Raw genomic sequence first — 50,653 nt, forward strand, 5'->3', positions numbered from 1 at the left:
CCGAAGAAAAATCCGATCGATAGGGTTTCTATGCAACGGCTCTGGGCATGGCTATTATTCGGGCCTCATTGTGAGGCGAGACTTGCATGCTGACGTTGTTAAAGCTTCTAAAGGATGGCCGATTCCATTCAGGTCAGGCCTTGGGCGCAGCCCTCGGCATCAGTCGTAGTGCTGTGTGGAAGCAACTCCAGCATTTAGAGGCTGAGCTGGGGTTGTCTATCCATAGGGTGCGCGGCAGGGGCTATCAATTGGCAGCTCCGTTGACGCTGCTTGATCCTGCGCAGATAGATGACAAGTCGTCTGCTCGCAGTTGGCCCGTCCAGGTCTTCGATTCTATTGACTCCACCAACGCAGAAGCCTTACGCGCTATCGAGCGAGGCCTGGCTGCGCCCTTTTTGGTTCTTGCAGAGCGACAGACTGCTGGTCGTGGGAGGCGAGGTCGAAAATGGGTGAGTCCATTTGCAGAAAACCTTTATTACAGTCTGGTGTTGCGCATCGAAGGTGGAATGCGACAGCTGGAAGGTTTGAGCTTGGTGGTTGGGCTTGCGGTAATGCGCGCCTTGCGCGAGCAGGGAGTCGCTGGTGTGGGGTTGAAGTGGCCTAACGATCTTCTTGTTGGTCAGAAAAAGATCGCTGGGATACTGCTTGAGTTGGTGGGTGATCCCGCAGATGTGTGTCATGTGGTGTTGGGGGTTGGAATCAATGTAAATATGCAGGCAGCTGATGAGGTTGATCAGCAGTGGACGTCCATGCGCCTCGAATCTGGCCGGGTATTTGATCGCAATCACCTGGTGGTAGAGCTCGGGTTGGTGCTCCAGGATTACTTGAGTCGTCATCAGTGCGACGGTTTTTCTGCCATTCATGCTGAATGGGAGCAGAACCATCTATGGCAGGGGCGAGCAGTCTCATTAATTGCCGGTGTTAACCAGATAGATGGCGTTGTAGTGGGTATCGATAGCCGGGGTGCCCTGCGCTTGAAGGTGGATGGTGTGGAAAAAATCTTTAGTGGTGGTGAGCTCAGTTTGAGGTTGCGTGATGATTCTTGAGCTCGACTGCGGGAATAGCTTTATCAAGTGGCGAGTGCTCGGTACGGACGTCCGGCTCGTGGTTGCAGAGGGGGTTGTCGACTCGGATCTTGCATTGCTGGAGAGCCTGAAGCAATTCGGTGTGTCAGCTCTCAAGCATTGTCGATTGGTAAGTGTCAGGACTGGCGACGAAACCGCCAGCCTGGTCTCACTCTTGACTGGGGCTTTTGGGGTGTCGGTGACCTGCGCTGCGTCCGCTCGTGAAATGTCTGGGGTTCGTAATGGGTATGAAGATTATGAAAGGCTTGGTCTCGACCGTTGGCTTGCGATGCTTGGAGGGTTTCATCTCGCCTCCGGCGCCTGCCTTGTGCTGGATTTCGGTACGGCTGTCACTGCGGACTTTATAGCTGCAGACGGAGAGCATTTGGGGGGGTTCATTTGTCCTGGAATGCCTTTAATGCGCAACCAGCTGCGCACCCATACTCGCAGAATTCGCTATGGGGATCTTGCAGCTGAGCGTGCGCTGGAAAGTCTTGCCCCTGGCCGTACAACCGTCGAGGCCGTTGAGAGAGGGTGTTCCTTGATGCTCAGGGGGTTTGTCCTGACCCAGGTGCAGTTGGCGCGTAGCTATTGGGGAGAAAGTTTTACAGTGTTCCTCACTGGTGGCGACGCCGACCTGGTCTCGGCGATGGTGCCTGAGGCCAGGGTAGTTCCCGAGCTGGTGTTTGTAGGTTTGGCTATGGCTTGTCCTTTGCCCTGAGGTTCTTATGCGCTGGTTGTTTCTGCTATTGCTTGTTCTCAATGTGTTTTATTACGTCTGGCATCAACAAGAGGCGCCCCTTCGTGCGAAGGATGTGACGCCTTTGAGTTTGTATCGGGGTTCTCAGCAGGACATACGGCTGTTGAGTGAGACGACTGACGCTGCTCGCGATAAGGGGAAGCCCCTCCAGGCGGATAATGACTGCCTCTATGTGGGGGGTGTCGCTCGGCAGGACACGGCACAGGCTATCGAGCGTCGATTGAGCAGTATGGATATCAGGGTTCAGTCGCTACCAAAGGACTCCCCTGGATCTGGGGGATTCTGGCTTCGTGTAGCGCCCGAAAGCCGGCGTTTGCTGGATGACTCGAAATTGCAAAACCTTTCCAAAGAATTCAATGAGTTAAAACATAAAATAATGCTGTGCGAAGGGGTTGCGCCTGTCGAGTAGTTTGCATAGAATGGCGCCCGCTTCGCAGTGAAGACCTTTAACGGTAAGCAGTGCGAAAGCGGTGTCAACGCAGCTAACCTCAGGTTTTTAATGAGAAAATGCTTGACAGAAGGCTGGCATGATGTAGAATGCCGGCTCGCTTAGGAGGGGTTCCCGAGCGGCCAAAGGGATCAGACTGTAAATCTGACGTCTACGACTTCGAAGGTTCGAATCCTTCCCCCTCCACCATTTTTAGCGAGAGCTGCAAGCTCCGCGGGTATAGTTTAGTGGTAGAACCTCAGCCTTCCAAGCTGATGATGCGGGTTCGATTCCCGCTACCCGCTCCAAGTTTGCAGATCCTGCAAAGTGTTGCGCTCTTGTAGCTCAGTTGGTAGAGCACACCCTTGGTAAGGGTGAGGTCAGCGGTTCGAATCCGCTCAAGAGCTCCATATGACAAGGCAGATATGAGAATATCTGCCTTTGTTTTAATGGCTGATGTTACTTGCTCAATTCTTCTGCTGGGAGTTGCTTCGATGGCTAAGGAAAAGTTCGAACGTAATAAGCCGCACGTCAACGTAGGCACCATTGGTCACGTCGATCACGGCAAGACTACTTTGACCGCAGCCCTGACCCGTGTCTGCTCCGAGGTTTTCGGTTCGGCAAAGGTTGACTTCGACAAGATCGATAGCGCCCCAGAAGAAAAAGCTCGTGGTATTACCATCAACACCGCTCATGTTGAATACGATTCGGCCGTGCGTCACTACGCACACGTTGACTGCCCAGGTCACGCCGACTACGTAAAAAACATGATCACTGGTGCCGCTCAGATGGACGGTGCGATTCTGGTTTGCTCGGCCGCTGATGGTCCGATGCCGCAAACCCGTGAGCACATTCTTCTGTCTCGCCAGGTCGGCGTTCCGTATATCGTTGTCTTCCTGAACAAGGCGGACATGGTTGATGATGCGGAGCTGCTGGAACTGGTCGAGATGGAAGTGCGCGATCTGCTGAGCACTTATGATTTTCCAGGTGATGACACTCCAATCATCATCGGTTCTGCGCTGATGGCGTTGAACGGTCAAGATGACAACGAGATGGGCACGACTGCCGTCAAGAAGTTGGTTGAGACTCTGGATAGCTACATTCCGCAGCCTGAGCGTGCTATCGATAAGCCGTTCCTGATGCCGATCGAGGATGTTTTCTCGATCTCCGGTCGCGGTACTGTCGTGACTGGTCGTGTTGAGCGTGGCATTGTTCGCATTCAGGAAGAAGTTGAGATTGTTGGTCTTCGCGACACTGTCAAAACTACTTGCACTGGTGTTGAAATGTTCCGCAAGCTGCTCGATGAAGGTCGTGCTGGCGAGAACTGCGGTGTTTTGCTTCGTGGTACCAAGCGTGATGATGTTGAGCGTGGCCAGGTTTTGGTCAAGCCGGGTACCGTCAAGCCTCACACCAAGTTCACTGCAGAGGTTTATGTTCTGAGCAAGGAGGAGGGTGGTCGTCACACGCCATTCTTCAAGGGTTACCGTCCACAGTTTTACTTCCGTACTACGGACGTGACCGGTAACTGCGAATTGCCAGAAGGCGTTGAAATGGTGATGCCGGGTGATAACGTTCAAATGACCGTTACCCTGATCAAAACCATCGCGATGGAAGATGGGCTTCGTTTCGCTATCCGTGAGGGCGGTCGTACCGTCGGCGCTGGTGTCGTAGCTAAAGTCATCGAGTAAGTTGTTGTAATGTCTTTTTCGGGCCGGCATAATGGTCGGCCTGATTTTGTTTTAGGTCAGTAGCTCAATTGGCAGAGCGACGGTCTCCAAAACCGTAGGTTGGGGGTTCGATTCCCTCCTGACCTGCCAGATTCACTTGGTGTGTCTGGCTTTCTTTTCACAGGATCTTCATAGATGACTCCTAAAGCTGAAGCTCAAGGCTCTCGCTTCGATCTGCTCAAGTGGCTAGTAGTAGTCGCTTTGGTGGTTGTTGGCGTTGTTGGCAATCAGTATTACTCTGCTTCGCCGATCCTGTACCGCGTACTTGCTTTGCTTGCCATTGCTGCTGTAGCTGCCTTTGTAGGCCTGCAGACTGCCAAGGGCAAGTCTTTCTTTGTACTGGTTAAGGAAGCTCGCACCGAGATTCGTAAAGTCGTATGGCCAACTCGCCAAGAAACCACGCAGACCACGTTGATTGTTGTGGCTGTTGTTCTGGTTATGGCGTTGCTGTTGTGGGGGCTTGATTCCCTCCTCGGCTGGCTTGTTTCCTTGATTGTCGGCTAAGGGTGTCCCGTGGCTAAGCGTTGGTACGTTGTGCATGCTTACTCCGGTTACGAGAAGCATGTCATGCGCTCGTTGTTAGAGCGTGTAAAGCTGGCTGGCATGGAAGATGGCTTCGGCGAAATTCTGGTTCCCACTGAAGAAGTGGTTGAAATGCGTAATGGCCAGAAACGCAAAAGCGAGCGCAAGTTCTTCCCAGGTTACGTGCTGGTTCAGATGGACATGAATGAGGGTACTTGGCACTTGGTCAAGGATACTCCTCGGGTGATGGGTTTTATCGGCGGTACTGCTGACAAGCCTGCGCCAATCACAGATAAAGAGGCAGAAGCGATTCTGCGTCGCGTTGCTGATGGTAGCGACAAGCCGAAGCCGAAGACGCTCTTCGAGCCAGGTGAGTCGGTGCGTGTCAACGACGGACCGTTTGCTGATTTTACCGGTACGGTTGAAGAAGTTAACTACGAAAAGAGCCGGATCCAAGTGGCAGTGCTCATTTTCGGTCGCTCTACTCCGGTAGAGCTCGAGTTCAGCCAGGTCGAAAAGGTCTAGCCGAACAAGCATCCCAACCCCGCAGCCCTAGGCTGTGGGGTTTTGTCGTCACTGGGATAAACGCGCAAGTAACCGGGGAGCCTTTCGAGGCGTTCGAACCCGTAATTGGAGTGCCTCATGGCCAAGAAGATTACCGCTTACATCAAGCTGCAAGTGAAGGCCGCTCAGGCTAACCCAAGCCCACCTGTTGGTCCTGCTCTGGGTCAGCACGGCGTGAATATCATGGAATTCTGCAAGGCTTTCAACGCCCGTACTCAGGGTATTGAAGCAGGTCTGCCGACTCCAGTGATCATCACTGTCTACAGCGACCGTAGCTTCACTTTCGAAACCAAATCCACGCCTGCTTCGGTTCTGCTGAAGAAAGCTGCTGGTCTGACTAGCGGTTCCGCTCGTCCGAATACCGTTAAGGTTGGCACCGTTACCCGTGCTCAGCTGGAAGAAATCGCGAAAACCAAAAACGCGGATCTGACTGCAGCTGATATGGACGCGGCCGTGCGTACTATCGCCGGTTCTGCTCGTAGCATGGGCCTTAACGTGGAGGGTGTGTAATGGCTAAGTTGACCAAGCGTCAAAAGGCTATCGCCGGCAAAATCGAAGCAGGCAAGTCCTACAACTTTGTAGACGCTGCTGCTTTGCTGGCTGAGCTGTCGACTGTCAAGTTCAGCGAGTCGTTTGACGTTGCTGTAAACCTGGGTGTTGACCCGCGTAAATCCGACCAGGTTGTTCGTAGCGCTACTGTGCTGCCACACGGCACTGGCAAGACTGTTCGCGTTGCTGTGTTCACCCAGGGTCCAGCTGCTGAGGCCGCTCTGGCTGCCGGCGCTGACCGTGTAGGTATGGACGATCTGGCTGCCGAAATGAAAGCCGGCAACCTGAACTTCGACGTAGTTATCGCATCCCCGGATGCAATGCGCGTTGTCGGTCAGTTGGGTCAGATCCTCGGCCCACGTGGCCTGATGCCTAACCCTAAAGTCGGCACCGTAACTCCAGACGTAGCTACCGCGGTTAAAAACGCCAAGGCTGGTCAGGTTCGTTATCGCACCGACAAAAACGGCATCATTCACACCTCCGTTGGCAAAGTCGGCTTTGATGCCGTCAAGCTGAAGGAAAACGTTGAAGCGCTGATCTCTGATCTGAAGCGTATCAAGCCGGCTTCCTCGAAAGGCATTTATGTCAAGCGCATTACCCTGAGCACCACCATGGGCCCGGGCCTGGTCATCGACCAAGGTTCGCTGGAAGCGTAAGACAAAAATTGGCGCAAGCGATTGGGCCAATTGAAAGATTGGGGTCCCTGCCTGGCGGGGGCTATCCAAGACCGTAGGCGACGCAAGTCTTAAACCTCAAGCCTACGCAGATGGTGCTCCCGGTTCCTTACCGAATCAGACACCAAAACGACATCCGGCTTCGGTTGGATGAAACGGTAACAAGCAGGAGTTTTTCCCGTGGCAATTAAACTTGAAGACAAGAAGGCCATCGTCGCTGAAGTCAACAAGGCTGCCCAAGTTGCTCTGTCTGCTGTTGTGGCTGATGCCCGCGGCGTGACAGTAGGCGCTATGACCGGACTCCGTAAAGAGGCTCGTGAAGCTGGCGTTTACGTACGCGTTGTACGTAACACCCTGCTCAAGCGCGCTGTTGCTGGCACTCAATATGACGTGCTCAACGACGTGTTCACTGGCCCGACCTTGATTGCATTCTCCAAAGAACATCCGGGCGCTGCTGCCCGCATCTTCAAAGAGTTTGCCAAAGGTCAGGATAAGTTCGAGATCAAGGCAGCTGCGTTCGAGGGCAAGTTCCTCGCAGCTAACCAGATCGACGTACTGGCAAGCCTGCCGACCCGTGACGAAGCCATTTCCCAGCTGATGAGCGTGATTCAAGGCGCTACCAGCAAATTGGCTCGTACTCTGGCGGCTCTTCGCGACCAGAAAGAAGCTGCTGCAGCCTAAGGCTGAGCCACTCCTTTCAGCGTTTATTGTTTATTTCGATGGCCGCGTAGGCTGTCACCCCAATACAGGAATTTATAGTCATGTCTCTGACTAACGACCAAATCATCGAAGCAATCGGCGAAAAATCCGTTCTGGAAATCGTTGAGCTGATCAAGGCCATGGAAGAGAAGTTCGGCGTTTCCGCTGCCGCTGCTTCCGCTGGTCCAGCTGCTGTCGCTGCTGTTGTTGAAGAACAAACTGAATTCAACGTCATGCTGCTGGAAGCTGGCGAGAAGAAAGTTAACGTGATCAAGGCAGTACGTGAGCTGACCGGTCTGGGCTTGAAAGAAGCCAAGGCTGTAGTTGACGGCGCTCCTGGCGTGGTTCTGGAAGCTGTTTCGAAAGACGCAGCTGACAAAGCCAAAGCCACTCTGGAAGAAGCAGGCGCTAAAGTCGAGCTGAAGTAAGCATCGACTTGCACCTCCAGCCCGAGCGTTAAGCGAAAGGCTGATGGCTGGTGGCTCTTGCCACCGGCCTTTTTCCGTTACTGGCAGCCGACTGGGTCGGTGCTGATAACGAGCTGTAACCACCCGATGCGGTGGCGCAAACCATGGGGTTTGCACGATTTTCTGGCTGCTCCCGTCGGGAGGGGCCAAACAAGCAGGTGACCAAGCTGGGGAACGCTGATGGCTTACTCATATACTGAGAAAAAACGTATCCGCAAGGACTTTAGCAAGTTGCCGGACGTCATGGATGTGCCGTACCTCCTGGCCATCCAGCTGGATTCGTATCGTGAATTCTTGCAAGCGGGAGCGACTAAAGATCAGTTCCGCGACGTGGGCCTGCATGCGGCCTTCAAATCCGTTTTCCCGATCATCAGCTACTCCGGCAATGCTGCGCTGGAGTACGTCGGTTATCGCTTGGGCGAGCCGGCATTTGATGTCAAAGAATGCGTATTGCGCGGTGTAACTTACGCCGTACCTTTGCGGGTAAAAGTGCGCCTGATCATTTTCGACAAAGAATCGTCGAACAAAGCGATCAAGGACATCAAAGAGCAAGAAGTCTACATGGGTGAAATTCCCCTGATGACTGAGAACGGTACCTTCGTAATCAACGGTACCGAGCGTGTAATCGTTTCCCAGCTGCACCGTTCCCTGGGCGTGTTCTTCGACCACGACCGTGGCAAGACGCACAGCTCCGGTAAACTACTTTACTCCGCGCGCATCATTCCTTACCGCGGTTCGTGGCTGGACTTCGAGTTCGACCCGAAAGACTGCGTGTTCGTGCGTATCGACCGTCGTCGCAAGCTGCCTGCATCGGTACTGCTGCGCGCGCTCGGCTATACCACTGAAGAAGTGCTCGACGCGTTCTATACCACCAACGTATTCCATGTGCAGGGCGAAAGCATCAGCCTGGAATTGGTGCCTCAGCGCCTGCGTGGTGAAATTGCCGCTATCGATATCGTCGATGACAAGGGCAAGGTTATTGTCGAGCAGGGTCGTCGTATTACCGCTCGCCACATTAACCAGCTGGAAAAAGCCGGGATCAAAGAGCTGGTCATGCCTCTGGACTACGTCCTGGGCCGCACTACCGCCAAGGTCATCGTGCATCCGGCTACTGGCGAAATCCTGGCAGAGTGCAATACCGAGCTGAACACCGAGATCCTGGCAAAAATCGCCAAGTCCCAGGTTGTTCGTATCGAAACTCTGTATACCAACGATATCGACTGCGGCCCGTTCGTCTCCGACACGCTGAAGATCGACTCCACCAGCAACCAATTGGAAGCGCTGGTCGAGATCTATCGCATGATGCGCCCAGGCGAGCCGCCAACCAAAGACGCTGCCGAGACTCTGTTCAACAACCTGTTCTTCAGCCCTGAGCGCTATGACCTGTCTGCGGTCGGCCGGATGAAGTTCAACCGTCGTATCGGTCGTACCGAAATCGAAGGTTCGGGCGTGTTGTGCAAAGAAGACATCGTCGCGGTTCTGAAGACTCTGGTCGACATCCGTAACGGTAAAGGCATTGTCGATGACATCGACCACCTGGGTAACCGTCGTGTTCGCTGCGTAGGCGAAATGGCCGAGAACCAGTTCCGCGTTGGCCTGGTACGTGTTGAGCGTGCGGTCAAAGAGCGTCTGTCGATGGCTGAAAGCGAAGGCCTGATGCCACAAGACCTGATCAACGCCAAGCCAGTGGCTGCGGCGGTGAAAGAGTTCTTCGGTTCCAGCCAGCTTTCCCAGTTCATGGACCAGAACAACCCGTTGTCCGAGATCACCCACAAGCGCCGTGTTTCCGCACTTGGCCCTGGCGGTTTGACTCGTGAGCGTGCTGGCTTTGAAGTGCGTGACGTACACCCGACTCACTACGGCCGTGTATGCCCGATTGAAACGCCGGAAGGTCCGAACATCGGTCTGATCAACTCCCTGGCCGCCTATGCGCGCACCAACCAGTACGGCTTCCTCGAAAGCCCGTACCGAGTGGTGAAAGACGCTCTGGTCACCGACGAGATCGTGTTCCTGTCCGCCATCGAAGAAGCTGATCACGTGATCGCTCAGGCTTCGGCCACGATGAATGACAAGAAGATGCTGATCGACGAGCTGGTTGCTGTTCGTCACTTGAACGAGTTCACCGTCAAGGCGCCGGAAGACGTCACCTTGATGGACGTTTCGCCGAAGCAGGTAGTTTCGGTTGCAGCGTCGCTGATCCCGTTCCTCGAGCACGATGACGCCAACCGTGCGTTGATGGGTTCGAACATGCAGCGTCAAGCTGTACCAACCCTGCGCGCTGACAAGCCGCTGGTCGGTACCGGCATGGAGCGTAACGTAGCGCGTGACTCCGGCGTTTGCGTCGTGGCTCGTCGTGGCGGCGTGATCGACTCCGTTGATGCCAGCCGTATCGTGGTTCGTGTTGCTGATGATGAAGTTGAGACCGGTGAAGCTGGTGTCGACATCTACAACCTGACCAAATACACCCGCTCCAACCAGAACACTTGCATCAACCAGCGTCCGCTGGTGCGTAAAGGTGATCGGGTTCAGCGTAGCGACATCATGGCTGACGGTCCGTCCACCGATATGGGTGAGCTGGCACTGGGTCAGAACATGCGCATCGCGTTCATGGCCTGGAACGGTTACAACTTCGAAGACTCCATCTGCTTGTCGGAACGAGTTGTTCAAGAAGATCGCTTTACCACGATCCACATTCAGGAACTGACCTGTGTGGCACGTGACACCAAGCTTGGGCCAGAGGAAATCACTGCAGACATCCCGAACGTGGGTGAAGCTGCACTGAACAAGCTGGACGAGGCTGGTATCGTTTACGTAGGTGCTGAAGTTGGCGCTGGCGACATCCTGGTGGGTAAGGTCACTCCGAAAGGCGAGACCCAACTGACTCCGGAAGAGAAGCTGTTGCGTGCAATCTTCGGTGAAAAAGCCAGCGACGTTAAAGACACCTCCCTGCGTGTGCCTACCGGCACCAAGGGTACCGTCATCGACGTACAGGTCTTCACCCGCGACGGCGTTGAGCGTGATGCTCGTGCACTGTCGATCGAGAAGACTCAACTCGACGAGATCCGCAAGGATCTGAACGAAGAGTTCCGTATCGTTGAAGGCGCAACTTTCGAACGTCTGCGTTCCGCTCTGGTCGGCCGCAAAGCCGAAGGCGGCGCTGGTCTGAAGAAAGGTCAGGACATCACCGACGAAGTTCTCGACGGTCTTGAGCATGGTCAGTGGTTCAAACTGCGCATGGCTGAAGATGCTCTGAACGAGCAGCTCGAGAAGGCCCAGGCCTACATCGTTGATCGTCGCCGTCTGCTGGACGACAAGTTCGAAGACAAGAAGCGCAAACTGCAGCAGGGCGATGACCTGGCTCCAGGCGTGCTGAAAATCGTCAAGGTTTACCTGGCAATCCGTCGCCGCATCCAGCCGGGCGACAAGATGGCCGGTCGTCACGGTAACAAAGGTGTGGTCTCCGTGATCATGCCGGTTGAAGACATGCCGCACGATGCCAATGGCACCCCGGTCGACGTCGTCCTCAACCCGTTGGGCGTACCTTCGCGTATGAACGTTGGTCAGATTCTTGAAACCCACCTCGGCCTCGCGGCTAAAGGTCTGGGCGAGAAGATCAACCGGATGATCGAAGAGCAGCGCAAAGTCGCTGAGCTTCGTAAATTCCTTGACGAGATCTACAACCAGATCGGCGGTCGTAACGAAGATCTGGATAGCTTCTCCGACCAGGAAATCCTGGATCTGGCGAAGAACCTGCGTGGCGGCGTTCCAATGGCCACTCCAGTGTTCGACGGCGCCAAGGAAAGCGAAATCAAGGCCATGCTGAAACTGGCAGACCTGCCAGAAAGCGGCCAGATGCAGCTGACCGACGGCCGTACCGGCAACAAGTTCGAGCGCCCGGTTACTGTTGGCTACATGTACATGCTGAAGCTGAACCACTTGGTAGACGACAAGATGCACGCTCGTTCTACCGGTTCGTACAGCCTGGTTACCCAGCAGCCGCTGGGTGGTAAGGCGCAGTTCGGTGGTCAGCGTTTCGGGGAGATGGAGGTCTGGGCACTGGAAGCATACGGTGCTGCTTACACTCTGCAAGAAATGCTCACAGTGAAGTCGGACGATGTGAACGGCCGGACCAAGATGTACAAAAACATCGTGGACGGCGATCACCGTATGGAGCCGGGCATGCCCGAGTCTTTCAACGTGTTGATCAAGGAAATTCGTTCCCTCGGCATCGATATCGATCTGGAAACCGAATAACACGTGACGCGAATCGAGAGCGGGGCAGGATTGCCCGCTCTCTGCTCCGCCAGGAGGAAAGGCCTTGAAAGACCTACTGAATTTGCTGAAAAACCAGGGTCAAGTCGAAGAGTTCGACGCCATCCGTATTGGATTGGCATCGCCTGAGATGATCCGTTCGTGGTCGTTCGGTGAAGTTAAAAAGCCGGAAACCATCAACTACCGTACGTTCAAACCTGAGCGTGACGGCCTGTTCTGCGCCAAGATCTTTGGCCCGGTAAAGGATTACGAGTGCCTGTGCGGTAAGTACAAGCGCTTGAAGCACCGTGGTGTGATCTGCGAAAAGTGCGGCGTTGAAGTCGCGCTGGCAAAAGTTCGTCGTGAGCGCATGGCGCACATCGAACTGGCCTCGCCAGTTGCCCACATCTGGTTCCTGAAATCGCTGCCGTCGCGTATCGGCTTGCTGATGGACATGACCCTGCGTGATATCGAACGCGTTCTCTACTTCGAGAGCTATGTTGTTATCGACCCAGGCATGACCACCCTTGAAAAAGGTCAGCTGCTGAACGACGAGCAGTACTTCGAAGCGCTGGAAGAGTTCGGCGACGATTTCGATGCCCGCATGGGTGCCGAAGCTGTCCGCGAACTGCTGCACGCTATCGATCTGGAACACGAGATTGGCCGTCTGCGTGAAGAAATTCCGCAAACCAACTCCGAAACCAAAATCAAGAAGCTGTCCAAGCGTCTGAAGTTGATGGAGGCCTTCCAGGGTTCCGGCAACCTTCCAGAATGGATGGTGCTGACCGTTCTGCCGGTTCTGCCGCCAGATCTGCGTCCACTGGTCCCGCTGGATGGCGGTCGCTTCGCGACTTCCGACCTCAACGATCTGTATCGTCGAGTGATCAACCGTAACAACCGCTTGAAGCGTCTGCTTGATCTGTCCGCTCCGGACATCATCGTGCGCAACGAAAAGCGTATGTTGCAGGAAGCCGTCGATGCACTGCTCGACAACGGTCGTCGTGGCCGTGCTATCACCGGTTCGAACAAGCGTCCTCTGAAATCCCTGGCTGACATGATCAAGGGTAAGCAAGGTCGTTTCCGTCAGAACTTGCTCGGTAAGCGTGTTGACTACTCCGGTCGTTCGGTAATTACCGTAGGTCCGACCCTGCGTCTGCACCAGTGCGGTCTGCCGAAGAAAATGGCTCTCGAGCTGTTCAAACCGTTCATTTTCGGCAAGCTGGAAATGCGTGGTCTTGCTACCACCATCAAAGCTGCCAAGAAGATGGTCGAGCGCGAGCTGCCGGAAGTTTGGGACGTTCTCGCTGAAGTGATCCGTGAACACCCGGTTCTCCTCAACCGTGCACCGACCCTTCACCGTCTGGGTATCCAGGCGTTTGAACCCGTGCTGATCGAAGGTAAAGCTATCCAGCTGCACCCATTGGTCTGCGCTGCGTACAACGCCGACTTCGACGGCGACCAAATGGCCGTGCACGTACCGCTGACACTGGAAGCCCAGTTGGAAGCGCGTGCGTTGATGATGTCGACCAACAACATTCTGTCGCCAGCCAACGGTGAGCCAATCATCGTTCCGTCGCAGGACGTTGTATTGGGCCTGTACTACATGACTCGTGAAGCGATCAACGCCAAGGGCGAAGGTCGTGTGTTCGCGGATCTGCAAGAAGTTGACCGTGTGTTCCGTGCCGGCGAAGCCGCACTGCACGCTAAAGTCAAAGTGCGGATCAACGAAACCGTTAACGATCGTGATGGCGGCAGCGTCAAGAACACCCGTATCGTCGACACCACTGTCGGCCGTGCGCTGTTGTTCCAGGTTGTTCCACCTGGCCTGTCGTACGATGTCGTCAACCAGCCGATGAAGAAAAAGGCGATCTCCAAGCTGATCAACCAGTGCTATCGCGTGGTTGGTTTGAAAGAGACCGTGATCTTCGCTGACCAGTTGATGTACACCGGTTTTGCCTATTCGACCATTTCCGGCGTTTCCATCGGCGTTAACGACTTCGTTATCCCGGATGAAAAAGCCCGCATCATCAGTGCTGCCACTGATGAAGTGAAAGAGATCGAAAGTCAGTACGCCTCCGGCCTGGTAACCCAGGGCGAGAAGTACAACAAAGTGATCGACCTTTGGTCCAAGGCGAACGACGAAGTTTCCAAGGCGATGATGGCCAACCTCTCGAAAGAGAAAGTCATCGACCGTCATGGCGTCGAAGTCGACCAGGAGTCCTTCAACTCGATGTACATGATGGCAGACTCGGGCGCACGGGGTTCTGCTGCGCAGATCCGTCAGCTCGCCGGTATGCGTGGCCTGATGGCCAAGCCGGACGGTTCCATCATCGAAACGCCGATTACTGCGAACTTCCGTGAAGGTTTGAGCGTACTTCAGTACTTCATCTCCACTCACGGTGCTCGTAAAGGTTTGGCGGATACCGCGTTGAAAACTGCGAACTCCGGTTACCTGACTCGTCGTCTGGTAGACGTGGCGCAGGATCTGGTAGTGACCGAGATCGATTGCGGCACCGAACATGGCCTGGTAATGACTCCGCACATTGAAGGCGGTGACGTTGTTGAGCCGTTGGGTGAGCGCGTATTGGGTCGTGTTATTGCCCGTGACGTGTACAAGCCTGGTACCGAAGAAATCATCGTTCCTGCCGGTACTCTGGTAGACGAGAAGTGGGTCGAGTTCATCGAGCTGAACAGCATCGATGAAGTGATCGTGCGTTCGCCGATCAGCTGTGAAACCCGCTACGGCATTTGCGCCAAGTGCTACGGCCGTGATTTGGCTCGTGGTCACCAGGTGAACATCGGTGAAGCGGTCGGCGTTATCGCTGCCCAGTCCATCGGTGAGCCGGGTACCCAGCTGACCATGCGTACGTTCCACATCGGTGGTGCGGCAAGCCGGACCTCCGCTGCGGACAGCGTCCAGGTGAAGAATGGCGGTACCGTTCGTCTGCACAATTTGAAGCACGTGGAGCGAGTGGATGGTTGCCTGGTTGCGGTGTCCCGTTCCGGTGAGCTGGCTATCGCTGATGACTTCGGTCGTGAGCGCGAGCGTTACAAGCTGCCGTACGGTGCTGTGATTTCGGTTAAAGAAGGTGACAAGGTCGACGCTGGCGCAATCGTGGCCAAGTGGGATCCGCACACTCACCCAATCGTTACCGAAATGAAAGGTACCGTGACCTACGTGGGCATGGAAGAAGGCATCACGATCAAGCGTCAGACTGACGAATTGACCGGTATGACCAACATTGAAGTACTCGACGCCAAAGACCGTCCAGCTGCCGGTAAAGACATTCGTCCAGCCGTTAAGATGGTCGGTGTCGATGGCAAGGATCTGCTGCTGCCAGGTACTGACGTACCGGCTCAGTACTTCCTGCCGGCTAACGCCCTGGTCGGTGTAGCGGATGGTGTGCAGGTTGCGATCGGTGATGTTATCGCCCGTATCCCGCAAGAAACTTCGAAAACTCGCGACATCACCGGTGGTCTGCCGCGTGTTGCCGACTTGTTCGAAGCCCGTCGTCCGAAAGAAGCCTCGATTCTGGCTGAAGTCAGCGGCACCATCGCGTTCGGTAAAGAGACCAAAGGCAAGCGCCGTCTGGTCATTACCCCGAACGACGGTAGCGATCCGTACGAAGAGCTGATTCCGAAGTGGCGTCACCTGAACGTCTTCGAAGGCGAACAGGTAAACCGCGGCGAAGTAATCTCCGACGGCCCAAGTGATCCACACGACATCCTGCGTCTGCTGGGTGTGAGTGCGCTGGCCAAGTACATCGTGAACGAGATCCAGGACGTTTATCGTCTGCAAGGCGTGAAGATCAACGACAAGCACATCGAGACCATCCTGCGTCAGATGCTGCGTAAAGTTGAAATCGCTGAATCCGGCGATTCCACTTTCATCAAGGGCGACCAGATGGAATTGACTCACGTTCTGGTAGAGAACGAGCGTCTGGCGGGCGACGAGAAATTCGTTTCCAAGTTCACTCGCGTGCTGTTGGGTATCACCAAGGCGTCGTTGTCCACCGAATCGTTCATCTCGGCGGCTTCCTTCCAGGAAACCACTCGCGTACTGACCGAAGCGGCAGTCACCGGCAAGCGCGATTACCTGCGCGGCCTGAAAGAAAACGTGGTCGTGGGTCGTCTGATCCCGGCGGGTACCGGTCTGGCTTATCACAGCGAGCGCAAGCGTCGCCGTGAAGCTGACAAACCGTTGCGCGTAAGCGCCAGTGAAGTGGAAGCTGCACTGACCGAAGCATTGAACTCGAGCGGTAACTGAGTTCTGCAGTAAATAAGCGTGGGGCCCCGGCCGCTCCGTTCATCGAATCGAGACAATTTGTCGAGGTTGGATGAACGGAGAGGTCGGGGCCTTGCCTTGACTGGGGACAAGATCCTCTTTAGACTCTTGTACCCCTAAATTTGGCGGGAATTCGTTCCTGCCATTTTGCTTTTCTTGCAAGACAATAGCGTCGCAAGACAACAGTGGAGCTAGTAGATGGCAACTATCAACCAGCTGGTACGTCAGCCGCGTAAGCGTATCGTCGAGAAATCCGACGTGCCTGCGCTGCAGAACTGCCCGCAACGTCGTGGCGTATGCACCCGTGTGTATACCACCACGCCGAAAAACCTAACTCGGCACTGCGTAAAGTATGCCGTGTGCGTCTGACCAACGGTTTCGAGGTTTCCTCGTACATCGGCGGTGAAGGCCACAACCTGCAAGAGCACAGCGTGGTGCTGATCCGCGGCGGTCGTGTAAAAGACTTGCCAGGTGTTCGTTACCACACCGTACGCGGTTCTTTGGATACTTCCGGCGTTAAAGGTCGTAACCAGGGTCGTTCGAAGTACGGTACCAAGAAGCCTAAGTAGTAGCGGCTTTTTGTAAAAACTGATTTTCTATTTTTCTGAGTCGATAAGAGTAAGGTCGGAGGCGTCCCGAAAGGGGACCGATTCCGAGCGAACCTGAAGACCGTTTGAGGGCTTATCCATGCCAAGAAGACGCGTAGCAGCCAAGCGCGAAGTGCTTGACGATCCAAAATACGGAAGCCAAATCCTGGCCAAGTTCATGAACCACGTTATGGAAAGCGGCAAGAAAGCCGTTGCCGAACGTATCGTTTATGGCGCGCTGGAAAAGGTTAAAGAACGCAAGAACAGCGATCCCCTGGAAATCTTCGAGAAAGCTCTCGACGCCATCGCTCCGCTGGTCGAAGTGAAGTCGCGCCGTGTAGGCGGTGCTACTTACCAGGTTCCGGTCGAAGTTCGCCCGTCCCGTCGTAACGCCCTGGCAATGCGCTGGTTGGTAGACTTCGCCCGCAAGCGCGGCGAGAAGTCTATGGCTCTGCGTTTGGCTGGCGAGCTGTTGGATGCTGCTGAAGGTAAAGGTGCTGCAGTTAAGAAGCGTGAAGACGTGCACCGTATGGCTGAAGCCAACAAGGCTTTCTCGCACTACCGCTTCTAATTTTAGCGTCACTAATTTTGCGAGGGCTTTATGGCTCGTACTACACCGATTAACCGCTACCGTAACATTGGTATCGTTGCTCACGTGGATGCTGGTAAAACCACCACCACCGAGCGCGTCCTTTTTTACACTGGCAAAAGCCACAAGATGGGCGAGGTGCATGACGGCGCCGCGACCACCGACTGGATGGTGCAGGAGCAGGAGCGTGGTATTACCATTACTTCTGCTGCTATTACCACCTTCTGGCAGGGTTCCGAGAAGCAGTACGCTGATAAGTACCGCTTCAACGTCATCGATACCCCGGGTCACGTTGACTTCACTATTGAAGTTGAGCGGTCCCTGCGCGTACTCGACGGCGCTGTCGTTGTGTTCTGCGGCACTTCGGGTGTTGAGCCTCAGTCGGAAACCGTATGGCGTCAAGCCAACAAGTACGGCGTTCCACGTCTTGTTTACGTTAACAAGATGGACCGTGCTGGTGCGAACTTCCTGCGCGTGATCGGTCAGATCAAGCAGCGTCTGGGTCACACTCCGGTGCCAATCCAGTTGGCCATCGGTTCCGAAGACAACTTCCAGGGTCAGATCGATCTGATCAACATGGAAGCTGTTTACTGGAACGATGCTGACAAGGGCACTGTTCCGCGTCGCGAAGCTATTCCTGCAGAGCTGCTGGAATTGGCTGAAGAGTGGCGCGACAACATGGTTCAGGCTGCAGCCGAAGCCAGCGAAGAGCTGATGGACAAGTACCTGGAAGGTGAGGAAATCACCATCCCGGAAATCAAGGCCGCTCTGCGTCAGCGTACCATCGCTGGTGAGATCGTCTTGGCTGTCTGTGGTTCTTCCTTCAAGAACAAGGGTGTTCCCCTGGTTCTCGACGCTGTTATCGACTTCCTGCCGGCCCCAGTCGACATTCCTGCCATCAAGGGTACTGACCCGGATGACGAGACTATCGAATTGGAGCGTCATGCAGACGACAGCGAGCCGTTCTCGGCTCTGGCGTTCAAGATCGCTACTGACCCATTCGTGGGTACCTTGACCTTCGTTCGAGTTTACTCGGGCGTGTTGAGCTCCGGCGACGGCGTGATCAACTCGGTTAAAGGCAAGAAAGAGCGCGTGGGTCGTATGGTGCAAATGCACGCAAACGCCCGTGAAGAAATCAAGGAAGTGCGCGCTGGCGACATCGCGGCCTTGATCGGCATGAAGGACGTCACCACAGGTGAAACTTTGTGCACCGCTGACAAGCCAATCATTCTGGTTCGCATGGACTTCCCGGAGCCGGTTATCTCGGTTGCCGTTGAGCCTAAGACCAAGGATGACCAGGAAAAAATGGGTATCGCTCTGGGCAAGCTTGCTCAGGAAGATCCATCTTTCCGCGTCAAGACTGATGAAGAGACTGGTCAAACGATCATCTCCGGCATGGGCGAGCTGCACCTGGACATCCTGGTTGACCGGATGCGCCGTGAGTTCAACGTCGAAGCCAACATCGGTAAGCCTCAGGTTTCCTATCGTGAGCGCATCACGAAGAACTGCGAAATCGAAGGTAAGTTCGTTCGTCAATCCGGCGGTCGTGGCCAGTTCGGTCACTGCTGGATTCGTTTTGCTCCTGCTGACGAAGGTCAGGAAGGTCTGCAATTCGTGAACGAAGTAGTAGGTGGTGTGGTTCCTAAGGAATACATCCCGGCTATCCAGAAGGGTATCGAAGAGCAGATGAAGAACGGTGTTGTTGCCGGCTATCCGCTGATCGGCCTGAAGGCTACCGTTTTTGATGGTTCTTACCACGACGTCGACTCCAACGAGATGGCGTTCAAGGTGGCTGCTTCCATGGCGACCAAGCAACTGGCCCAGAAGGGTGGTGGTGAGTTGCTTGAGCCGATCATGGCGGTAGAGGTTGTTACGCCTGAAGACTATATGGGTGACGTGATGGGCGACCTTAACCGTCGTCGCGGCATGATCCTGGGTATGGAAGATACGGTTTCCGGCAAAGTAATTCGTGCCGAGGTTCCGTTGGGTGAGATGTTCGGTTATGCGACCGACGTCCGTTCCATGTCCCAAGGTCGCGCAAGCTACTCTATGGAATTCAAAAAATACAATACAGCTCCGTCGCATATCGTCGAAACTGTTACCAAAAAACAAGGCTGATTCAGCCCTTTAGGCAAGGAGTTAATTGTCGTGGCTAAAGAAAAATTTGTACGTGACCTCCCGCACGTTAACGTTGGCACCATCGGTCACGTTGACCACGGTAAAACCACGCTGACTGCTGCTCTGACTCGTGTCTGCTCCGAAGTTTTCGGTTCGGCCGTTGTTGCTTTCGATAAAATCGACAGCGCACCGGAAGAAAAGGCTCGTGGTATCACCATCAACACCGCGCACGTTGAATACAACTCGCTGATCCGTCACTACGCTCACGTCGACTGCCCAGGTCACGCTGACTATGTGAAGAACATGATCACCGGTGCTGCTCAGATGGACGGCGCTATTCTGGTTTGCTCGGCCGCTGATGGTCCGATGCCGCAAACTCGTGAGCACATCCTGTTGTCCCGCCAGGTTGGCGTTCCGTACATCGTTGTCTTCCTGAACAAGGCTGACATGGTTGACGACGCTGAGCTGCTGGAACTGGTTGAGATGGAAGTGCGCGATCTGCTGAGCACTTACGACTTCCCGGGCGACGACACTCCGATCATCATCGGTTCGGCTCTGATGGCTCTGAACGGTCAAGACGACAACGAAATGGGCACCACTGCCGTTCGTAAACTGGTTGAGACTCTGGACAGCTACATCCCAGATCCAGTTCGTGTTATCGACAAGCCGTTCCTGATGCCAATCGAAGACGTATTCTCGATCTCCGGTCGCGGTACTGTTGTAACTGGCCGTATCGAGCGCGGTATCGTCAAGGTTCAGGATTCGCTGGAAATCGTTGGTCTGCGTGACACTGTTGTCACCACCTGCACCGGCGTTGAAATGTTCCGTAAGCTGCTCGACGAAGGTCGTGCTGGCGAGAACTGCGGCGTGCTGCTGCGCGGCACCAAGCGTGACGACGTTGAGCGTGGCCAGGTTCTGGTCAAGCCAGGTTCGGTTAAGCCGCACACTACCTTCGAAGCTGAAGTGTACGTGTTGAGCAAAGAAGAAGGCGGTCGCCACACTCCGTTCTTCAAAGGCTACCGTCCACAGTTCTACTTCCGGACCACTGACGTGACCGGTAACTGCGAACTGCCGGAAGGCGTTGAAATGGTAATGCCGGGCGACAACATCAAAATGGTTGTCACCCTGATCAAAACCATCGCAATGGAAGATGGTCTGCGTTTCGCTATTCGTGAAGGCGGTCGTACCGTCGGCGCTGGCGTCGTAGCCAAAATCATCGCTTAATAAGTGATGACTTGAAAAAGCCCCCGCTTAGCGGGGGCTTTTTTATTGGGTTGACACTGTAGTAGCCCGTCTATAGAATTGCGCCTCCTTTTAACGGGCGTATTGCGCTCGCTGGGAATAGCAGCCGGAGTCTGAAATCCAATGCAAAATCAGCAAATCCGTATCAGGTTGAAGGCTTTTGACCATCGCCTGATCGACCAATCCACCCAGGAAATCGTGGAAACCGCGAAACGTACTGGTGCTCAAGTGCGTGGTCCAATTCCACTGCCTACCCGTAAAGAGCGGTTCACCGTTCTGGTCTCCCCGCACGTCAACAAAGACGCGCGCGACCAGTACGAGATCCGTACTCATAAGCGCGTTCTGGACATCGTCCAGCCAACGGATAAAACCGTTGATGCTCTTATGAAGCTTGATCTTGCGGCCGGTGTGGAAGTGCAGATCAGCCTCGGCTAAGACTCGGTCTTAGTCGTGTAACGCTCTGAAATGGGCGGCCATAGCGGGTGAAAGCCCCGTACACTCATGAGGTTTACAACATGACTATTGGTGTAGTCGGTCGTAAATGCGGTATGACCCGTATTTTCACCGAAGAAGGTGTCTCCATTCCGGTCACGGTCATTGAGATCGAACCGAATCGCGTCACCCAGTTCAAAACTGAAGAGACCGATGGCTATCGTGCAGTGCAAGTCACTGTAGGCGAGCGTCGTGCTTCGCGTGTTACAGCTGCTCAGGCTGGCCACTTCGCCAAGGCGAACGTTGCCGCTGGTCGTACCGTAATGGAATTCCGTCTTGAAGAAGGCGAGTACCAGGCCGGCGATCTGATCAACGCTGAAATCTTCGCCGCTGGTCAACTGGTTGATGTAACCGGTCAGTCCAAGGGTAAAGGCTTCCAGGGTACGATCAAGCGTTGGAACTTCCGCGGGCAAGATAATACCCACGGTAACTCCGTGTCCCACCGCGTTCCAGGCTCTATCGGCCAGTGCCAGACTCCTGGTCGTGTATTCAAGGGCAAAAAAATGTCCGGTCATATGGGCGCTGAGCGCGTGACCGTGCAGTCCCTGGAAGTAGTGCGCGTGGACGCTGAACGCAATCTGTTGTTGGTCAAGGGTGCTGTTCCTGGCGCTACTGGCGGCAACTTGGTTGTACGTCCAGCAGCCAAGGCTCGCGGTTAAGGGGAAGCTGACATGCAATTAAATGTAAATGACGCTCAAGCGATCGAAGTTTCCGAACTGACATTTGGCGGCGAATTCAACGAGACGCTGGTTCACCAAGCAGTCGTGGCCTACATGGCTGGCGGCCGTCAAGGTAGCAAGCAGCAAAAGACCCGTTCCGACGTTCGTGGTGGCGGTAAGCGCCCTTGGCGTCAGAAAGGTACTGGCCGTGCTCGTGCCGGTACTATCCGTAGCCCAATCTGGCGTGGCGGCGGTACCACTTTCGCAGCTCGTCCTCAGGATCACACCCAGAAGCTGAACAAGAAGATGTATCGCGCAGCAATGCGTTCCATCCTTGCTGAGCTGGTGCGTACTGATCGTCTGGTTGTGGTTCAGGACTTCGCTGTTGATGCACCGAAGACCAAAGATCTGCTGAACAAACTGACTGGCATGGGCCTGACTGACGTCTTGATCGTGTCTGAAGTGGTTGATCAGAACCTGTACCTGGCTGCTCGTAACCTGCCACACGTTGATGTCCGTGACGTTCAAGGTTCCGATCCAGTTAGTCTGATCGCATACGACAAGGTGTTGATCACCGTGTCGGCCGTGAAGAAATTCGAGGAGCTGCTGGGATGAACCAGGAACGCGTATTTAAAGTTCTGCTTGGCCCGCACGTTTCCGAAAAGGCTACGGTTCTGGCTGACAAGAAAGGCCAGTTCGTTTTCAAGGTTGCAACTGACGCAACCAAGCTGGAAATCAAGAAGGCCGTCGAAAGCCTGTTCAGCGTGAAAGTAGAGCGTGTTACTACCCTGAATGTTCTGGGTAAGAGCAAGCGCACTGCTCGCGGTCTGGGCAAGCGTAATGACTGGAAGAAGGCAGTTATCTCCCTTCAGCCAGGCCAAGATCTCGATTTCAGCAGCAGTGCTGAGTAAGGAAGGGGTGCATCATGGCAATCGTTAAATGCAAACCGACTTCCCCTGGCCGCCGTTTTGTGGTCAAGGTGGTCAACCAGGAGCTGCATAAAGGCGCTCCTCACGCACCGCTGCTCGAGAAAAAATCGAAGACTGGTGGTCGTAACAACAATGGTCGCATTACCACTCGTCACATCGGTGGTGGCCATAAGCAGCATTATCGTCTGGTCGATTTCCGTCGCAACGACAAAGATGGCATCGTTGCCACTGTCGAGCGTATTGAATACGATCCAAACCGTACTGCTCACATCGCTCTGCTGCTGTACGCAGATGGCGAGCGTCGCTACATCATCGCCCCTAAAGGCGTGAGTGCTGGTGACCAGCTGATCGCAGGTGCTTTGGCACCGATCAAGCCGGGCAACGCTCTGCAACTGCGTAACATTCCAGTTGGTAGCACCGTACACGGCATCGAATTGAAGCCAGGTAAAGGCGCGCAAATCGCTCGTTCCGCTGGTGCTTCGGCTCAGCTGATCGCTCGTGAAGGTGTCTACGTGACCCTGCGTCTGCGTTCTGGTGAGATGCGTAAAGTGCTGGCTGAATGCCGCGCGACCCTGGGTGAAGTCTCGAACTCCGAGCACAGCCTGCGTTCGCTGGGTAAAGCTGGTGCCAAACGCTGGCGTGGCGTTCGCCCAACCGTTCGTGGTGTTGCCATGAACCCGGTTGACCACCCACATGGTGGTGGTGAAGGTCGTACCTCTGGTGGTCGTCATCCGGTATCGCCATGGGGCTTCCCGACTAAGGGCGCGAAGACTCGTGGTAATAAGCGTACCGACAAAATGATCGTCCGTCGTCGCAAGTAAATAGAGGGATACGACAGTGCCACGTTCTCTGAAAAAAGGTCCTTTTATTGATCTTCACCTACTGAAGAAGATCGAAGTGGCGGCGGAAAAGAACGATCGCAAACCAGTGAAAACCTGGTCGCGCCGTTCCATGATCCTGCCACAAATGGTCGGTTTGACCATTGCAGTGCATAACGGTCGTCAACATGTTCCAGTTCTCGTGAACGAAGACATGGTCGGCCACAAACTAGGCGAGTTTGCCGGTACCCGCACATATCGTGGGCACGTGGCAGACAAGAAAGCCAAGCGTTAAGGGGTAAGGAACGATGGAAGTAGCCGCTAAGTTGTCGGGCGCTCGAATCTCCGCCCAGAAAGCCCGCTTGGTCGCCGACCAGATCCGCGGGAAGAAGGTGGGCGAAGCGCTCAACCTGTTGGCTTTCAGCAGTAAGAAAGCCGCCGAGATCATCAAGAAAGTGCTGGAGTCGGCCGTAGCCAACGCCGAGCACAACGAAGGCGCAGACGTTGATGACCTTAAAGTCAGCACCGTTTTCGTCAACGAAGGGCGTTCGCTGAAGCGAATCATGCCACGTGCCAAAGGCCGTGCTGATCGCATCGTCAAGCGGTCTTGCCATATCACTGTCAAGGTTGCTGACAAGTAACGGAGTCGAAGAGATGGGTCAGAAAGTACATCCCATTGGCATTCGCCTGGGAATCGTCAAGGAGCACACCTCCGTCTGGTACGCAGACGGTCGGACTTATGCGGACTATTTGTTCGCTGATCTGAAGGTGCGCGAGTATCTCCAAGACAAACTAAAAAGCGCGTCCGTAAGCCGTATCGATATCCATCGTCCGGCTCAAACTGCACGTATCACCATCCACACCGCTCGTCCAGGTATCGTTATCGGGAAGAAAGGTGAAGATGTTGAGAAACTGCGTCAGGACCTGACCAAGCAAATGGGTGTGCCTGTGCACATCAATATCGAAGAGATCCGCAAGCCGGAGCTCGACGGTATGCTGGTTGCGCAGAGCGTAGCTCAGCAGCTGGAGCGTCGTGTAATGTTCCGTCGCGCTATGAAGCGCGCTGTTCAGAACGCCATGCGCATTGGTGCCAAAGGCATCAAAATCCAAGTGAGCGGTCGTCTCGGCGGTGCTGAAATCGCACGTACTGAATGGTATCGCGAAGGTCGTGTGCCACTGCACACCCTGCGTGCCGACATCGACTATGCCAACTACGAAGCTCACACCACTTACGGTGTGATCGGTGTAAAGGTTTGGATCTTCAAAGGCGAAGTAATTGGTGGTCGCCAAGAAGAACTGAAACCACAAGCACCAGCGCCTCGTAAAAAAGCTGCTAAGTAAGGGGTACGCCAAATGTTGCAACCAAAGCGTACGAAGTTCCGCAAGCAGATGACAGGCCACAACCGTGGTCTGGCACAGCGCGGTAGCAAAGTCAGCTTCGGCGAATATGCGCTGAAGTCTGTAGCTCGTGGTCGTCTCACCGCTCGTCAGATCGAGTCAGCGCGTCGTGCACTGACCCGTCACGTTAAACGTGGCGGCAAGATCTGGATCCGTGTATTCCCGGACAAGCCTATTTCCAAAAAGCCTCTCGAAGTTCGGATGGGTAAAGGTAAGGGTAGTGTGGAGTACTGGGTTGCCCAGATTCAGCCAGGCAAAGTCCTGTATGAAATCGAGGGTGTTACTGAAGAGCTGGCGCGTGAGGCTTTTGCCCTGGCTGCTGCAAAGCTGCCGCTCGCCACCGCCTTTGTTAAACGGACGGTGATGTGATGAAAGCGAATGAACTTCGTGAAAAAGACGCGCCGCAGCTTAACGAGCAACTGCTCGGCCTGCTGCGCGACCAGTTCAATCTGCGCATGCAGAAAGCAACTGGCCAGTTGGGGCAGTCTCACCTGCTCCGGCAAGTTAAGCGTGACATCGCTCGCGTGAAGACTGTGCTCAAACAGCAGGCAGGTAAGTAATCATGGCTGAAGCCGAAAAAACCGTCCGTACGCTGACTGGCCGTGTTGTCAGCGACAAAATGGACAAGACCATCACCGTTCTGATCGAGCGTCGCGTAAAGCACCCGATCTACGGTAAATACGTTAAGCGTTCGACTAAGCTGCACGCGCACGACGAAACCAATCAGTGCCACATCGGCGACAAAGTCACTATTCGTGAAACTCGTCCGCTGGCCAAGACCAAGTCTTGGGCATTGGTTGATGTTCTCGAACGCGCTGTGGAAGTCTAAGGACTAGGGGTCGGAGAAATTATATGATTCAGACTCAATCCATGCTCGATGTGGCCGATAACAGCGGCGCTCGCCGCGTTATGTGCATCAAGGTGCTGGGTGGCTCCCATCGTCGTTACGCTGGTATCGGTGACATCATCAAAGTTACCGTGAAGGAAGCAATTCCTCGCGGTAAAGTGAAAAAAGGCCAAGTGATGACTGCTGTTGTAGTCCGCACTCGTCACGGCGTACGCCGTGCTGATGGCTCCATTATCCGCTTTGATGGCAACGCTGCTGTTCTTCTGAACAACAAGCAAGAGCCGATCGGCACCCGTATCTTTGGGCCAGTGACCCGTGAACTTCGTACTGAGAAGTTCATGAAGATCGTCTCGCTCGCCCCAGAAGTGCTGTAAGGAGATCCGACATGCAAAAGATTCGTCGTGACGACGAGATCATCGTGATCGCCGGCAAAGACAAAGGTAAGCGCGGTAAGGTGCTTAAGGTTCTCGCTAATAACCGTCTGGTTATTGGTGGTCTGAACCTGGTCAAGCGTCATACCAAGCCTAACCCGATGTCGGGCGTACAAGGCGGTATCGTCGAAAAAGAAGCTCCACTGGACGCTTCTAACGTCGCCATTTTCAACGGCGAAACCAACAAGGCTGATCGCGTTGGTTTCAAAGTAGAAGACGGCAAGAAAATTCGTGTCTTCAAGTCGACCCAAAAAGCGGTTGATGCTTGAACACTGCTAGGTAGAAGACCATGGCACGACTAAAAGAGATTTACTGGAAGGAAATCGCACCGAAGCTTAAGGAAGAACTTAAGCTTTCGAACGTGATGGAAGTTCCACGCGTTACAAAAATCACCCTGAACATGGGTCTGGGCGAGGCGGTCGGTGACAAAAAAGTCATCGAGCACGCTGTTGCCGACCTGGAAAAGATCACCGGTCAGAAAGTTGTTGTGACTTACGCTCGGAAATCCATTGCTGGCTTTAAAGTCCGTGAAGGTTGGCCGATCGGCGTCAAAGTGACTCTGCGCCGTGAGCGTATGTACGAATTCCTGGATCGTCTGCTGTCGATCTCCCTGCCTCGGGTTCGCGACTTCCGCGGCCTGAATGCCAAGTCCTTCGATGGTCGTGGTAACTACAGCATGGGCGTTAAAGAGCAGATCATCTTCCCGGAAATCGACTACGACAAGATCGATGCTCTCCGCGGTCTGGACATTACCCTGACCACCACTGCCAAGAACGATGATGAAGGTCGCGCGCTGCTGCGTGCTTTCAAATTCCCGTTCCGCAACTGATTGGAGTAGGAAAATGGCCAAGATGAGCATGAAAAACCGCGAGCTGAAGCGTCAGCTCACGGTTGCCAAGTACGCCAAAAAGCGTGCAGCACTGAAAGCTATCATCGTTGATCTGAACGCAAGTCCAGAAGCGCGTTGGGAAGCTACAGTAGCTCTGCAGAAGCAGCCACGTGACGCAAGCGCTTCGCGCATGCGTAACCGCTGCCGCCTGACCGGTCGTCCACACGGCGTTTACCGCAAGTTCGGCCTCGGCCGTAACAAACTGCGTGAAGCTGCAATGCGTGGTGACGTACCTGGTCTGGTTAAAGCCAGCTGGTAAGCACTGTCAAAGTCTCGGTGTTCAGGATTGCAAGATCCTGACCATCGGTGACCTTGAACTTGAATCAAGCCCCTTTTGGGGCTTGATTCATTTGTGGGGTGTGTCTAGAATACCCGGCTCGCCTGAGCCCGTGCTTTTTACGTGCGGAGTTTCTCGGCGAAGGTAGTAGCCGCAAGGCTTATTTTTTTGTATTAGGAGCGTCTAGCCCATGAGTATGCAGGACCCGTTAGCGGACATGCTAACTCGAATCCGTAATGCCCAGATGGCTGAAAAGTCCGTCGTAAGCATGCCATCTTCTACTTTGAAGGTAGCTGTTGCCAAAGTCCTGAAGGACGAAGGTTACATTGCGGGTTATCAGATCAGCAGCGAAATCAAACCACTGCTGTCCATCGAGCTGAAGTACTTCGAAGGCCGTCCGGTCATCGAGGAAGTGAAGCGCGTTAGCCGTCCAGGCCTGCGTCAGTACAAGTCCGTCGATGATCTGCCAAAAGTTCGTGGCGGTCTCGGTGTGTCTATCGTCTCCACCAACAAAGGTGTGATGACGGATCGTGCTGCGCGCGCTGCCGGTGTCGGCGGCGAAGTTCTTTGCACTGTGTTCTAAGGGGGGATAAGCATGTCACGCGTCGCTAAGAACCCCGTTAAGCTGCCAGCCGGTGTCGAAGTCAAATTCGCAGGCCAACAGCTTTCGGTGAAGGGTGCCAAGGGCACTCTCGAACTGAATATCCATTCGTCCGTTGAGATCGTTGAAGAAGCTGGTGAGCTGCGTTTCGCTGCTCGCAATGGCGATCAACAAACTCGCGCAATGGCCGGTACCACTCGTGCGTTGGTAAACAACATGGTCCAAGGCGTAAGCCAAGGCTTCGAGCGCAAGCTCCAGCTGGTCGGTGTTGGTTACAAAGCGCAAGCAAAAGGCACAGTGCTGAACCTGGCTCTTGGCTTCTCGCACCCAGTGGATTACGAACTGCCGGAAGGCATCACCGCTGAGACACCTAGCCAGACCGATATCCTGATCAAGGGCATCGATAAGCAGCTGGTAGGTCAAGTGGCCGCCGAGATCCGCGACTTCCGTCCACCAGAGCCTTACAAAGGTAAAGGTGTGCGCTACGCGGACGAAGTCGTCCGTCGTAAAGAAGCCAAGAAGAAGTAGGGCATAGCAAATGACCGACAAAAAAGTTACTCGACTGCGTCGCGCTCGCAAAGCACGCCTGAAAATGCACGAACTCGAAGTCGTGCGTCTCTGCGTGTTCCGCTCGTCGCAGCACATCTACGCCCAGGTCATTTCGGCCGACGGCAACAAAGTCCTGGCATCTGCCTCGACTTTGGATAAAGAACTGCGTGATGGCGCCACTGGCAACATCGACGCGGCCACTAAGGTTGGCCAGCTGGTCGCTACGCGTGCTAAAGCCGCTGGCGTCTCGCAGGTGGCTTTCGACCGCTCTGGCTTCAAGTACCACGGCCGCGTCAAGGCGCTGGCTGATGCTGCTCGTGAAGCTGGGCTGGAGTTCTAAGTTATGTCAAATAACGACCAAAAGCGCGACGAAGGCTACATTGAGAAGCTGGTTCAAGTTAACCGCGTAGCCAAAACCGTTAAAGGCGGCCGTATCTTCACTTTCACCGCGTTGACCGTGGTTGGTGATGGTAAAGGGCGTGTTGGCTTCGGCCGTGGCAAGTCACGTGAAGTGCCTGCCGCGATCCAGAAGGCAATGGAAGCTGCTCGTCGCAACATGATCCAAGTTGATCTGAACGGCACCACTCTGCAGTACGCAATGAAGTCCGCTCATGGCGCTTCGAAGGTGTACATGCAGCCTGCTTCTGAAGGTACCGGTATCATCGCTGGCGGCGCTATGCGTGCTGTTCTCGAAGTTGCTGGCGTTCAGAACGTTCTGGCCAAGTGCTACGGCTCGACTAACCCGGTAAACGTGGTTCACGCCACTTTCAAAGGTTTGAAAGCTATGCAGTCTCCTGAATCTATTGCCGCCAAGCGTGGCAAAAGCGTCAAGGAGATCTTCTGATCATGGCTACCGTTAAAGTTACGCTGATCAAAAGCATGACCGGCCGCATCCCTAACCACAAACTGTGCGTTAAGGGTCTGGGTCTGCGTCGCATCGGTCACACTGTAGAAGTACTTGATACTCCCGAGAATCGCGGGATGATCAACAAGGCTTACTACATGCTGCGTGTCGAGGGTTAATCGATGAAACTCAATGATCTGAGTCCAGCGCCGGGTTCCCGTCGCGAAAAGCATCGTCCGGGCCGTGGTATCGGTAGTGGTTTGGGCAAGACCGGTGGCCGTGGCCACAAAGGTCAGTCCTCCCGCTCCGGTGGCACCATTGCTCCAGGCTTTGAAGGCGGTCAACAGCCGCTGCATCGTCGTCTGCCGAAATTCGGTTTCGTTTCCCTGAAAGCCATGGACCGCGCAGAAGTGCGTTTGTCCGAGCTGGCCAAAGTGGAAGGCGACATCGTCACCGTGCAGTCCCTGAAAGATGCCAACGTGATTAACGTCAACGTACAGCGTGTGAAAATCATGCTGTCCGGCGAAGTTACTCGCGCTGTCACCATCGGAAAGGGAATCGGCGCCACCAAAGGTGCGCGTGCGGCTATCGAAGCAGCTGGCGGCAAGTTCGAGGAATAAATGGCTAAGCAAGGTGCTCTCTCTGCGCTCGGCAAAGGCGGTATGTCTGAACTCTGGGCTCGTCTGCGTTTTCTGTTCCTGGCGATTATCGTCTACCGAATAGGCGCACACATCCCGGTTCCAGGTATTAACCCGGACCGACTCGCGGACCTGTTTCGACAGAATGAGGGGACCATTCTTAGCTTGTTCAACATGTTTTCCGGCGGCGCGCTGGAACGGATGAGCATCTTTGCACTGGGGATCATGCCGTACATTTCGGCATCGATCATCATGCAACTGATGACCGCCGTCAGCCCGCAGCTGGAACAGTTGAAGAAGGAAGGTGAAGCTGGCCGTCGCAAGATCAGCCAGTACACCCGCTACGGCACTGTCGTTCTCGCTCTCGTTCAGGCTATTGGCATGTCCATTGGTCTGGCGGGGCAGGGCGTTGCGTTCACTGGTGACTTTGGCTTCCATTTCGTCGCGGTATCCACTTTTGTGGCTGGTGCGATGTTCATGATGTGGCTGGGTGAGCAGATTACTGAGCGTGGTGTTGGCAACGGTATCTCGATGTTGATTTTTTCGGGTATCGTCGCCGGTCTTCCGAGAGCGATCGGGCAGTCTTTCGAGTCTGCACGTCAGGGGGATATCAATATCTTCGCCCTGGTTGCCATCGGTTTGCTGGCAGTAGCGATTATCGGTTTCGTGGTGTTCATTGAGCGTGGTCAGCGTCGTATTGCTGTTCATTACGCCAAGCGTCAGCAGGGCCGCAAGGTCTTCGCTGCGCAGACTAGCCACTTGCCGCTGAAGGTGAACATGGCCGGTGTTATTCCGGCTATTTTCGCGAGCAGCATTTTGCTGTTCCCGGCTTCGTTGGGTGCCTGGTTCGGTCAGTCTGAAGGTATGGGCTGGTTGCAGGACATCTCGCAGTCGATCGCTCCTGGTCAGCCGTTGAATATTCTGCTGTTTAGTGCAGGGATTATTTTCTTCTGCTTCTTCTATACGGCGTTGATGTTCAATCCGAAAGACGTAGCGGAAAACCTGAAGAAGTCCGGTGCCTTTATTCCGGGCATTCGTCCAGGCGAGCAGTCTGCGCGCTATATTGATGGCGTTCTGACTCGTTTGACCATGTTCGGTGCTCTTTACATGACGGCCGTGTGCTTGCTGCCCCAGTTCTTGGTGGTTGCAGCAAACGTTCCGTTCTACCTTGGCGGGACCTCGTTGCTGATCGTCGTCGTGGTTGTGATGGACTTCATGTCCCAAGTACAATCGCACCTCGTTTCGCACCAGTACGAATCCCTGATGAAGAAAGCCAACCTGAAGGGTTACGGCAGCGGCATGTTGCGCTGAGTACCCATAAGGTTCGAGGAGTTGGTGATGAAAGTTCGTGCATCGGTGAAAAAGCTGTGCCGTAACTGCAAGATTATTCGCCGCGAAGGTGTTGTTCGAGTAATTTGCAGCGCGGAACCGCGTCACAAACAGCGCCAAGGCTGAGTGTGATTGTGCTTCAAGCCCGGCAGCTAGTGCGCTGCCGGGTTGATTATTTGTTATTACAGCGATATTATCTCGCGCCCTATTTCTTGGCTTCCGGGGCGTAGGTAGCTGTCAATTGGAGTCCCACTGAATGGCCCGTATTGCAGGCGTTAACATTCCAGATAACAAGCATACTGTTATCTCGCTGACCTACATCTATGGTGTTGGTCGCACTACTGCACAGAAGATCTGTGCAGTGACTGGGGTAAACCCAGCCGCAAAGATCAAAGATCTGAGCGACGAGCAGATTGAACAGCTGCGTGGCGAAGTGGCGAAGTTCACCACTGAAGGTGACCTGCGTCGCGAAATCAACATGAAAATCAAGCGTTTGATGGACCTCGGTTGCTATCGCGGTCTGCGTCATCGTCGTGGTCTTCCAGTGCGCGGTCAGCGTACCAAGACTAACGCGCGTACCCGTAAAGGTCCGCGTAAGCCGATCCGCAAGTAATCGCCCCAGCGAATCGACAGGAAATTAATCATGGCTAAACCTGCTGCTCGTCCTCGTAAAAAAGTCAAAAAGACAGTGGTTGATGGCATCGCCCACATCCACGCGTCTTTTAACAACACAATCGTGACCATCACCGACCGTCAAGGTAACGCGCTTTCTTGGGCTACCTCCGGTGGTTCGGGTTTCCGCGGTTCCCGCAAGTCCACGCCGTTTGCTGCTCAAGTAGCTGCTGAACGTGCTGGTCAAGCTGCGCTGGAATATGGCCTGAAAAACCTCGACGTAAACGTCAAAGGTCCAGGTCCAGGTCGTGAATCCGCAGTCCGCGCTTTGAACGGCTGTGGCTACAAGATCGCCAGCATCACCGACGTGACGCCAATCCCGCACAACGGGTGCCGTCCGCCGAAGAAGCGCCGCGTGTAATCCAGGAGATTGTAAAGAATGGCTCGTTACATTGGTCCAAAATGCAAACTCGCTCGTCGTGAAGGCACCGATCTCTTTCTGAAGAGCGGCGTGCGCGCGATCGAATCGAAGTGCAACATCGAAGCAGCACCTGGTATCCACGGCCAACGCCGCGGTCGCCAGTCCGATTACGGCACCCAACTGCGTGAAAAGCAGAAGGTCCGTCGTATCTACGGCGTTCTCGAGCGTCAATTCAGCGGCTACTACAAAGAAGCTGCTGGCAAGAAAGGTGCAACCGGTGAAAACCTGCTGCAACTGCTCGAATGCCGTCTGGACAACGTTGTATACCGTATGGGTTTTGGCTCTACTCGTGCCGAATCCCGTCAGCTGGTATCGCACAAATCCGTCAGCGTTAACGGTCAGACCGTAAACGTGCCGTCGTACCAGGTTCGTGCTGGTGACGTGGTCGCGATTCGCGAGAAAGCAAAGAACCAACTTCGCATTGTCCAAGCTCTCGATCTGTGTGCCCAACGTGGCCGCGTAGAATGGGTAGAAGTAGACACTGAGAAGAAGTCGGGCGTTTTCAAGAACGTTCCTGCTCGCAGTGATCTGTCCGCCGACATCAACGAAAGCCTGATTGTCGAGCTCTACTCCAAGTAAGGGCTAGAAAATAGGTGCATCCATGCAGATTTCGGTAAATGAGTTCCTGACACCCCGCCATATTGATGTGCAGGTTGTCAGTCCAACCCGCGCCAAGATCACTCTCGAGCCTCTCGAGCGTGGTTTCGGCCACACCCTGGGCAACGCGCTGCGACGCATCTTGTTGTCCTCAATGCCCGGCTGTGCAGTAGTCGAGGCCGAGATTGACGGTGTGCTCCACGAGTACAGCGCCATCGAAGGTGTACAGGAAGACGTAATTGAAATCCTGTTGAACCTTAAAGGTCTGGCTATCAAGCTGCACGGCCGTGACGAAGTTACGCTGACCTTGTCGAAGAAGGGTTCGGGGGTGGTTACCGCTGCCGATATTCAGCTGGATCATGATGTCGAGATCGTTAACCCCGATCACGTAATCGCTAACCTGGCGTCTAACGGCGCCCTGAACATGAAGCTCACCGTAGCTCGTGGTCGTGGTTATGAACCGGCAGATTCGCGTCAGAGCGATGAAGACGAAAGCCGCAGCATTGGTCGCTTGCAGCTTGACTCTTCGTTCAGCCCGGTTCGCCGTATCGCATACGTGGTGGAAAACGCCCGTGTCGAACAGCGTACTAACCTGGACAAGCTGGTTATTGATCTGGAAACCAACGGTACTCTGGATCCTGAAGAGGCTATCCGTCGCGCTGCAACCATCCTGCAACAGCAGTTGGCTGCGTTCGTGGACCTCAAAGGTGACAGTGAGCCAGTGGTTGTCGAGCAGGAAGACGAGATCGATCCGATCCTGCTTCGCCCGGTTGACGATCTGGAACTGACTGTACGTTCGGCTAACTGCCTTAAGGCGGAAAACATCTACTACATCGGTGACCTGATTCAGCGTACCGAAGTAGAGCTGTTGAAGACTCCGAACCTTGGCAAGAAATCCTTGACTGAGATCAAGGACGTTCTGGCCTCCCGCGGTCTGTCCCTCGGCATGCGCCTCGACAACTGGCCGCCTGCAAGTCTTAAGAAGGACGACAAGGCGACTGCCTGATCGTCGTAATCACCGAACGTTGTGTTTGGTAAGGAATGAACCATGCGTCATCGTAAAAGTGGTCGTCACCTGAGCCGCACTAGCTCGCACCGCAAGGCCATGTTTCAAAACATGGCAGTGTCGCTGTTCGAGCACGAGCTGATCAAAACTACACTGCCGAAAGCTAAAGAACTGCGTCGCGTTGCTGAGCCGCTGATCACTTTGGCCAAGACAGACAGCCTGGCTAACCGCCGTCTGGTTTTCGACCGTACTCGTTCGAAAGCTATCGTAGGTAAGCTCTTCAACGACCTGGGCAAGCGTTACGCTACCCGTGAGGGTGGCTACCTGCGCATCCTCAAGTGCGGCTTCCGCACTGGTGACAACGCGCCTATGGCGTACGTTGAGTTGGTTGATCGTCCAGTTGGCGGTGAAGCTGTATCCGCTGAGTAAGACGTCAGTCTGAAACGAAGAACCGGGCCTAGTGCCCGGTTTTTTGTGCCTGTAAGAAACGCGCTGTTCGTACAAGCTCCCCTGTGGCTCAAGCCATCAGTATGTGATCGGGATTGTTGGTAGTATTTTTCTATTGATATCTGCAAATTAATGAATTTGTAGGTGTCATGATCGATGGTTAATACTCCCTCCCAAGCCGATTAGCCGGCAGTTCCAAAACTGACAGAGGAAGAAGATCGCATGAGCCAAAACAAAACGCTTACGACCGCCAGTGGCGCTCCTGTCGCCGACAACCAGAATTCCCGTTCCGCCGGCCCTCGTGGCCCGCTGCTGCTCGACGATTTCCACCTGATCGAGAAGCTTGCCCACTTTAACCGTGAAAACATCCCTGAGCGCCGCGTCCACGCGAAAGGCTCGGGTGCTTACGGTACGTTCACGGTTACCCGTGACATCACCGAGTACACCAGCGCCAAGCTGTTCGAGTCCATTGGCAAGCAAACACCGACGTTCTTGCGGTTTTCCACCGTGGGTGGCGAGCGCGGTTCGGCTGATACCGAGCGCGATCCACGTGGCTTTGCTTTGAAGTTTTATACCGAAGAAGGCAACTGGGACATCGTTGGTAACAACACACCAGTGTTCTTCATTCGCGACCCACTGAAATTCCCGGACTTTATCCATACCCAGAAACGCCTGCCGCAAAGCAATCTGAAAAGCGCACAAATGATGTGGGACTTCTGGTCGCACTCCCCGGAGGCGCTGCACCAGGTCACCATCTTGTTCTCGGATCGCGGCATCCCTGACGGTTACCGTCACATGCACGGCTTTGGTAGCCACACCTACAGCCTGATTAGTGCCAAAGGTGAGCGTCACTGGGTGAAATGGCACTACAAGACCCGGCAGGGGATCAAGAACCTTACGCCGGCAGACGCTGCACGCCTGGCCGGTACTGATCCGGATTACGCTCAGCGGGATCTGTTCGGTGCGATCGAGCGCGGTGATTTTCCGAAATGGCGCGTGTGCATTCAGATCATGACCGAGGCCCAGGCTGCGGCACACTACGAGAACCCGTTCGACGTGACCAAGACTTGGTCTCAGAAAGAGTTCCCGCTGATCGAAGTGGGTGAACTGGAGCTCAACCGCAATCCGCAAAACTACTTCGCTGAAGTCGAGCAAGCGGCATTCGGTCCAAGCAACATGGTCCCCGGTGTGGGGCTGTCGCCGGATCGCATGCTGCAAGGCCGCGTGTTCGCTTACGCTGATGCTCACCGCTACCGCGTAGGCACCAACCACCAGCAACTGCCGGTGAATGCTCCACGCAACCAGGTCAACAGCTACCAGCGTGATGGTTCCATGGCGTTCGGCAGCAACGGTGGTGCAACGCCCAACTACGAGCCGAACAGCTACGTAGAGTCGCCGAAACAAGCCCCGCGCTACGCCGAGCCTGCGCTGGCCTTGAGCGGTTCGGCTGATCGTTACGATCACCGTGAAGACACCGATTATTACAGCCATGCCGGTGCGCTGTTCCGCCTGATGAATGATGAGCAGAGAACCCTGCTGATCAATAACATTGCCGGCGCCATGGCCGGGGTTTCCAGTGATGTGGTTGATCGTCAACTGCAGCACTTCTTCAGGGCTGACCCGGCGTACGGAGACGCAATCGCAAAGGCGTTGGGCGTACAGCTTAACTAAGTCTAAACAAGAAGCAGAACCGCCCTCATCTGGGCGGTTTTTGCGTTATTTAAACCACTTTTCTCAGAATATCTTCGCTTTTATCGCGCAGGCGGAGTGACCAATCAGTCGGCTTGGTTCAAACTACAGACTTTCAAGCAGGGAGATGTAGGGCGATGCAAGGCCACCCAGACGTAATCGATTACCTCAACACGTTGCTGACCGGCGAGCTGGCGGCGCGTGATCAATATTTCATCCATTCGCGGATGTACGAGGACTGGGGTTTTACCGAGCTCTACGAACGTATCAACCACGAAATGGAAGAAGAGGCGCAGCACGCTGACGCCCTGATGCGTCGAATCCTGATGCTCGAAGGCACGCCACGGATGCGTCCGGACGACCTGGATGTCGGCACCACAGTGCCTGACATGCTCGCTGCCGACCTGCGACTGGAATACAAGGTCCGTGCCGCACTCTGCAAGGGCATTGAGCTCTGCGAGCTGCACAAGGACTACGTTAGCCGCGAGATTCTGCGTATTCAACTGGCGGATACCGAAGAAGATCACACCTACTGGCTGGAGAAGCAGTTGGGGCTGATCAAGTTGATCGGTCTGGAAAATTATCTGCAATCGCAGTTCTGATTACAGAACCTAAAGATCGCAGCCTGCGGCAGCTCTTACAGGTAACGCATTCCCGTGTAGGAGCTGCCGAAGGCTGCGATCTTTTGATCTTCCGTATGAAAAAGCCCCTGTCACCGACAAAGTGACAGGGGCTTTTTCATGGGCCTGATTCAGGCCTTGTCGCGAGCCAGCAGCGGCTTGAGGTAGAAGCCGGTGTGAGACTGCTTCATCTCCGAGACTTCTTCCGGCGTACCGACGGCAATGATTTGCCCGCCTTTGGAGCCGCCTTCCGGCCCCAGGTCAACCAACCAGTCCGCAGTTTTGATTACGTCCAGGTTGTGCTCGATCACCACTACGGTGTTGCCGTGGTCACGCAGGCGATGCAGCACGTCGAGCAATTGCTGGATATCCGCGAAGTGCAGGCCGGTGGTCGGCTCGTCGAGGATGTACAGGGTCTTGCCTGTATCGCGCTTGGACAGCTCGCGGGACAATTTCACCCGCTGGGCTTCGCCGCCGGACAGCGTGGTCGCCGATTGCCCAAGCTTGATGTACGACAAACCGACGTCCATCAGCGTCTGCAGCTTGCGCGCCAGCGCCGGAACCGCATCGAAGAACACCCGCGCTTCCTCGATCGTCATCTCGAGGGTTTCGTGGATGTTCTTACCCTTGTACTTGATCTCCAGCGTTTCGCGGTTGTAGCGCTTGCTCTTGCAGACGTCGCACGGGACATAGATGTCCGGCAGGAAGTGCATTTCCACCTTGATCAGGCCATCGCCCTGGCAAGCCTCGCAACGGCCTCCCTTCACGTTGAAGGAGAAACGCCCCGGGCCATAACCACGGGAGCGGGACTCAGGTACGCCGGCAAACAGTTCGCGAATCGGTGTGAATAATCCGGTGTAGGTCGCCGGGTTGGAGCGAGGTGTACGACCGATCGGGCTCTGGTCGATATCTACAACTTTGTCCAGATGTTCCAGGCCCTTGATGCTGTCGTGAGCGGCCGCTTCAAGCGTTGTTGCGCCGTTGAGTGCCGTAGCGCTCAGCGGAAACAGCGTGTTGTTGATCAGCGTCGACTTGCCAGACCCGGACACGCCGGTCACGCAGGTCAGCAGGCCCAGCGGGATTTCCAGATCGACATTACGCAGGTTGTTGCCACGAGCGCCCTTGAGCGACAAGGTCATTTTTTTGTTACGCGGTGTGCGTTTGGCCGGCACCGCAATCTTCACGCGGCCGGACAGATACTTGCCGGTCAATGAGTCCGGATGAGCCATGACTTCGGCCGGCGTACCTTCTGCGACGATATGCCCACCGTGCACGCCAGCTCCAGGGCCGATGTCCACAACATAGTCCGCCAGACGAATCGCGTCCTCGTCGTGCTCAACCACAATCACGGTATTACCGATGTCTCGCAGGTGCTTCAGAGTGCCGAGCAACCGATCATTGTCCCGCTGATGCAGGCCAATCGACGGTTCATCGAGGATGTACAGAACCCCAACCAGGCCGGCGCCAATCTGACTGGCCAAGCGAATGCGCTGGGCCTCACCGCCGGACAACGTGTCAGCACTGCGATCCAGCGACAAATAGTCGAGACCGACGTTAACGAGGAACTGCAGACGCTCGCGGATTTCCTTGAGAATCTTGTCGGCAATTTCGCCACGACGGCCAGTCAGCTTCAGAACGCCGAAATACTCACAGGCATCGCCGATTGGCAGATTGGTCACTGCCGGCAGCGTCTTCTCGCCGACCCAAACGTGCCGTGCCTCGCGACGCAGACGAGTGCCACGGCAATCCGGGCAAGGCTGGGTGCTGAGGAACTTGGCCAGTTCTTCACGTACCGAGGCGGACTCGGTTTCGCGGTAGCGGCGTTCCAGGTTCGGCACGATGCCTTCGAACGGGTGCGAGCGTTTGACGATGTCGCCACGGTCGTTCAGGTATTTGAAGTCGACGTTCTGTGAGCCGCTGCCGTGCAGGATGAATTTCTGCTGGTCGGCCAGCAGGTCATTGAACGGCACTTCCAGGCTGAACTTGTAGTGCGACGCCAATGACCCGAGCATCTGGAAGTAATAGACGTTGCGCCTGTCCCAGCCGCGAATCGCGCCTTCGGCCAGGGTCAGTTCGCCATTGACCAGTCGTTTGATGTCGAAGAACTGCTTCACGCCGAGGCCATCGCACGTAGGGCAGGCGCCGGCCGGGTTGTTGAAGGAGAACAGCTTGGGTTCCAGCTCGCTGATGGCATGGCCACAGATCGGGCAGGCAAAGCGTGCGGAGAAGATCATCTCTTCGCCCGGCTCGTCGTCCATCGGTGCAACCAGTGCGATACCGTCCGCCAGTTTCAGCGCCGTCTCGAAGGATTCGGCCAGACGCTGTTGCAGATCGGCGCGGACTTTGAAGCGGTCGACCACCACATCAATCGAATGCTTCTTCTGTTTATCCAGCTTCGGCAATTCGTCCAGCTCACAGAGCCGGCCGTTGACCCGAGCCCGAACGAAACCCTGGGCGCGCAGCTCTTCGAAAACCGACAGGTGCTCGCCTTTACGCTCGCGGATCACTGGCGCCAGCAGCATCAGCTTGCTGCCTTCCGGTTGGGCAAGGACCAGGTCGACCATCTGACTGACGGTCTGGGCTTCCAGCGGAATGTCGTGATCCGGGCAGCGCGGAATACCAACACGGGCGTATAGCAGGCGCAGGTAGTCGTAGATTTCGGTAATGGTGCCGACCGTCGAGCGCGGGTTATGCGAGGTCGACTTCTGTTCGATGGAGATCGCCGGCGACAGGCCTTCGATGGTGTCGACGTCAGGCTTTTCCATCATCGACAGGAACTGACGGGCATAGGCCGACAGGGACTCGACGTAGCGGCGTTGACCTTCGGCGTACAGCGTGTCGAAAGCCAGGGACGACTTGCCGGATCCGGACAGGCCGGTGATGACGATCAGTTTGTCCCGTGGCAGGGTCAGGTCGATGTTCTTCAGGTTGTGGGTTCGGGCCCCACGAATCAGGATCTTGTCCAAAGTGGCCTCGCTCGGCGGGCGTCGAAAACGTAGGAGTATACGGCCAAATACTGGATGGATGCACACTATCAAATGCGGGTTGCACAGGCTTACATGAAGACTGCGTCATCTATGCGCGTCATAGCGTCGCGATATACCCCGTCAATCGATGGGACTGGTAGAATCGCCGCCGGTTCACATGAGGTTTTTCCATGCACGATCCCCACAGCGAACGCATGAGTGGCAGTGAGACCCGCGCAGCAAGCGGTCTGGCCCTGGTGTTCGCCTTCCGTATGCTTGGCATGTTCATGGTGTTGCCGGTACTGGCGACCTATGGGATGGACCTGGCGGGAGCGACCCCGGCCCTTATCGGGCTGGCGATTGGCGCTTACGGCCTGACCCAGGCGATTTTTCAGATTCCGTTCGGTTTCATTTCCGATCGTATCGGCCGGCGTCCGGTCATTTATCTGGGGCTGATCGTTTTCGCCCTGGGTAGCGTGCTGGCGGCCAATGCCGATTCGATCTGGGGCGTCATCGCCGGGCGAGTGCTGCAAGGCGCCGGGGCGATTTCCGCGGCAGTCATGGCGTTGCTGTCAGACCTGACCCGGGAACAGCATCGGACCAAAGCCATGGCCATGATTGGCATGACGATTGGTCTGTCGTTCGCGGTCGCCATGGTTGTAGGGCCGTTGCTGACCCGTGCGTTCGGTCTGTCTGGCTTGTTCCTCGCCACCGGCGGCATGGCGCTGTTCGGCATCGTGATCGTGATGTTCATGGTGCCGCGCGCCACCGGCCCGTTGCAGCACCGAGAGTCCGGCGTTGCGCGCCAGGCGCTGATCCCGACACTCAAGCACCCGGACCTGCTGCGCCTGGACCTTGGCATTTTTGTGTTACATGCGATGTTGATGTCGAGCTTCGTTGCATTGCCCCTGGCCCTGGTCGAAAAAGCCGGGCTGCCTAAAGAGCAGCACTGGTGGGTGTACCTGACCGCGCTGCTGATCTCCTTCTTCGCCATGATCCCGTTCATTATCTACGGCGAGAAGAAACGCAAAATGAAACGAGTTTTATTGGGCGCCGTGACGACGCTGATGCTCACTGAGCTATTCTTCTGGCAGTTCGGCGACACCTTGCGAGCTCTGGTGATTGGTACAGTGGTGTTCTTCACCGCGTTCAATCTGCTGGAAGCTTCCTTGCCATCGCTGATCAGCAAGGTTTCACCAGCGGGCGGGAAGGGCACTGCGATGGGGGTTTATTCCACCAGCCAGTTCCTCGGTTCGGCGCTGGGCGGGATCCTCGGCGGCTGGATGTTCCAGCATGGCGGTTTGTCGGTTGTCTTCCTCGGATGCGCCGGCCTGGCTGCCCTCTGGTTGGCCTTTGCTGTTACCATGCGCGAACCACCTTACGTGACGAGTCTGCGCTTGCCGCTGTCGCCCGAGGCGATCCGCGAAGCGGGTCTGGTTGAGCGCCTGAAGGCCGTCGTAGGGGTAACAGATGCAGTGATCGTTGCAGACGAAGCGGCGATTTACATCAAATTGGACACAGAACTATTGGATCGCACCACCCTTGAGCGCCTGGTGAACAACCCGGCCGGGGAAGCGTGCGTAGCCTAGGAGAACGTTATGGCCCGTGGGGTTAACAAAGTCATATTGGTCGGTACTTGCGGCCAGGATCCCGAAGTTCGCTACTTGCCTAACGGTAACGCCGTGACCAACCTGAGTCTGGCGACCAGCGAGCAATGGACCGACAAGCAAACCGGTCAGAAGGTCGAGAAGACCGAATGGCACCGTGTATCGATGTTCGGCAAGGTGGCCGAAATCGCCGGCGAATACCTGCGTAAAGGTTCGCAGGTCTACATCGAAGGCAAGCTGCAAACCCGCGAGTGGGAAAAAGACGGTATCAAGCGTTACACCACGGAGATCGTGGTCGACATGCAAGGCACCATGCAGTTGTTGGGCGGCCGTCCACAGCAGGGCGACCAACAAGGCGGGGGCAATAACTACCAGCAATCCGCCCCGGCCCCACGTCAGCAGCAGGCTCCGCGTCCGCAGCAGTCGGCACCGCAGCAGTCGCGTCAGGCTCCGCCTCCACAGCAGGCAGCGCCGCAACCGGCTCCGGATTTTGACAGCTTTGATGACGATATCCCGTTCTAGGATATAGCTAAGAGTCACATTGTAAAGTTTTCCCCTGAAAGCCCCAGAGCGTAAGCGATTGGGGCTTTTTCTTTGCTGAAGAAAAAGTAACTATGAATAGCGAAGACGGCCTAGGGGGATAGTTTTACATGAATGTAAAGAATTCAGAGGTTTACCTACCGAAAAGAGTGGCGAAGGCCAAAAAGGTAACGTTCGAGAGCGGTGAGAGGTCTTGCGTCATCGTTGACGATTTGGGTATGCCCCTCTATTACCCGAACCTCTACCTAACCACCCAAGTCAGGAACAAAAGCAATTCAGCTTCAACGCTCACGAACAGTGCAGGGCATCTAGGTGCGTTTCTTCAGGTGATGGAGGAGTATCAGATTGATCTCGTAGCTCGGCTGTCAGAGGGGAAGGTGCTAGACCCCCATGAAGTTGAGTCGCTGAGGGGTATCCTGCAAAGGCGTCTAGTGGCTCAAACAGAGGGGAGGGTCGTACCCACCTACTTTTCCAGCCACGAATATATTTCAAAAGACGTCATGCATGCTCGCATCGGCGTTGCTACTGGATATCTTGGTTGGCTAGCTTCGCTCTACCTGCGTAACTCTCGCGATAGTGATGAGCTACCCCGAGTTATAGCCGCAATGCGTGAAATACGGCCCGTTAGCAAAAAGCGCAATAGGATCAACAGAAAGCGTGGTCTCAGCGCTGCCAGCGCCTCAGCGGTACTTGAAGTACTGAGGCCAGGATCGGACTTCAACATCTGGGAGCAGGGGGCCACTCAGGTTAGAAACCGGCTGATCCTATCTCTCATGTATGAGCTTGGCATTAGGCGCGGCGAAATGCTGAATCTGATGATTGAAGACTTCGACTTTCGAGCCAATCGTGTTTCGATAATGAGGCGTGCCGACGAGAAAACTGATCCACGTCTCGATCAGCCGCTGGTTAAAACCAACGACCGCATAATACCGTTAAAGCCCTCTATCATCAAAGAGGTCCAGATTTACATTTCGGAATATCGGCGTGTCGTGCCTGGTTCGCGGAAGCACGGATTTCTCTTTGTAACTCATAAATCAGGGCCAACGCAGGGGCAGCCGCTTTCTATCGGTGGTTACAAATATGTCATTCACAGTCTTCGAAGGGATGTGCCGCCACTTAGCGCATTTTCTGGTCACGATCTTCGTCATTATTGGAACGAGCGTTTCTCAGACTTGATGGATAAGGCCAATGTGCCCCATGCAGAAGAAGAGCTAATGCGCTCAGAACTAATGGGGTGGAAGTTTGGTAGCGGAACTGCCGCTACCTATAATCAGCGGTATATTGAAAGAAAAGCTGCTGAGTATGGGCTGAAGCTACAGGAAGCAAGCCTACCTCCTAGTAAGGTGAAGAAATGATCGATTCAGCGAGCCCTTCAGACAGCCCGCCGCAGTTGATCGCTATGGAAGGTAGCGCCGGCCAAAAGGTTGTATTGCTACATGATATTGCTCTAGTTTCGGTACTCGGGCGTGAGTTTAATTTCAATGACGACAAATGGAATTTGTCTAAGGACATTTCGTTAAATTTGGCGCTCATAATGACTCGGACGCCGGAGCAATATCGTGAAAGCGTAAGAAGGCTGTTGGCGCACTATGCCACGACAATGTCCGGCGGAAGCGCTGTGAGAGTCTCTGTTGCACTGCATCATTTTTTTTCTTCGACTTCCGGTGAGATTAATACCAGTCAGCTCATAAATTTCAAGTCCGATTTAGGTGATAATCAAGAGAGCTTACAATGTCTTAGACCATTTTTCCGGCGATGGTTAACCTTCGGATATCCAGGGATGGCAAGCGATGTTGTCGCGATGCTTGATGGATGGCGGTTGAAAGGTCGTGAGAAAGGGCTTGCTATAAAAAGTCTGGACCCTACCGAAGGTCCTCTTTCGGATTTCGAATATGCATCATTTAATGAGAATTTGATATTCTCATATGAAATGGGCGAAACATCTTTATATGACTTTTGTGCTTGTATGATCATTAGCACTACCGGTCGTAGGCCCATTCAATTAACCCATCTTAAATGTGGAGATCTCATTGATTTAAAGGGACAGGATGGAATCACCAACTATTTTCTTCACATTCCTCGAGCAAAGCAGGAGGGAGGCGGTTTTCGAGACGAATTTAAAACCTATCAGCTCACATTAGAGATGTGGCAGCTCCTTGAAAGCCATAAGCAGAAAGTGCTGCGTGATATAGTAGAAATAGGTTACGAGCTGTCAGAAGAGCAAAAAAACTGTTCCCATTATTTCCTGCAATTCGGAATTGGCGGAAACGTTCGAAAGCCGACTTTATCAGGGCACTTCCTGGCGAAAGGCTTCACATAAGCACTGCGGTTTTCACTCATATTTTGAAACGTACAGTCGAGTCACTTGGGATTGTATCTGAGCGAACCGATGAGCTACTCAACGTTTTTGCCCGACGTTTCAGGTACTCACTTGGGACACGAGCAGCGCGAGACGGCGTAAGTAAATATGTAATTGCAGAGATTCTCGATCATTCAGATACGCAGCACGTTGAAGTTTACACCTTGAATGTACCAGAACATCTAAAAAAGATTGATGAGGCTCTTGGGTTTCAGCTCGCGATATATGCTAAAGCGTTTGCTGGGGTATTGGTAGATTCCGAGCTTGACGCACTGCGTGGTTCGGACCCTGCGAGCCGTGTCAAACATCGAAAATGTAACGTCGGAACCTGTGGCAATTTTTCTTTCTGCGGGATGAACGCGCCTCGCCCCTGCTATACCTGTGTGAGCTTCCAGCCGTGGTTGGATGGTCCTCATGAAGAATTATATATTGAGTTGATAGAGGAGCGAGAGCAGCTGATCGCAAGAACAGGTGACCTGACCATTGCCGCTATTCTAGATCGGACGATAGTCGCGGTTGCAGAAGTTATCCGAAAGTGTGTTGAGCGCAAAAGAGAAAGCACGCATGAGTAATCTATTTCACTTCGTTAGTCAAAGCGAGTTAGATGCTCGCCATAATACAATTCAGTTCATTGATAGGTGCCGAAATGAGTTGACAGTGTTTGGTGCGGACTTGGATTTTGATTCTTGGCTATGGCCGAAGGTTGCAAATTTTACGAAGCTAGGATCTGGCTCTAGGTCGTTCTCTGTTGATGATCGAATGAGAGAGCCATTTATTTCATTTGCTAAAGCATACTTTAGATATCAGCAGGGCCATAATCCGACAGGAACTCGTAATGAGTCGAAAGCGTTAAAAGTATTAGAGCAGGCTTTATTTGATGCGCATGGAGAACCTGATATCGTTAGACTTGATGCATCGATTCTCGATCAAGCTGCTGTGTTGGCTAGGGGGCATTTTAGCGCTTCAGCGTACCAGTGCGGGCGAGAACTCCAACGTTTAGCAGAGTTTGTCTCCCATAACAATCTAGTCAGTCAGCCATGCGGGAGATGGAGAAATCCGATATCGAGGCCTCAGGACTCTAATCGAACTGGAAAGAAGGCTAGGGAGGCTCGCGACCGAAAGCTCCCTGCTCAAGACGCTGTATTGGCAATGGCGGATATTTTTTCGAGCGTTGGGGATAACCCTAGGGATATATTTACTAGCAGTGTTTTTGCATTGCTGATGAGCGGAAGTGTTCGTATTTCGGAAGTGCTCAGCTTGCCGCTGCATTGTGAGGACGATAGTTTCGATAAGCATGGCGATCCAGTCTACCGTTTAAAGTATTACTCAGGTAAAGGTTATGGAGCTAATTTAAAACCTGTTCCGACGGTTATGGTTCCGATTGTGAAAGAGGCACTGGCTCGTCTAAGAGCGCTTACTGCGGAAGGACGAAGTTTAGGTGAGTGGCTTGATGCCAATCCAGACCTAATGTTTATTCATCCAGACTCGGATCATCTTGAGAGGTCCAAGGCTCTCACAGAGGTTGAGGCGTGCGAAGCATTAGGTTTATATCTCCCAATGCATGAAGCTAAACAGCGAATTTATTATCTTTATGGATTTGGGCGCGGTGATGTCATTACGTTGGAGTCGCTGTGGGCTAAACTGAAAGACCGAGTTCCTCCAAACTTTCCCTGGGTTAATAAAAAGGCCGGTGTAAAGTATGGTAATGCCCTATTTGCTATGCAGCTAAATACGCTGCATGCGCAGCGCGGTACTTTACGTGTATTACCATGGGTTCCGGATGTGAACATTGTGAATAGCGATCTGTCTCCTAGGGAAAGCGCAGGTGAGGGCGTGCATACCAGCATCTTCGCTCGTTATGGTTTTCGCCATGCGGATGGGGCTGCGATGAAAATCACTACCCACCAGATGCGCCATATGATTGATACTATGGGGCATCGCGGGGGGCTGAGCGAGGAAGATATTGCTCGTTTCGCTGGTCGGGCAGACCCGAAGCAAAACCGTGTTTATAACCACCTCACGCCTACCGAGCTTGCTACGAAATACGAGAGCGCATTGATCGTGGCGGGATACGATCTATCTGTGCTCATTCACTGTGAGCCTGTCAGCCGAGATGCTTACGACCTCGCCCCTAAGGGACCTATTCATAAATCGAAGCATGGATTCTGCTTGCACGATTTTGCCGCAGCTCCTTGTGGGTTATTTCGTGATTGTTTGAATTGCAATGAACATTTGTGTGAGAAACGATCTGAAAGTAAGGAGGAGTTAGAGACTGAGCTAGCCGATACCGAGAAGCAATTGCTGGCATCTGAAGTTGCAATGAAGGAAGGTCATTACGGTGCCGATCGGTGGTATGAGCACCATAAGCTATCGGCGGCTCGCTTACGCGAACTTGTTGGTATTTTCAATGACGACTCTGTTCCAGATGGATCGCTCATCCGTCTCCAGCAGATTAATTCGCCGAGTCATACAACTCGCGCACTAAATGCGCGTGGTGAGATGTTACAAAATAACCTTGGTGAAGATCGAGACGACCAAATTTTAAGGTTAATGGAGCAGATGTAAATGGCTAAGCATTTAACGCGCTCTGACATAATGGCAATCGTCGATACCCTCTATGCGTGGCAGGGGCTTTTAACATGGGACGAATTATGTGGTGCTGTCACGAATCTCGTAGGAAAGCGTCCAACGCGCCAGTCTTTATCTGCTAATCCTGAGATAAAGCGAGCATTCGATCAAGCTAAGGCACAATCAAGATCTGAGGTTGTTCATGTTCCTACCCCGTCTAGTCTGAAAATTGCTGGAGAGCGAATTGCCAGACTCGAGTCTGAAAATGAAGCACTTAAATTGCAGAACTCGCGGCTGATCGAACGCTTCCTTAGGTGGCAATATAACGCATCAATTAAGGGGCTTCACCAGTCCCAATTAGATCAGCCACTTCCCGTAATTGACCGGGAGCGATCTGACGCGCCAGTTCGGTCTAAGCTCAAAGCGGTAAAAAAAACCTTTAGGCTAGTGTGTCAACGGCATTTGGCGCTGGATGGGGGGCTTCGTTTTTTATAGGAAAATTCAGCGTGTTGCATAACTGTATGCGTCCGGCCAACACACCTTCCTGACCCCGACGCCAAAGGCGATGGTGTCCACCTGATTTAAGTGGACACCATTTCTAGCCTTTTAAGCGGGTCTTTCATGCAGCCACAACGCCGTTCCTACTCCAAATCCTTCAAGGCCCAGGTCATTCAAGAGTGCTCCCAGCCCGGGCCTCGATTGCCAGCGTTGCGCTGAGCCACAGCCTCAACGCGAACCTCGTCCATAAATGGATTCGAGTGCAAACGCAGAAAGCCATGGCGCTGCAACCTGCTTTCATTCCGCTGCCCTTGCAGTTAGCCGGAGCAAATTCGCAAGCCGCGTCATCGACTATCTGCCTCGAAATCCCACACCCGCGCGGCACCGTGAAAGTGAACTGGCCGACCGAAAGCGCCGCTGCCTGCGCCACCTTTCTGCGAGACCTGTTGCGATGATCCGCATCGACTCCATCTGGCTCGCCACCGAGCCGATGGACATGCGCGCCGGCACCGAAACCGCGCTGGCGCGGGTGGTTGCAGTGTTCGGTGCGGCGCAGCCGCACTGTGCTTATCTGTTTGCCAATCGCCGCGCCACGCGCATCAAGGTGCTGGTGCACGACGGGTTGGGTATCTGGCTGGTAGCGCGCCGCCTGCATCAAGGCAAGTTCTTCTGGCCGGGTTCTCGACACGGCTCTCAGATAGAATTGGGTGCCGAACAGCTACATGCCCTGGTGCTGGGTTTGCCTTGGCAAAGAGTCGGGCCTGGCAGCGCGATTTCCATCGTATAACACCTGCCATGGCCACCCAGGCCGTGCAATTGTCCGATGAGCCTATCGTCGGTTTTAGCCTGCTCTGGCAAAATCGGCGGCATGACTTCACTGCCCAATCTCGACCAACTAAACCCTGAACAACTGCGTGCTCTGGCGGCGCAGTTGATGCAGCGTGTCGAGAGTCTCGATCAGAAAATCGAGACAATGGGTAAGAAGATCCACCGCGACCAAACGGTTATCGAAAAGCTGACCCACGAGATTGCGCAACTCAAGCGCTTCAAGTTTGCCAAGCGCAGCGAGCAACTGAGCCCGGATCAAGCCAGCCTGCTCGATGACCTGATCGACACCGACATTGCGGCCATCGAGGCTGAACTTGAAGCGCTGAAACTTGCTCCCGCTTCGACCGAGGTTCGGCAAAAACCTAAACGCACCGCCTTGCCGCCGCAGTTTCCGCGCACTCTGATCCACCACGAACCCGACAACAGCCATTGCCAGTGCGGCTGCGCTCTCAAGCGTATCGGCGAGGATGTCAGCGAGAAACTCGACTACACGCCGGGCGTGTTCACCGTTGAGCGGCACATCCGTGGCAAGTGGGTCTGCGATCAGTGCGAAACCCTGATCCAGGCACCGGTTCCGGCGCAGGTCATCGACAAAGGCATCCCGACCGCGGGGCTGCTGGCCCACGTCATGATCGCGAAGTTCGCCGACCATCTACCGCTCTATCGCCAGGAATCGATTTTTGGTCGAGCCGGTTTGGCTATCGCGCGTTCGACCCTGGCGCAATGGGTCGGCAACTGTGGCGTGCAGTTACAGCCGCTGGTCGATGCCCTGCGTAATACTGTCCTCGAACATGGCGTAATCCACGCCGATGAAACGCCGGTGCAGATGCTCACGCCGGGTGCGAAGAAAACCCATCGAGCCTATGTCTGGGCCTACGCCACCAGCCAGTTCTCGGAATTGGCGGCGGTGGTTTACGACTTCAGCCCTAGCCGCGCCGGAGAACACGCCCGCAACTTCCTGCAAGACTGGAAGGGCAAGCTGGTCTGCGATGATTTTGGCGGCTACAAGGCCAGCTTTGAACTCGGCGTGACCGAGATCGGCTGCATGGCTCATGCGCGGCGCAAGTTCTTCGAGCTGCACGCCACCAACAAGAGCCAGCTTGCCGAGCAGGCCTTGAGGTACATCCAGCGGCTGTACGAAATAGAGCATGAAGTCCGCGACCTGGAACCGGATTTACGCCGCCGAATACGGCAAGAAAAAGCCGTACCGGTGATGGACGCTTTGCATGCCTGGATGATCGCCCAGCGCCAGCTCGTGCACGACGGCTCGGCTATTAGCAAGGCTCTGGATTACAGCCTCAAACGTTGGACGGCGCTGTCGCGCTATCTCGATGACGGTGCCGTACCCATTGACAATAATTGGGCCGAGAACCAGATTCGGCCATGGGCGTTAGGTCGCAAAAATTGGCTGTTCGCTGGGTCACTGCGCAGTGGCAAACGTGCAGCCGCGATCATGAGCTTGATCCAATCGGCACGGCTCAACGGACATGATCCGTATGCTTATTTGAAGGACGTCCTCACGCGCCTGCCGACGCAGCGGGCGAGTGCGATTGCCGAACTGCTGCCGCATAGATGGCAACCGGTTTAGTTGCGCAAGACGGTATGCCCGGCCGCACTTTCATCCGAAACCTCCTGCACTTTATTCAGCGCATCGAGCATCTGTTCTGCACCCGCCTGGCCAATCAATGGAATCAATATGCGGATAGCTGCCCCGTTTCGATTTCCATCAGCCAGGCCAACGAGTCTGTGCCACCACCTTTGCTTCTGAGCGCAAGGTAGAGATTTCCCGGCGCTCCTGGTGACCTTGACGGGGTAGCGAAGCCCTTCGCTAACAACGGGGAAGAGGTCGATAGCCTTTTGCAAACTTGAGGCGGCATCCTCCGCCCGTTGTCGAAGGTTCGCCGTATGTAGTGGTCAATCAGGTGCAGCAACGTGTCGCCTCTCGTGATGATCGACACACGAAACTGTTCCGCAAAATTCTCGGACAACTCAGCTATTTTCGGAGGGAACCGAGCAGGCTTCCCTCCGTCAACATCCTTCTTGGCAGTTTGGGTGCTTTGGGTGCGCGCTCTGCCCCGACCGGCACCATCACCGATCCATATAAACCCAGGAACGCCCCGCACCACACTCACCCAACCCTTATAAGCACCCACTGAGCACTCAGCGAGCCCTAATCCGCACCTAAAAAACACCGTCTATTTCTCGACGACTTTCAACTGAAAGCACCGTAGACGCACCTACGCCACACCATCTCAACCCGGACGCCACCCCTAACGCCCCGACACAACCCAGATCAGCACTCATATCGCACCGAGGGCGATATTGTCGTGGCGCACATGGACCCAATTCAGGTTCATTCACGCCTGCACTGGTCAAACCAGCATGGGGCTCCGGTTGCCTGGTCACGCAAGGGGGGCCAAGCCAAAGCTAAAACATGGCCAATTGAATTCCGGCAAACCGATGGAGGGTGGCTGAAAACACTCTCGAATCAGTGCCAAATTTGGGGGACAGAAATCAGTTAAAACACCGTCTAATGTAATTATACGAACTGACCCATGTGTTACCTCTGTTTTCCTGCTCTCCCAGGGTGCAAGACGGGATGCCCGGAC

The 50,653-nt window shown here is 54.6% G+C and carries 56 protein-coding genes, 4 tRNA genes and 1 pseudogene; 60 read left to right on the top strand and 1 reads right to left on the bottom strand.

Going from position 1 to position 50,653, the window contains the following annotated elements; genetic code table 11:
• Nucleotides 1–86 precede the first annotated feature (86 nt).
• The 50 genes and pseudogenes from birA (at nt 87) to bfr (ending at nt 36,660) form a co-directional block, all read left to right on the top strand.
• Entirely contained in the window at nt 87–1,046 is a 960-nt protein-coding gene (gene birA / locus JFV26_RS06215; protein WP_201190732.1) for a bifunctional biotin--[acetyl-CoA-carboxylase] ligase/biotin operon repressor BirA, read from the top strand.
• Nucleotides 1,036–1,785, top strand: a complete 750-nt coding sequence (locus tag JFV26_RS06220) for a pantothenate kinase (protein WP_201190734.1) — start codon at nt 1,036–1,038, stop codon at nt 1,783–1,785. The genes birA and JFV26_RS06220 overlap by 11 nt, the downstream gene beginning before the upstream one ends.
• A gap of 7 nt (nt 1,786–1,792) precedes the next feature.
• The gene (locus JFV26_RS06225) at nt 1,793–2,233 is read left to right on the top strand and encodes a hypothetical protein (protein WP_201190736.1); all 441 of its coding nucleotides are present in this window, start codon (nt 1,793–1,795) and stop codon (nt 2,231–2,233) included.
• A 143-nt stretch (nt 2,234–2,376) separates the two neighbouring features.
• A tRNA-Tyr gene (locus JFV26_RS06230) sits at nt 2,377–2,461 on the top strand.
• Nucleotides 2,462–2,485: 24 nt separating this feature from the next.
• Nucleotides 2,486–2,559 (top strand) — tRNA-Gly (locus JFV26_RS06235).
• Nucleotides 2,560–2,585: 26 nt separating this feature from the next.
• Nucleotides 2,586–2,661: transfer RNA gene (locus JFV26_RS06240), tRNA-Thr, on the top strand.
• 84 nt (nt 2,662–2,745) lie between these two features.
• Nucleotides 2,746–3,939, top strand: coding sequence for an elongation factor Tu (gene tuf, locus JFV26_RS06245; RefSeq protein WP_007896619.1), 1,194 nt, complete (start codon nt 2,746–2,748; stop codon nt 3,937–3,939).
• Nucleotides 3,940–3,992: 53 nt separating this feature from the next.
• Nucleotides 3,993–4,068: transfer RNA gene (locus JFV26_RS06250), tRNA-Trp, on the top strand.
• Between the two features lie 45 nt (nt 4,069–4,113).
• Nucleotides 4,114–4,482, top strand: a complete 369-nt coding sequence (gene secE / locus JFV26_RS06255) for a preprotein translocase subunit SecE (RefSeq protein ID WP_009045851.1) — start codon at nt 4,114–4,116, stop codon at nt 4,480–4,482.
• A 9-nt stretch (nt 4,483–4,491) separates the two neighbouring features.
• Nucleotides 4,492–5,025: a transcription termination/antitermination protein NusG gene (nusG, locus tag JFV26_RS06260; protein ID WP_054052239.1), complete on the top strand. Its 534-nt coding sequence runs from the start codon at nt 4,492–4,494 to the stop codon at nt 5,023–5,025.
• Between the two features lie 117 nt (nt 5,026–5,142).
• Nucleotides 5,143–5,574: a 50S ribosomal protein L11 gene (gene rplK / locus JFV26_RS06265; RefSeq protein WP_042561349.1), complete on the top strand. Its 432-nt coding sequence runs from the start codon at nt 5,143–5,145 to the stop codon at nt 5,572–5,574.
• The gene (gene rplA, locus JFV26_RS06270) at nt 5,574–6,269 is read left to right on the top strand and encodes a 50S ribosomal protein L1 (RefSeq protein WP_201190738.1); all 696 of its coding nucleotides are present in this window, start codon (nt 5,574–5,576) and stop codon (nt 6,267–6,269) included. Before rplK ends, rplA begins: the two co-directional genes overlap by 1 nt.
• Before the next feature lie 198 nt (nt 6,270–6,467).
• The gene (rplJ, locus tag JFV26_RS06275; protein WP_010467255.1) at nt 6,468–6,968 is read left to right on the top strand and encodes a 50S ribosomal protein L10; all 501 of its coding nucleotides are present in this window, start codon (nt 6,468–6,470) and stop codon (nt 6,966–6,968) included.
• An 80-nt stretch (nt 6,969–7,048) separates the two neighbouring features.
• Complete coding sequence (gene rplL / locus JFV26_RS06280) at nt 7,049–7,414, top strand: 50S ribosomal protein L7/L12 (protein WP_008145490.1); 366 nt, start codon at nt 7,049–7,051, stop codon at nt 7,412–7,414.
• Nucleotides 7,415–7,633: 219 nt separating this feature from the next.
• Nucleotides 7,634–11,707, top strand: coding sequence for a DNA-directed RNA polymerase subunit beta (gene rpoB / locus JFV26_RS06285; RefSeq protein WP_201190740.1), 4,074 nt, complete (start codon nt 7,634–7,636; stop codon nt 11,705–11,707).
• Nucleotides 11,708–11,771: 64 nt separating this feature from the next.
• Entirely contained in the window at nt 11,772–15,971 is a 4,200-nt protein-coding gene (gene rpoC, locus JFV26_RS06290; protein WP_201190742.1) for a DNA-directed RNA polymerase subunit beta', read from the top strand.
• 216 nt (nt 15,972–16,187) lie between these two features.
• Nucleotides 16,188–16,558: pseudogene (gene rpsL, locus JFV26_RS06295) on the top strand (30S ribosomal protein S12).
• 118 nt (nt 16,559–16,676) lie between these two features.
• Nucleotides 16,677–17,147 (top strand): 30S ribosomal protein S7, encoded by a 471-nt coding sequence (rpsG, locus tag JFV26_RS06300; protein WP_002555493.1) that lies wholly within the window; start codon nt 16,677–16,679, stop codon nt 17,145–17,147.
• Between the two features lie 30 nt (nt 17,148–17,177).
• Nucleotides 17,178–19,283 (top strand): elongation factor G, encoded by a 2,106-nt coding sequence (gene fusA, locus JFV26_RS06305; RefSeq protein ID WP_201190744.1) that lies wholly within the window; start codon nt 17,178–17,180, stop codon nt 19,281–19,283.
• Nucleotides 19,284–19,313: 30 nt separating this feature from the next.
• Complete coding sequence (tuf, locus tag JFV26_RS06310; protein ID WP_201190746.1) at nt 19,314–20,507, top strand: elongation factor Tu; 1,194 nt, start codon at nt 19,314–19,316, stop codon at nt 20,505–20,507.
• A 141-nt stretch (nt 20,508–20,648) separates the two neighbouring features.
• Nucleotides 20,649–20,960 carry a 30S ribosomal protein S10 gene (gene rpsJ / locus JFV26_RS06315; RefSeq protein WP_003186070.1) on the top strand — a complete coding sequence of 104 codons (312 nt, stop codon included), beginning with the start codon at nt 20,649–20,651 and terminating at the stop codon, nt 20,958–20,960.
• A gap of 80 nt (nt 20,961–21,040) precedes the next feature.
• Nucleotides 21,041–21,676 (top strand): 50S ribosomal protein L3, encoded by a 636-nt coding sequence (gene rplC, locus JFV26_RS06320; protein WP_003186059.1) that lies wholly within the window; start codon nt 21,041–21,043, stop codon nt 21,674–21,676.
• Between the two features lie 12 nt (nt 21,677–21,688).
• Complete coding sequence (gene rplD / locus JFV26_RS06325) at nt 21,689–22,291, top strand: 50S ribosomal protein L4 (RefSeq protein ID WP_007896707.1); 603 nt, start codon at nt 21,689–21,691, stop codon at nt 22,289–22,291.
• Nucleotides 22,288–22,587, top strand: a complete 300-nt coding sequence (gene rplW / locus JFV26_RS06330) for a 50S ribosomal protein L23 (RefSeq protein WP_002555488.1) — start codon at nt 22,288–22,290, stop codon at nt 22,585–22,587. The genes rplD and rplW overlap by 4 nt, the downstream gene beginning before the upstream one ends.
• Nucleotides 22,588–22,601: 14 nt before the next feature.
• Nucleotides 22,602–23,426 carry a 50S ribosomal protein L2 gene (rplB, locus tag JFV26_RS06335; RefSeq protein ID WP_201190748.1) on the top strand — a complete coding sequence of 275 codons (825 nt, stop codon included), beginning with the start codon at nt 22,602–22,604 and terminating at the stop codon, nt 23,424–23,426.
• A gap of 16 nt (nt 23,427–23,442) precedes the next feature.
• Nucleotides 23,443–23,718, top strand: coding sequence for a 30S ribosomal protein S19 (gene rpsS, locus JFV26_RS06340; protein ID WP_002555486.1), 276 nt, complete (start codon nt 23,443–23,445; stop codon nt 23,716–23,718).
• Between the two features lie 13 nt (nt 23,719–23,731).
• Complete coding sequence (rplV, locus tag JFV26_RS06345; protein ID WP_003210077.1) at nt 23,732–24,064, top strand: 50S ribosomal protein L22; 333 nt, start codon at nt 23,732–23,734, stop codon at nt 24,062–24,064.
• A 13-nt stretch (nt 24,065–24,077) separates the two neighbouring features.
• A complete protein-coding gene (gene rpsC / locus JFV26_RS06350; protein WP_003176422.1) occupies nt 24,078–24,764 on the top strand; it encodes a 30S ribosomal protein S3 in 687 nt (228 codons plus the stop codon).
• Nucleotides 24,765–24,776: 12 nt separating this feature from the next.
• Entirely contained in the window at nt 24,777–25,190 is a 414-nt protein-coding gene (rplP, locus tag JFV26_RS06355) for a 50S ribosomal protein L16 (protein ID WP_045057467.1), read from the top strand.
• The gene (rpmC, locus tag JFV26_RS06360; RefSeq protein WP_008030901.1) at nt 25,190–25,381 is read left to right on the top strand and encodes a 50S ribosomal protein L29; all 192 of its coding nucleotides are present in this window, start codon (nt 25,190–25,192) and stop codon (nt 25,379–25,381) included. The genes rplP and rpmC overlap by 1 nt, the downstream gene beginning before the upstream one ends.
• 2 nt (nt 25,382–25,383) lie before the next feature.
• Nucleotides 25,384–25,650: a 30S ribosomal protein S17 gene (gene rpsQ / locus JFV26_RS06365; protein WP_003176419.1), complete on the top strand. Its 267-nt coding sequence runs from the start codon at nt 25,384–25,386 to the stop codon at nt 25,648–25,650.
• A 23-nt stretch (nt 25,651–25,673) separates the two neighbouring features.
• Nucleotides 25,674–26,042: a 50S ribosomal protein L14 gene (rplN, locus tag JFV26_RS06370; protein WP_002555479.1), complete on the top strand. Its 369-nt coding sequence runs from the start codon at nt 25,674–25,676 to the stop codon at nt 26,040–26,042.
• An 11-nt stretch (nt 26,043–26,053) separates the two neighbouring features.
• The gene (gene rplX, locus JFV26_RS06375; RefSeq protein ID WP_003176416.1) at nt 26,054–26,368 is read left to right on the top strand and encodes a 50S ribosomal protein L24; all 315 of its coding nucleotides are present in this window, start codon (nt 26,054–26,056) and stop codon (nt 26,366–26,368) included.
• Between the two features lie 20 nt (nt 26,369–26,388).
• Nucleotides 26,389–26,928 carry a 50S ribosomal protein L5 gene (gene rplE, locus JFV26_RS06380; protein WP_003176415.1) on the top strand — a complete coding sequence of 180 codons (540 nt, stop codon included), beginning with the start codon at nt 26,389–26,391 and terminating at the stop codon, nt 26,926–26,928.
• Nucleotides 26,929–26,941: 13 nt separating this feature from the next.
• Nucleotides 26,942–27,247, top strand: a complete 306-nt coding sequence (gene rpsN / locus JFV26_RS06385; protein WP_003176414.1) for a 30S ribosomal protein S14 — start codon at nt 26,942–26,944, stop codon at nt 27,245–27,247.
• A gap of 208 nt (nt 27,248–27,455) precedes the next feature.
• Nucleotides 27,456–27,848: a 30S ribosomal protein S8 gene (gene rpsH, locus JFV26_RS06390; protein ID WP_003186040.1), complete on the top strand. Its 393-nt coding sequence runs from the start codon at nt 27,456–27,458 to the stop codon at nt 27,846–27,848.
• A gap of 12 nt (nt 27,849–27,860) precedes the next feature.
• Nucleotides 27,861–28,394 (top strand): 50S ribosomal protein L6, encoded by a 534-nt coding sequence (rplF, locus tag JFV26_RS06395; RefSeq protein ID WP_003176412.1) that lies wholly within the window; start codon nt 27,861–27,863, stop codon nt 28,392–28,394.
• Between the two features lie 10 nt (nt 28,395–28,404).
• Nucleotides 28,405–28,755, top strand: a complete 351-nt coding sequence (gene rplR / locus JFV26_RS06400; protein WP_003186037.1) for a 50S ribosomal protein L18 — start codon at nt 28,405–28,407, stop codon at nt 28,753–28,755.
• Between the two features lie 3 nt (nt 28,756–28,758).
• Nucleotides 28,759–29,259 carry a 30S ribosomal protein S5 gene (gene rpsE / locus JFV26_RS06405; protein WP_003186035.1) on the top strand — a complete coding sequence of 167 codons (501 nt, stop codon included), beginning with the start codon at nt 28,759–28,761 and terminating at the stop codon, nt 29,257–29,259.
• Between the two features lie 2 nt (nt 29,260–29,261).
• Entirely contained in the window at nt 29,262–29,438 is a 177-nt protein-coding gene (gene rpmD / locus JFV26_RS06410) for a 50S ribosomal protein L30 (protein WP_003186033.1), read from the top strand.
• A gap of 3 nt (nt 29,439–29,441) precedes the next feature.
• Nucleotides 29,442–29,879, top strand: coding sequence for a 50S ribosomal protein L15 (rplO, locus tag JFV26_RS06415; protein ID WP_007896782.1), 438 nt, complete (start codon nt 29,442–29,444; stop codon nt 29,877–29,879).
• The gene (secY, locus tag JFV26_RS06420; protein WP_003228718.1) at nt 29,880–31,208 is read left to right on the top strand and encodes a preprotein translocase subunit SecY; all 1,329 of its coding nucleotides are present in this window, start codon (nt 29,880–29,882) and stop codon (nt 31,206–31,208) included.
• 27 nt (nt 31,209–31,235) lie between these two features.
• A complete protein-coding gene (rpmJ, locus tag JFV26_RS06425; protein WP_002555468.1) occupies nt 31,236–31,352 on the top strand; it encodes a 50S ribosomal protein L36 in 117 nt (38 codons plus the stop codon).
• 130 nt (nt 31,353–31,482) lie between these two features.
• Complete coding sequence (rpsM, locus tag JFV26_RS06430; protein ID WP_003186020.1) at nt 31,483–31,839, top strand: 30S ribosomal protein S13; 357 nt, start codon at nt 31,483–31,485, stop codon at nt 31,837–31,839.
• 30 nt (nt 31,840–31,869) lie between these two features.
• The gene (rpsK, locus tag JFV26_RS06435; RefSeq protein ID WP_002555466.1) at nt 31,870–32,259 is read left to right on the top strand and encodes a 30S ribosomal protein S11; all 390 of its coding nucleotides are present in this window, start codon (nt 31,870–31,872) and stop codon (nt 32,257–32,259) included.
• Nucleotides 32,260–32,277: 18 nt separating this feature from the next.
• A complete protein-coding gene (gene rpsD / locus JFV26_RS06440; protein ID WP_003210056.1) occupies nt 32,278–32,898 on the top strand; it encodes a 30S ribosomal protein S4 in 621 nt (206 codons plus the stop codon).
• Between the two features lie 22 nt (nt 32,899–32,920).
• Entirely contained in the window at nt 32,921–33,922 is a 1,002-nt protein-coding gene (locus JFV26_RS06445; RefSeq protein WP_003186012.1) for a DNA-directed RNA polymerase subunit alpha, read from the top strand.
• A gap of 42 nt (nt 33,923–33,964) precedes the next feature.
• Nucleotides 33,965–34,351, top strand: a complete 387-nt coding sequence (gene rplQ / locus JFV26_RS06450; RefSeq protein WP_201190750.1) for a 50S ribosomal protein L17 — start codon at nt 33,965–33,967, stop codon at nt 34,349–34,351.
• Nucleotides 34,352–34,591: 240 nt separating this feature from the next.
• Nucleotides 34,592–36,040, top strand: a complete 1,449-nt coding sequence (locus JFV26_RS06455) for a catalase (protein ID WP_201190752.1) — start codon at nt 34,592–34,594, stop codon at nt 36,038–36,040.
• 155 nt (nt 36,041–36,195) lie between these two features.
• Nucleotides 36,196–36,660 carry a bacterioferritin gene (bfr, locus tag JFV26_RS06460; protein WP_123359019.1) on the top strand — a complete coding sequence of 155 codons (465 nt, stop codon included), beginning with the start codon at nt 36,196–36,198 and terminating at the stop codon, nt 36,658–36,660.
• Nucleotides 36,661–36,809: 149 nt separating this feature from the next.
• On the opposite strand, the gene uvrA is transcribed toward bfr, so the two are convergent.
• Nucleotides 36,810–39,644 carry an excinuclease ABC subunit UvrA gene (uvrA, locus tag JFV26_RS06465; protein ID WP_201190754.1) on the bottom strand — a complete coding sequence of 945 codons (2,835 nt, stop codon included), beginning with the start codon at nt 39,642–39,644 and terminating at the stop codon, nt 36,810–36,812.
• Between the two features lie 191 nt (nt 39,645–39,835).
• Here uvrA and JFV26_RS06470 point away from each other — a divergent pair, with 191 nt between their 5' ends.
• The 10 genes from JFV26_RS06470 to tnpC all read left to right on the top strand — a co-directional run bounded on the left by JFV26_RS06470 (nt 39,836) and on the right by tnpC (nt 49,632).
• The gene (locus JFV26_RS06470) at nt 39,836–41,233 is read left to right on the top strand and encodes an MFS transporter (protein ID WP_201190756.1); all 1,398 of its coding nucleotides are present in this window, start codon (nt 39,836–39,838) and stop codon (nt 41,231–41,233) included.
• A 9-nt stretch (nt 41,234–41,242) separates the two neighbouring features.
• Nucleotides 41,243–41,773 carry a single-stranded DNA-binding protein gene (locus JFV26_RS06475; protein WP_123404375.1) on the top strand — a complete coding sequence of 177 codons (531 nt, stop codon included), beginning with the start codon at nt 41,243–41,245 and terminating at the stop codon, nt 41,771–41,773.
• A gap of 128 nt (nt 41,774–41,901) precedes the next feature.
• A complete protein-coding gene (locus JFV26_RS06480; RefSeq protein WP_201190758.1) occupies nt 41,902–43,146 on the top strand; it encodes a tyrosine-type recombinase/integrase in 1,245 nt (414 codons plus the stop codon).
• Entirely contained in the window at nt 43,143–44,111 is a 969-nt protein-coding gene (locus tag JFV26_RS06485; RefSeq protein ID WP_201190760.1) for a hypothetical protein, read from the top strand. Before JFV26_RS06480 ends, JFV26_RS06485 begins: the two co-directional genes overlap by 4 nt.
• A 23-nt stretch (nt 44,112–44,134) precedes the next feature.
• On the top strand, nt 44,135–44,722 hold the full coding sequence (locus JFV26_RS06490) for a hypothetical protein (protein WP_342215430.1): 588 nt from the start codon (nt 44,135–44,137) through the stop codon (nt 44,720–44,722).
• Complete coding sequence (locus JFV26_RS06495) at nt 44,715–46,715, top strand: integrase (protein WP_201190762.1); 2,001 nt, start codon at nt 44,715–44,717, stop codon at nt 46,713–46,715. The genes JFV26_RS06490 and JFV26_RS06495 overlap by 8 nt, the downstream gene beginning before the upstream one ends.
• Nucleotides 46,716–47,213 (top strand): hypothetical protein, encoded by a 498-nt coding sequence (locus JFV26_RS06500; RefSeq protein ID WP_242487749.1) that lies wholly within the window; start codon nt 46,716–46,718, stop codon nt 47,211–47,213. It begins immediately after the preceding gene.
• A gap of 281 nt (nt 47,214–47,494) precedes the next feature.
• On the top strand, nt 47,495–47,671 hold the full coding sequence (locus tag JFV26_RS33330; protein ID WP_242487750.1) for a hypothetical protein: 177 nt from the start codon (nt 47,495–47,497) through the stop codon (nt 47,669–47,671).
• Entirely contained in the window at nt 47,668–48,003 is a 336-nt protein-coding gene (gene tnpB, locus JFV26_RS06510) for an IS66 family insertion sequence element accessory protein TnpB (RefSeq protein WP_201189253.1), read from the top strand. Before JFV26_RS33330 ends, tnpB begins: the two co-directional genes overlap by 4 nt.
• An 81-nt stretch (nt 48,004–48,084) precedes the next feature.
• A complete protein-coding gene (gene tnpC, locus JFV26_RS06515; protein ID WP_201189251.1) occupies nt 48,085–49,632 on the top strand; it encodes an IS66 family transposase in 1,548 nt (515 codons plus the stop codon).
• Nucleotides 49,633–50,653 lie beyond the last annotated feature (1,021 nt).

Origin of the sequence: Pseudomonas sp. TH31, from assembly GCF_016650815.1 — a bacterium.
Taxonomy (GTDB): Bacteria; Pseudomonadota; Gammaproteobacteria; order Pseudomonadales; family Pseudomonadaceae; genus Aquipseudomonas.

Excerpts from the sequence above, each read along its gene's own strand:
- birA (WP_201190732.1), top strand. The coding sequence starts at position 87 with ATGCTGACGTTGTTAAAGCTTCTAAAGGATGGCCGATTCCATTCAGGT.
- JFV26_RS06220 (WP_201190734.1), top strand. The coding sequence starts at position 1,036 with ATGATTCTTGAGCTCGACTGCGGGAATAGCTTTATCAAGTGGCGAGTG.
- JFV26_RS06225 (WP_201190736.1), top strand. The coding sequence starts at position 1,793 with ATGCGCTGGTTGTTTCTGCTATTGCTTGTTCTCAATGTGTTTTATTAC.
- tuf (WP_007896619.1), top strand. The coding sequence starts at position 2,746 with ATGGCTAAGGAAAAGTTCGAACGTAATAAGCCGCACGTCAACGTAGGC.
- secE (WP_009045851.1), top strand. The coding sequence starts at position 4,114 with ATGACTCCTAAAGCTGAAGCTCAAGGCTCTCGCTTCGATCTGCTCAAG.
- rplK (WP_042561349.1), top strand. The coding sequence starts at position 5,143 with ATGGCCAAGAAGATTACCGCTTACATCAAGCTGCAAGTGAAGGCCGCT.
- rplA (WP_201190738.1), top strand. The coding sequence starts at position 5,574 with ATGGCTAAGTTGACCAAGCGTCAAAAGGCTATCGCCGGCAAAATCGAA.
- rplL (WP_008145490.1), top strand. The coding sequence starts at position 7,049 with ATGTCTCTGACTAACGACCAAATCATCGAAGCAATCGGCGAAAAATCC.
- rpoB (WP_201190740.1), top strand. The coding sequence starts at position 7,634 with ATGGCTTACTCATATACTGAGAAAAAACGTATCCGCAAGGACTTTAGC.
- rpsG (WP_002555493.1), top strand. The coding sequence starts at position 16,677 with ATGCCAAGAAGACGCGTAGCAGCCAAGCGCGAAGTGCTTGACGATCCA.
- fusA (WP_201190744.1), top strand. The coding sequence starts at position 17,178 with ATGGCTCGTACTACACCGATTAACCGCTACCGTAACATTGGTATCGTT.
- rpsJ (WP_003186070.1), top strand. The coding sequence starts at position 20,649 with ATGCAAAATCAGCAAATCCGTATCAGGTTGAAGGCTTTTGACCATCGC.
- rplC (WP_003186059.1), top strand. The coding sequence starts at position 21,041 with ATGACTATTGGTGTAGTCGGTCGTAAATGCGGTATGACCCGTATTTTC.
- rplD (WP_007896707.1), top strand. The coding sequence starts at position 21,689 with ATGCAATTAAATGTAAATGACGCTCAAGCGATCGAAGTTTCCGAACTG.
- rplW (WP_002555488.1), top strand. The coding sequence starts at position 22,288 with ATGAACCAGGAACGCGTATTTAAAGTTCTGCTTGGCCCGCACGTTTCC.
- rplB (WP_201190748.1), top strand. The coding sequence starts at position 22,602 with ATGGCAATCGTTAAATGCAAACCGACTTCCCCTGGCCGCCGTTTTGTG.
- rplV (WP_003210077.1), top strand. The coding sequence starts at position 23,732 with ATGGAAGTAGCCGCTAAGTTGTCGGGCGCTCGAATCTCCGCCCAGAAA.
- rpsC (WP_003176422.1), top strand. The coding sequence starts at position 24,078 with ATGGGTCAGAAAGTACATCCCATTGGCATTCGCCTGGGAATCGTCAAG.
- rplP (WP_045057467.1), top strand. The coding sequence starts at position 24,777 with ATGTTGCAACCAAAGCGTACGAAGTTCCGCAAGCAGATGACAGGCCAC.
- rpmC (WP_008030901.1), top strand. The coding sequence starts at position 25,190 with ATGAAAGCGAATGAACTTCGTGAAAAAGACGCGCCGCAGCTTAACGAG.
- rpsQ (WP_003176419.1), top strand. The coding sequence starts at position 25,384 with ATGGCTGAAGCCGAAAAAACCGTCCGTACGCTGACTGGCCGTGTTGTC.
- rplN (WP_002555479.1), top strand. The coding sequence starts at position 25,674 with ATGATTCAGACTCAATCCATGCTCGATGTGGCCGATAACAGCGGCGCT.
- rplX (WP_003176416.1), top strand. The coding sequence starts at position 26,054 with ATGCAAAAGATTCGTCGTGACGACGAGATCATCGTGATCGCCGGCAAA.
- rplE (WP_003176415.1), top strand. The coding sequence starts at position 26,389 with ATGGCACGACTAAAAGAGATTTACTGGAAGGAAATCGCACCGAAGCTT.
- rpsN (WP_003176414.1), top strand. The coding sequence starts at position 26,942 with ATGGCCAAGATGAGCATGAAAAACCGCGAGCTGAAGCGTCAGCTCACG.
- rpsH (WP_003186040.1), top strand. The coding sequence starts at position 27,456 with ATGAGTATGCAGGACCCGTTAGCGGACATGCTAACTCGAATCCGTAAT.
- rplF (WP_003176412.1), top strand. The coding sequence starts at position 27,861 with ATGTCACGCGTCGCTAAGAACCCCGTTAAGCTGCCAGCCGGTGTCGAA.
- rplR (WP_003186037.1), top strand. The coding sequence starts at position 28,405 with ATGACCGACAAAAAAGTTACTCGACTGCGTCGCGCTCGCAAAGCACGC.
- rpsE (WP_003186035.1), top strand. The coding sequence starts at position 28,759 with ATGTCAAATAACGACCAAAAGCGCGACGAAGGCTACATTGAGAAGCTG.
- rpmD (WP_003186033.1), top strand. The coding sequence starts at position 29,262 with ATGGCTACCGTTAAAGTTACGCTGATCAAAAGCATGACCGGCCGCATC.
- rplO (WP_007896782.1), top strand. The coding sequence starts at position 29,442 with ATGAAACTCAATGATCTGAGTCCAGCGCCGGGTTCCCGTCGCGAAAAG.
- secY (WP_003228718.1), top strand. The coding sequence starts at position 29,880 with ATGGCTAAGCAAGGTGCTCTCTCTGCGCTCGGCAAAGGCGGTATGTCT.
- rpmJ (WP_002555468.1), top strand. The coding sequence starts at position 31,236 with ATGAAAGTTCGTGCATCGGTGAAAAAGCTGTGCCGTAACTGCAAGATT.
- rpsM (WP_003186020.1), top strand. The coding sequence starts at position 31,483 with ATGGCCCGTATTGCAGGCGTTAACATTCCAGATAACAAGCATACTGTT.
- rpsK (WP_002555466.1), top strand. The coding sequence starts at position 31,870 with ATGGCTAAACCTGCTGCTCGTCCTCGTAAAAAAGTCAAAAAGACAGTG.
- rpsD (WP_003210056.1), top strand. The coding sequence starts at position 32,278 with ATGGCTCGTTACATTGGTCCAAAATGCAAACTCGCTCGTCGTGAAGGC.
- JFV26_RS06445 (WP_003186012.1), top strand. The coding sequence starts at position 32,921 with ATGCAGATTTCGGTAAATGAGTTCCTGACACCCCGCCATATTGATGTG.
- rplQ (WP_201190750.1), top strand. The coding sequence starts at position 33,965 with ATGCGTCATCGTAAAAGTGGTCGTCACCTGAGCCGCACTAGCTCGCAC.
- JFV26_RS06455 (WP_201190752.1), top strand. The coding sequence starts at position 34,592 with ATGAGCCAAAACAAAACGCTTACGACCGCCAGTGGCGCTCCTGTCGCC.
- bfr (WP_123359019.1), top strand. The coding sequence starts at position 36,196 with ATGCAAGGCCACCCAGACGTAATCGATTACCTCAACACGTTGCTGACC.
- JFV26_RS06470 (WP_201190756.1), top strand. The coding sequence starts at position 39,836 with ATGCACGATCCCCACAGCGAACGCATGAGTGGCAGTGAGACCCGCGCA.
- JFV26_RS06475 (WP_123404375.1), top strand. The coding sequence starts at position 41,243 with ATGGCCCGTGGGGTTAACAAAGTCATATTGGTCGGTACTTGCGGCCAG.
- JFV26_RS06480 (WP_201190758.1), top strand. The coding sequence starts at position 41,902 with ATGAATGTAAAGAATTCAGAGGTTTACCTACCGAAAAGAGTGGCGAAG.
- JFV26_RS06485 (WP_201190760.1), top strand. The coding sequence starts at position 43,143 with ATGATCGATTCAGCGAGCCCTTCAGACAGCCCGCCGCAGTTGATCGCT.
- JFV26_RS06495 (WP_201190762.1), top strand. The coding sequence starts at position 44,715 with ATGAGTAATCTATTTCACTTCGTTAGTCAAAGCGAGTTAGATGCTCGC.
- JFV26_RS06500 (WP_242487749.1), top strand. The coding sequence starts at position 46,716 with ATGGCTAAGCATTTAACGCGCTCTGACATAATGGCAATCGTCGATACC.
- JFV26_RS33330 (WP_242487750.1), top strand. The coding sequence starts at position 47,495 with ATGGCGCTGCAACCTGCTTTCATTCCGCTGCCCTTGCAGTTAGCCGGA.
- tnpB (WP_201189253.1), top strand. The coding sequence starts at position 47,668 with ATGATCCGCATCGACTCCATCTGGCTCGCCACCGAGCCGATGGACATG.
- tnpC (WP_201189251.1), top strand. The coding sequence starts at position 48,085 with ATGACTTCACTGCCCAATCTCGACCAACTAAACCCTGAACAACTGCGT.